Annotated in this window: 54 protein-coding genes and 2 pseudogenes; 29 read left to right on the top strand and 27 right to left on the bottom strand. The window is 58.0% G+C overall.

All coding sequences use genetic code 11. The features are described from left to right. Positions 1–140: 140 nt before the first annotated feature. From dxs to GHO03_RS10615, 3 genes are all read right to left on the bottom strand, one after another. Positions 141–2,039: a 1-deoxy-D-xylulose-5-phosphate synthase gene (gene dxs / locus GHO03_RS10625; RefSeq protein WP_094999460.1), complete on the bottom strand. Its 1,899-nt coding sequence runs from the start codon at positions 2,037–2,039 to the stop codon at positions 141–143. Between the two features lie 132 nt (positions 2,040–2,171). Then, positions 2,172–3,059 (bottom strand): (2E,6E)-farnesyl diphosphate synthase, encoded by an 888-nt coding sequence (gene ispA / locus GHO03_RS10620; protein WP_095023465.1) that lies wholly within the window; start codon positions 3,057–3,059, stop codon positions 2,172–2,174. After that, positions 3,056–3,298, bottom strand: a complete 243-nt coding sequence (locus GHO03_RS10615) for an exodeoxyribonuclease VII small subunit (protein ID WP_019824297.1) — start codon at positions 3,296–3,298, stop codon at positions 3,056–3,058. The genes ispA and GHO03_RS10615 overlap by 4 nt, the downstream gene beginning before the upstream one ends. Before the next feature lie 490 nt (positions 3,299–3,788). Here GHO03_RS10615 and GHO03_RS10610 point away from each other — a divergent pair, with 490 nt between their 5' ends. Together GHO03_RS10610 and GHO03_RS10605 are read left to right on the top strand one after the other, a co-directional pair. Further along, a complete protein-coding gene (locus GHO03_RS10610) occupies positions 3,789–4,871 on the top strand; it encodes a YhcG family protein (protein ID WP_095019060.1) in 1,083 nt (360 codons plus the stop codon). Positions 4,872–5,316: 445 nt separating this feature from the next. Next, positions 5,317–5,994: a BglII/BstYI family type II restriction endonuclease gene (locus GHO03_RS10605; RefSeq protein ID WP_153399801.1), complete on the top strand. Its 678-nt coding sequence runs from the start codon at positions 5,317–5,319 to the stop codon at positions 5,992–5,994. 3 nt (positions 5,995–5,997) lie between these two features. Here GHO03_RS10605 and GHO03_RS10600 read toward each other — a convergent pair whose 3' ends face one another. After that, positions 5,998–7,065 carry a site-specific DNA-methyltransferase gene (locus tag GHO03_RS10600; RefSeq protein WP_153399799.1) on the bottom strand — a complete coding sequence of 356 codons (1,068 nt, stop codon included), beginning with the start codon at positions 7,063–7,065 and terminating at the stop codon, positions 5,998–6,000. Between the two features lie 314 nt (positions 7,066–7,379). On the opposite strand from GHO03_RS10600, the gene GHO03_RS10595 reads away from it, so the two are divergent. Together GHO03_RS10595 and GHO03_RS10590 are read left to right on the top strand one after the other, a co-directional pair. Further along, complete coding sequence (locus GHO03_RS10595) at positions 7,380–7,832, top strand: helix-turn-helix domain-containing protein (RefSeq protein ID WP_153399797.1); 453 nt, start codon at positions 7,380–7,382, stop codon at positions 7,830–7,832. Then, a pseudogene (locus GHO03_RS10590) lies at positions 7,817–8,088 on the top strand (transposase domain-containing protein); the annotation flags it as partial. The gene GHO03_RS10595 and the pseudogene GHO03_RS10590, both read left to right, overlap by 16 nt. A 54-nt stretch (positions 8,089–8,142) precedes the next feature. Here GHO03_RS10590 and GHO03_RS25135 read toward each other — a convergent pair. Next, positions 8,143–8,460 (bottom strand): hypothetical protein, encoded by a 318-nt coding sequence (locus GHO03_RS25135; protein ID WP_178110301.1) that lies wholly within the window; start codon positions 8,458–8,460, stop codon positions 8,143–8,145. Positions 8,461–9,235: 775 nt separating this feature from the next. On the opposite strand from GHO03_RS25135, the gene GHO03_RS10580 reads away from it, so the two are divergent. After that, positions 9,236–9,892, top strand: coding sequence for an inovirus Gp2 family protein (locus GHO03_RS10580; protein ID WP_153399795.1), 657 nt, complete (start codon positions 9,236–9,238; stop codon positions 9,890–9,892). A gap of 147 nt (positions 9,893–10,039) precedes the next feature. On the opposite strand, the gene radC is transcribed toward GHO03_RS10580, so the two are convergent. From radC to GHO03_RS10565, 3 genes are all read right to left on the bottom strand, one after another. Beyond that, on the bottom strand, positions 10,040–10,537 hold the full coding sequence (gene radC, locus GHO03_RS10575) for a DNA repair protein RadC (protein WP_153399793.1): 498 nt from the start codon (positions 10,535–10,537) through the stop codon (positions 10,040–10,042). Between the two features lie 85 nt (positions 10,538–10,622). Continuing rightward, positions 10,623–11,591 carry a DUF932 domain-containing protein gene (locus GHO03_RS10570; protein ID WP_153399791.1) on the bottom strand — a complete coding sequence of 323 codons (969 nt, stop codon included), beginning with the start codon at positions 11,589–11,591 and terminating at the stop codon, positions 10,623–10,625. 77 nt (positions 11,592–11,668) lie between these two features. Beyond that, the gene (locus GHO03_RS10565; RefSeq protein WP_153399789.1) at positions 11,669–11,998 is read right to left on the bottom strand and encodes a hypothetical protein; all 330 of its coding nucleotides are present in this window, start codon (positions 11,996–11,998) and stop codon (positions 11,669–11,671) included. Positions 11,999–12,293: 295 nt separating this feature from the next. Here GHO03_RS10565 and GHO03_RS10560 point away from each other — a divergent pair, with 295 nt between their 5' ends. Both GHO03_RS10560 and GHO03_RS10555 read left to right on the top strand, forming a co-directional pair. After that, entirely contained in the window at positions 12,294–12,608 is a 315-nt protein-coding gene (locus tag GHO03_RS10560) for an AlpA family transcriptional regulator (protein ID WP_306108790.1), read from the top strand. Then, positions 12,605–14,038, top strand: coding sequence for a YfjI family protein (locus tag GHO03_RS10555; RefSeq protein ID WP_153399787.1), 1,434 nt, complete (start codon positions 12,605–12,607; stop codon positions 14,036–14,038). Before GHO03_RS10560 ends, GHO03_RS10555 begins: the two co-directional genes overlap by 4 nt. 116 nt (positions 14,039–14,154) lie before the next feature. On the opposite strand, the gene GHO03_RS10550 is transcribed toward GHO03_RS10555, so the two are convergent. The 10 genes from GHO03_RS10550 to GHO03_RS10505 all read right to left on the bottom strand — a co-directional run bounded on the left by GHO03_RS10550 (position 14,155) and on the right by GHO03_RS10505 (position 25,196). After that, entirely contained in the window at positions 14,155–14,850 is a 696-nt protein-coding gene (locus tag GHO03_RS10550; protein ID WP_153399785.1) for a hypothetical protein, read from the bottom strand. A gap of 75 nt (positions 14,851–14,925) precedes the next feature. Continuing rightward, positions 14,926–16,134, bottom strand: a complete 1,209-nt coding sequence (locus GHO03_RS10545; protein WP_153399783.1) for an integrase arm-type DNA-binding domain-containing protein — start codon at positions 16,132–16,134, stop codon at positions 14,926–14,928. 384 nt (positions 16,135–16,518) lie between these two features. Then, a complete protein-coding gene (locus GHO03_RS10540) occupies positions 16,519–17,253 on the bottom strand; it encodes an XRE family transcriptional regulator (protein WP_095019059.1) in 735 nt (244 codons plus the stop codon). A 207-nt stretch (positions 17,254–17,460) separates the two neighbouring features. Continuing rightward, positions 17,461–17,988, bottom strand: a complete 528-nt coding sequence (gene ppa, locus GHO03_RS10535) for an inorganic diphosphatase (protein WP_016779241.1) — start codon at positions 17,986–17,988, stop codon at positions 17,461–17,463. A 101-nt stretch (positions 17,989–18,089) separates the two neighbouring features. Beyond that, on the bottom strand, positions 18,090–18,902 hold the full coding sequence (locus GHO03_RS10530; RefSeq protein ID WP_095020961.1) for a zinc-dependent peptidase: 813 nt from the start codon (positions 18,900–18,902) through the stop codon (positions 18,090–18,092). Between the two features lie 15 nt (positions 18,903–18,917). Beyond that, a complete protein-coding gene (locus GHO03_RS10525; RefSeq protein WP_094999455.1) occupies positions 18,918–19,571 on the bottom strand; it encodes a DedA family protein in 654 nt (217 codons plus the stop codon). Between the two features lie 212 nt (positions 19,572–19,783). Continuing rightward, positions 19,784–20,581: an ethanolamine ammonia-lyase subunit EutC gene (eutC, locus tag GHO03_RS10520; protein ID WP_095023464.1), complete on the bottom strand. Its 798-nt coding sequence runs from the start codon at positions 20,579–20,581 to the stop codon at positions 19,784–19,786. A 2-nt stretch (positions 20,582–20,583) separates the two neighbouring features. Further along, positions 20,584–21,984, bottom strand: a complete 1,401-nt coding sequence (locus tag GHO03_RS10515) for an ethanolamine ammonia-lyase subunit EutB (RefSeq protein WP_133143820.1) — start codon at positions 21,982–21,984, stop codon at positions 20,584–20,586. A 52-nt stretch (positions 21,985–22,036) separates the two neighbouring features. Then, on the bottom strand, positions 22,037–23,482 hold the full coding sequence (eat, locus tag GHO03_RS10510) for an ethanolamine permease (RefSeq protein ID WP_094999452.1): 1,446 nt from the start codon (positions 23,480–23,482) through the stop codon (positions 22,037–22,039). A gap of 193 nt (positions 23,483–23,675) precedes the next feature. Beyond that, positions 23,676–25,196: an aldehyde dehydrogenase family protein gene (locus tag GHO03_RS10505; protein ID WP_133143819.1), complete on the bottom strand. Its 1,521-nt coding sequence runs from the start codon at positions 25,194–25,196 to the stop codon at positions 23,676–23,678. A 346-nt stretch (positions 25,197–25,542) separates the two neighbouring features. Here GHO03_RS10505 and GHO03_RS10500 point away from each other — a divergent pair, with 346 nt between their 5' ends. The 4 genes from GHO03_RS10500 (at position 25,543) to GHO03_RS10485 (ending at position 29,868) form a co-directional block, all read left to right on the top strand. Further along, positions 25,543–27,423 carry a sigma-54-dependent Fis family transcriptional regulator gene (locus GHO03_RS10500; RefSeq protein WP_153399781.1) on the top strand — a complete coding sequence of 627 codons (1,881 nt, stop codon included), beginning with the start codon at positions 25,543–25,545 and terminating at the stop codon, positions 27,421–27,423. Between the two features lie 189 nt (positions 27,424–27,612). Beyond that, the gene (mpl, locus tag GHO03_RS10495; RefSeq protein ID WP_094999449.1) at positions 27,613–28,962 is read left to right on the top strand and encodes a UDP-N-acetylmuramate:L-alanyl-gamma-D-glutamyl-meso-diaminopimelate ligase; all 1,350 of its coding nucleotides are present in this window, start codon (positions 27,613–27,615) and stop codon (positions 28,960–28,962) included. Continuing rightward, positions 28,959–29,588, top strand: coding sequence for a flavin prenyltransferase UbiX (gene ubiX, locus GHO03_RS10490; protein ID WP_094999448.1), 630 nt, complete (start codon positions 28,959–28,961; stop codon positions 29,586–29,588). Before mpl ends, ubiX begins: the two co-directional genes overlap by 4 nt. Then, entirely contained in the window at positions 29,581–29,868 is a 288-nt protein-coding gene (locus GHO03_RS10485; protein ID WP_094999447.1) for a YceK/YidQ family lipoprotein, read from the top strand. Before ubiX ends, GHO03_RS10485 begins: the two co-directional genes overlap by 8 nt. Positions 29,869–29,884: 16 nt before the next feature. On the opposite strand, the gene GHO03_RS10480 is transcribed toward GHO03_RS10485, so the two are convergent. Together GHO03_RS10480 and GHO03_RS10475 are read right to left on the bottom strand one after the other, a co-directional pair. Next, a complete protein-coding gene (locus GHO03_RS10480) occupies positions 29,885–30,526 on the bottom strand; it encodes an oxidoreductase (RefSeq protein ID WP_094999446.1) in 642 nt (213 codons plus the stop codon). 49 nt (positions 30,527–30,575) lie between these two features. Then, on the bottom strand, positions 30,576–32,258 hold the full coding sequence (locus tag GHO03_RS10475; RefSeq protein ID WP_094999445.1) for a C13 family peptidase: 1,683 nt from the start codon (positions 32,256–32,258) through the stop codon (positions 30,576–30,578). Between the two features lie 166 nt (positions 32,259–32,424). On the opposite strand from GHO03_RS10475, the gene GHO03_RS10470 reads away from it, so the two are divergent. Genes GHO03_RS10470 through GHO03_RS10460 form a run of 3 tightly spaced genes read left to right on the top strand, consistent with a single transcriptional unit; the run spans position 32,425 to position 34,101 of the window. Continuing rightward, entirely contained in the window at positions 32,425–32,787 is a 363-nt protein-coding gene (locus tag GHO03_RS10470) for a CidA/LrgA family protein (protein ID WP_153399779.1), read from the top strand. Beyond that, complete coding sequence (locus GHO03_RS10465) at positions 32,784–33,500, top strand: LrgB family protein (protein WP_094999443.1); 717 nt, start codon at positions 32,784–32,786, stop codon at positions 33,498–33,500. Before GHO03_RS10470 ends, GHO03_RS10465 begins: the two co-directional genes overlap by 4 nt. A gap of 10 nt (positions 33,501–33,510) precedes the next feature. After that, complete coding sequence (locus tag GHO03_RS10460; RefSeq protein WP_095019053.1) at positions 33,511–34,101, top strand: LON peptidase substrate-binding domain-containing protein; 591 nt, start codon at positions 33,511–33,513, stop codon at positions 34,099–34,101. A 2-nt stretch (positions 34,102–34,103) separates the two neighbouring features. On the opposite strand, the gene GHO03_RS10455 is transcribed toward GHO03_RS10460, so the two are convergent. Further along, entirely contained in the window at positions 34,104–35,420 is a 1,317-nt protein-coding gene (locus GHO03_RS10455) for a bifunctional DedA family/phosphatase PAP2 family protein (RefSeq protein ID WP_153399777.1), read from the bottom strand. A gap of 161 nt (positions 35,421–35,581) precedes the next feature. Beyond that, complete coding sequence (locus tag GHO03_RS10450) at positions 35,582–36,250, bottom strand: DNA-3-methyladenine glycosylase (RefSeq protein WP_094999968.1); 669 nt, start codon at positions 36,248–36,250, stop codon at positions 35,582–35,584. A gap of 176 nt (positions 36,251–36,426) precedes the next feature. Here GHO03_RS10450 and GHO03_RS10445 point away from each other — a divergent pair, with 176 nt between their 5' ends. From GHO03_RS10445 to GHO03_RS10385, 13 genes are all read left to right on the top strand, one after another. Further along, positions 36,427–37,698 carry a glutamate-5-semialdehyde dehydrogenase gene (locus GHO03_RS10445; RefSeq protein ID WP_133143815.1) on the top strand — a complete coding sequence of 424 codons (1,272 nt, stop codon included), beginning with the start codon at positions 36,427–36,429 and terminating at the stop codon, positions 37,696–37,698. Continuing rightward, the gene (gene nadD, locus GHO03_RS10440) at positions 37,667–38,389 is read left to right on the top strand and encodes a nicotinate-nucleotide adenylyltransferase (protein ID WP_232527619.1); all 723 of its coding nucleotides are present in this window, start codon (positions 37,667–37,669) and stop codon (positions 38,387–38,389) included. The genes GHO03_RS10445 and nadD overlap by 32 nt, the downstream gene beginning before the upstream one ends. A 72-nt stretch (positions 38,390–38,461) precedes the next feature. After that, a complete protein-coding gene (rsfS, locus tag GHO03_RS10435) occupies positions 38,462–38,956 on the top strand; it encodes a ribosome silencing factor (protein ID WP_016779261.1) in 495 nt (164 codons plus the stop codon). A 9-nt stretch (positions 38,957–38,965) separates the two neighbouring features. Continuing rightward, positions 38,966–39,433: a 23S rRNA (pseudouridine(1915)-N(3))-methyltransferase RlmH gene (gene rlmH / locus GHO03_RS10430; RefSeq protein ID WP_003444191.1), complete on the top strand. Its 468-nt coding sequence runs from the start codon at positions 38,966–38,968 to the stop codon at positions 39,431–39,433. 12 nt (positions 39,434–39,445) lie between these two features. Continuing rightward, positions 39,446–41,341: a penicillin-binding protein 2 gene (gene mrdA / locus GHO03_RS10425; protein WP_094999438.1), complete on the top strand. Its 1,896-nt coding sequence runs from the start codon at positions 39,446–39,448 to the stop codon at positions 41,339–41,341. A gap of 31 nt (positions 41,342–41,372) precedes the next feature. Next, on the top strand, positions 41,373–42,476 hold the full coding sequence (rodA, locus tag GHO03_RS10420; protein WP_165484550.1) for a rod shape-determining protein RodA: 1,104 nt from the start codon (positions 41,373–41,375) through the stop codon (positions 42,474–42,476). A 17-nt stretch (positions 42,477–42,493) separates the two neighbouring features. After that, positions 42,494–43,504, top strand: coding sequence for a lytic murein transglycosylase B (gene mltB / locus GHO03_RS10415; protein WP_153399775.1), 1,011 nt, complete (start codon positions 42,494–42,496; stop codon positions 43,502–43,504). Further along, positions 43,504–44,493, top strand: coding sequence for a septal ring lytic transglycosylase RlpA family protein (locus GHO03_RS10410; protein WP_094999435.1), 990 nt, complete (start codon positions 43,504–43,506; stop codon positions 44,491–44,493). Before mltB ends, GHO03_RS10410 begins: the two co-directional genes overlap by 1 nt. 176 nt (positions 44,494–44,669) lie before the next feature. Continuing rightward, a complete protein-coding gene (locus tag GHO03_RS10405; protein WP_094999434.1) occupies positions 44,670–45,827 on the top strand; it encodes a D-alanyl-D-alanine carboxypeptidase family protein in 1,158 nt (385 codons plus the stop codon). A 79-nt stretch (positions 45,828–45,906) separates the two neighbouring features. After that, positions 45,907–46,182: a DUF493 domain-containing protein gene (locus GHO03_RS10400; protein ID WP_016779266.1), complete on the top strand. Its 276-nt coding sequence runs from the start codon at positions 45,907–45,909 to the stop codon at positions 46,180–46,182. Further along, the gene (gene lipB / locus GHO03_RS10395; protein WP_094999433.1) at positions 46,182–46,835 is read left to right on the top strand and encodes a lipoyl(octanoyl) transferase LipB; all 654 of its coding nucleotides are present in this window, start codon (positions 46,182–46,184) and stop codon (positions 46,833–46,835) included. Before GHO03_RS10400 ends, lipB begins: the two co-directional genes overlap by 1 nt. Before the next feature lies 1 nt (position 46,836). Then, positions 46,837–47,877, top strand: coding sequence for a lipoyl synthase (gene lipA / locus GHO03_RS10390; protein WP_094999432.1), 1,041 nt, complete (start codon positions 46,837–46,839; stop codon positions 47,875–47,877). Positions 47,878–47,881: 4 nt separating this feature from the next. Further along, positions 47,882–48,832, top strand: coding sequence for an LD-carboxypeptidase (locus GHO03_RS10385; protein WP_153399773.1), 951 nt, complete (start codon positions 47,882–47,884; stop codon positions 48,830–48,832). 38 nt (positions 48,833–48,870) lie between these two features. Here GHO03_RS10385 and GHO03_RS10380 read toward each other — a convergent pair whose 3' ends face one another. The 5 genes from GHO03_RS10380 to leuS form a co-directional block, all read right to left on the bottom strand. Further along, complete coding sequence (locus GHO03_RS10380; RefSeq protein ID WP_094999430.1) at positions 48,871–50,181, bottom strand: lytic murein transglycosylase; 1,311 nt, start codon at positions 50,179–50,181, stop codon at positions 48,871–48,873. Positions 50,182–50,231: 50 nt separating this feature from the next. Beyond that, on the bottom strand, positions 50,232–50,381 hold the full coding sequence (gene arfA / locus GHO03_RS10375; protein ID WP_003444166.1) for an alternative ribosome rescue factor ArfA: 150 nt from the start codon (positions 50,379–50,381) through the stop codon (positions 50,232–50,234). 174 nt (positions 50,382–50,555) lie between these two features. Continuing rightward, a complete protein-coding gene (gene holA / locus GHO03_RS10370) occupies positions 50,556–51,593 on the bottom strand; it encodes a DNA polymerase III subunit delta (protein ID WP_094999429.1) in 1,038 nt (345 codons plus the stop codon). A 42-nt stretch (positions 51,594–51,635) separates the two neighbouring features. After that, on the bottom strand, positions 51,636–52,241 hold the full coding sequence (gene lptE, locus GHO03_RS10365; RefSeq protein ID WP_094999428.1) for an LPS assembly lipoprotein LptE: 606 nt from the start codon (positions 52,239–52,241) through the stop codon (positions 51,636–51,638). 89 nt (positions 52,242–52,330) lie between these two features. After that, complete coding sequence (gene leuS / locus GHO03_RS10360) at positions 52,331–54,937, bottom strand: leucine--tRNA ligase (protein ID WP_095039136.1); 2,607 nt, start codon at positions 54,935–54,937, stop codon at positions 52,331–52,333. Between the two features lie 235 nt (positions 54,938–55,172). Here leuS and GHO03_RS10355 point away from each other — a divergent pair, with 235 nt between their 5' ends. Further along, complete coding sequence (locus GHO03_RS10355) at positions 55,173–55,457, top strand: hypothetical protein (protein WP_094999426.1); 285 nt, start codon at positions 55,173–55,175, stop codon at positions 55,455–55,457. Positions 55,458–55,614: 157 nt separating this feature from the next. After that, positions 55,615–55,870, top strand: a pseudogene (locus GHO03_RS10350) (YdcF family protein); the annotation flags it as partial.

Here is a 55,870-nt window from a genome sequence, read left to right as displayed (position 1 = left end):
CGAGGCTGCGTTCGGTGGCGTAGCCACCGTAAACCATGCCTCGCGGTGTATCAGTATCACCGAGGGGGGCGGATTTACGATCGCTTCGCAATCGAACGCAGCCTGCGGCAGCTGCTACGAAATCGCGCAGACCAAGTGGCTCAGAGCCCCAGGAGTTCCATGCGCTGACGTACCGAGGCTTCGATACCTGCCGCATCCAGGCCGCATTCGGCCAGCATCTGGCTCGGTTTGGCATGTTCGACGTAAATATCCGGCAAGCCCAGGTGCAGCACAGACTTGAGCACGTTTTCACGGGCCAGGAACTCGCTGACGCCGGCGCCTGCGCCGCCCATGACAGCGTTCTCTTCGATGGTCACCAGCAGCTCATGGCTGGCAGCCATTTCGCGAACCAGCTCTTCATCCATCGGCTTGACGAAGCGCATGTCGACCACGGTGGCGTCGATTTTTTCTGCCACTTGCAGGGCTTCTGCCAGTTGCACGCCGAATACCAGCATGGCGACTTTCGAACCCTGGCGACGAATCACGCCCTTGCCGATTTCCAGCGGCTCGAGGTTTTTTTCGATCACTGCGTTCGGGCCTGTGCCGCGAGGGTAACGCACTGCCGCCGGGCCGTTGTACAGGTGGCCGGTGGTGAGCATTTTGCGCAGTTCGTTCTCATCGCTCGGGGTCATGATAAGCATGCCCGGGATGCAGCGCAGGAACGACAGATCGAAGCTGCCTGCGTGGGTCGGGCCGTCTTCGCCCACCAGGCCGGCACGGTCGATGGCGAACAGCACGTCAAGATTCTGCACCGCGACGTCATGCACCAGCTGGTCGTAACCGCGCTGCAGGAACGTCGAGTAAATTGCCACTACCGGCTTGGAGCCTTCGCAGGCCATGCCGGCAGCAAAGGTCACGGCATGTTGCTCTGCAATCGCCACGTCGAAATAGCGCTTTGGATACCGCTCGCTGAACGCAATCAGATCCGAGCCTTCTTTCATGGCCGGGGTGATGCCCACCAGGCGCTCATCGGCAGCGGCCATGTCGCACAGCCACTCGCCAAACACGGCGGAGTACTTGGGCCCGCTGGGTGCCTTCGGTGCAGCTTTCGGAGCATTGAGCGGTTCGAGCTTGGTGATGGCGTGATAGCCGATCGGGTCCGCTTCGGCCGGAGCGAAGCCCTTGCCTTTTTTGGTGACGATATGCAGAAACTGCGGCCCTTTGAGGTCGCGCATATTGCGCAGCGTCGCGATCAAGGTCGGCAGGTCGTGGCCATCGATCGGGCCGATATAGTTCCAGCCCAACTCTTCGAACAGGGTGCCGGGTACCAGCATGCCCTTGGCATATTCTTCTGTGCGCCGCGCAATTTCCCACGCACCAGGCAGACGCGAGAGCACCTTTTTGCTGCCTTCGCGCATGCTTGCATAGGTGCGGCTCGACAGGATCTTGGCCAGGTAGTTGGACAAACCACCAACATTGCGCGAGATCGACATGTCGTTGTCGTTGAGGATCACCAGCATGTTGGCGTCGACTTCGGGCGCGTGGTTCAACGCCTCAAACGCCATGCCCGCAGTCAATGCGCCGTCACCGATCACGGCAATCGCCTTGCGCTCGCTTTTTTGCAGGCGGGCGGCAATGGCCATGCCCAGCGCTGCGCTGATCGAGGTGCTGGAGTGGCCGACACCAAAGGTGTCGTACTCGCTCTCGGCACGACGCGGGAAAGCGGCAATGCCGTCTTTCTGACGTAACGTTGCCATCTGCTCGCGACGGCCGGTGAGGATTTTATGCGGATACGCCTGATGGCCCACGTCCCACACCAGCCGGTCGTCCGGGGTGTCGAACACGTAGTGCAACGCGATGGTCAGCTCAATGACACCCAGGCCGGCACCGAAATGCCCGCCCGTCTGGCCGACGGTATAGAGCAATTCCAGGCGCAACTCATCGGCCAGGGTTTCCAGCTCGGCTTCTGCCAGGCGGCGCAGGCCCGCAGGCGTGCCTGCCCGGTCAAGCAGGGGCGTAGTCGGACGGTTGCGGGGAATCTCTTGAAACGTCGTTGGCATCAGGCGAATCGTTATAGGTATAAGAAGAGGCGGCAGTTTACCTTATGGAACGTAAGCTGCCCACGCAGTCTGGCATTCGTTCGTAAGACCTTGGCATTAGAGCTGTCAGAAAACGTTACCGAGGAGCGCCCTTTAGTGGCGTCGCTCAACGATATAACGTGCCAGTTCACGCAGCGGTTCGGCGGCTGCATCAAAATGTCGCAGGGCGTTGAGCGCCTGGTCGCGCAGCTCAAGCGCGTAGCCTTTGGCCTGCTCCAGCCCCATCAGGGCGGGGTAGGTCGGTTTGTCCCGTGCTATGTCGGCCCCCTGGCGTTTACCCAGAGTTGCGGTATCGCTTTCAACATCCAGAATGTCGTCCTGAACCTGAAACGCCAGGCCAATGGCCCGTGCATAAACGCTCAGTGCGTGCAGGTTGTCTTCGTTTGCATGACCGCTGGCCAGGGCGCCCAGTTGCACGCTGGCTTCGATCAGGGCGCCGGTCTTGTGCCGGTGCATGTATTCCAGCGCGGCCTGGTCGAGCTTGAGCCCCACCGAACCGAGGTCGATCGCTTGCCCGCCGACCATGCCCGCCGGACCTGCAGCAAAAGCCAGGGCCGTGACCATGCGCAAACGGGTGTCGGCGTTCAGGTTGCTCAGGCGCGGGTCGAGCAAAGCGCTGAACGCCAGGCTTTGCAGGCCGTCGCCCGCCAGAATGGCGCAGGCTTCGTCGAACGCTTTGTGGGTGGTTGGCTGGCCGCGACGCAGATCGTCATCGTCCATTGCGGGCAAGTCGTCATGCACCAGCGAATAGGCGTGGATCAACTCCACGGCACAGGCCGCGCCATTGGCTTGCTCAGGTGTACTGCCGAGGGCTTCGCAGGCGGCATAGGCCAGCAGCGGGCGAACCCGTTTGCCGCCATTCATGACGCTGTAGCGCATGGCCTCATAAAGACGGGCCAGCTCGGGAGCCGGAGCGACAAACAGGCTTTCAAGCGCCGCATTGACACGGGCCTGGCTGCTGATCTGGTAAGCATCAATCATTCGGACTGTTCCGCATCAAAAGGCTCTTGTGCCAGCTCACCGTCACGCTCAAGCAGGATCTGTACTTTCTGCTCGGCCTGGGCCAGTGCGCCCTGGCAATCACGGGTCAGGCGGATGCCTTGTTCGAAGGCGGTCAGGGAATCTTCCAGCGACAGCTCGCCATTTTCCAGACGCTCGACCAGTGTTTGCAGGTCAGCGAGTGACTGTTCGAAATCCGGGGAAGCTTTTTTGCGGGCCATGGCGGCATTCTCGGTAGGCGTTAAAACCGGCTGACACTAGCAGACGGCGGGTTTTGGGGCAAATCGACAGGGCGCCCATGTATCCAGGTGAGGGGGTTTTCACTTGTCGCTACTAAACGAGTGGGTGGCAGCCGTACGCAGGTTAGTCGACCGGTGCATCCGGAACCCGGCGCGCCACAAGGGCGCCCTGGGCACGGCCACCATAAAACACAGGCGGTAAAAAGCACCTTGCGGAGGTGTTGCCTTGCGCCGGATTACAGATCGGGCGACTAAACCCGACCGCTGATTTTGCAGCGATGGCCCGAGACTATTTCCCGAATTTGGCAGGCGCAAGCGAACGGGATTTTTCTCGGAAGTTTCACGAGAATGAAAGCGAAGTGTCGTACGAAAAGACCGAATTTAAAGGCTTATGTTGTGTGCCCTGCCAGCGATTGGATCTGTGCACTGCAGATGTTTCGAGCACGCTGGCGTGGTCACGAGAGAAAAAGCCATGAGTGAAACTCCTGTTGGTTTGAGTGCGCAGCCCGAGGGCTACAGTGACTGGTTGAGCGATCTTAAAGGCCGCATTCATGGCGCCCAGCAGCGCGCCACGTTGGCGGTGAACCGCGAGCTGGTGCTGCTGTACTGGCAAATCGGTCACGACATTTTGACCCGCCAGACACAGCAAGGTTGGGGCACGAAAGTGATTGAACGTCTGGCGCTGGATCTGCGCGCAGCCTTCCCGCACATGAAAGGTTTCTCGCCACGCAACCTCAAATATATGCGTGCCTTTGCCCAGGCATGGCCTGATACGGCAATTGTGCAGCAGGCTGTTGCACAATTGCCTTGGGGGCACAATCTGGTGCTGCTGGACAAACTCCCCGGCCCAGAAACCCGCCGCTGGTATGCGGCCAAGGCCATCGAACACAACTGGTCGCGAAATACGCTGGTCATGCAGATCGAGGGTCGTTTACTGGAGCGCAGTGGCAAGGCCGTGAGCAATTTTGAAAACTTCTTGCCCAAACCCCAGTCCGATTTGGCCCGTGAATCGTTGAAAGATCCTTACCGTTTCGACTTTCTTGGCCTTGGCGCTGATGCGCATGAACGAGAGATAGAAACTGCTTTGGTCAGGCATGTCACCGACTTTTTGCTGGAGCTGGGCGCAGGTTTTGCCTTCGTCGGCAAACAAGTGCTTTTGAATGTGGGAGGTGACGAGTTTTTCATCGATCTGCTGTTTTACCACCTCAAGCTGCGCTGCTATGTAGTGGTTGAACTCAAGGCCGGTAAATTCAAACCGGAGCACCTTGGGCAGTTGGGTTTTTATCTGGCCGCCGTGGATGGGCAGGTCAAGGATCCCCAGGACAGCCCCACCATCGGCCTGTTGCTGTGCTCCAGCAAGAACAAGGTGGTGGCCGAGTACGCCTTGCGCGATAACACCCGGCCCATCGGCGTGGCCGAGTACCAGTTGGTAGAGTCACTGCCAGCAGAGTTGCAGACCAGTTTGCCCAGCATCGAACAGATCGAACGCGAACTGGCGGGTGATGGCGTCGCTATCGAGGAGTGTCGAGTGAACGAGGATTATTTCAGGCATTAAAAAGCCGGCTTGTGGGCGGCGTTTTTATCTGGTTGTGAGCCTGTTTTACGGGAGAATATTGGGGCGTTATATTTTGTCCCCCCATTTGTCCCCCCATATTGATGAGGCGTAGGATTTGTTTGTAGCGGCGTAGTGAAGCCGGGCACCTGTATTTTAGGTAGGAATACTCGCCAGTAAAGGTGACTGATGTTCGACGGCGCGAAGAGCCGACAGCATAGCGTACAGGGTGTGGGGCACGCGCTGGCACGGCATGAGGCTCTCATCAACGTCGCACTGGCCTCTGATCGTTTAATCGTGTCTGTCGAAGGTTATGACGTGGCAAGGGAAGACGCTCCATCGAAATGACTCATCTTTTAACTATCGGAAAATTTCCGCTGCTCTTTCTAGTCCCGCTAAGGTCCTTCGACTACCATTGAGAAATTTTTCAATGTGGTGTGAGGGCAGGATGCAAATTAGATATCAGGATTTCAATGGTGCGGCGGAACAAATTGCCGGCGTTTATCAGCAGCAATGGTCAGAGCTGGCACAGGTATTGACGGCCACTCCCTTGCACCTCAAGGCTTCGGATCAAGCCAATATCCAAGGGCGCGCAATCTTCGATCCTGTCGGAACGAATCAGGATATCGCCGACAGACTTGCTCCGATGGGCTGGCAACAGAAGATCATCATCCCGCAAGATTTCAAGTTCCTGGGGACGGACGTTGACTTCGGCAAGGATGGCGCAGTCGTTGAGGTACAGTTCTCGAACTATCCGTTCCTCCTAAACAACACCCTTCGATCCGAACTATTCTTCAGGGCGCAGACGGTGTTCCATGGTGCACCAACCGGCTTGGTAATCATCGTGACGAAGTCTGGTATGTTTCCATCGTCGAACAGCACGCTCTATTACGAGCAAGCGATCAACCAACTCACGGCCCTTGCGCAGCACGGCGTATTCACTGTACCGATCAGACTGGTCGGCCTTTTCGAGAGTGTGGGGCGTGTCCAAGCGACTTGGACTGAATACTCGGAGGCACGCTACTCCCGGACTGTCGACTCACGGGAGTCGCGTCAGTTCGTCATCACCGCGGGGCGTGCGGGTCGCTGCAAGATTGACCCCGAGGTGACGATCGGCGATCTGTGAGGTCTATTGCCCGTCGAACAGCGGCATCGGTTCTAGCGGCAGTACCTCGCGCAGTCGCTTGGTCGATTTCCCGTTGAGATCCTTTGCTTCGGGGATGGGCTTACCTGCGATCTTGGCCTCGAAGGCATCCGCTTCGTACTGCAGTCGCTCCGTCAGTTGCTCTGCGTGATGTTCCTCCGGATAAATTTTCGCCTTGCTGCCGTCGGAGGCAACCTTGCCGACTTGGACGTCGAAGCGGAAGTTCTCGATGGGCTCTCCGGTACGGGTAACGTAGGCACGCAGCGTCTTGAGGTTCGGGAAATATCCCTGCTCGTCCGGCAGACCACTCAGTCGGCGTAGCGCTACTGCGTGGTAGCTCTTGTCCAGTTCGGCGCCGAGATAGCGACGATCGTGGTCGCGGGCGACCACCGCCGTCGTCCCTGTCCCCATGTACGGGTCGAGTACCACGCCGCCCTTCGATGTCGTTGCGAGGACAATCCGCGCGATCATCCCCTCAGGGAACTGAGCAGGATGTATTGTCTGTTCCTCGTGGTTGTGCTTCACATTCTGGAAAACCCACACATCGCCAGGGTTCTTGCCCTCGGGGTTACAGGATAGCTCGCCCTTGTTGTCACCCCGGTGGGACTTTTTATTCTGCCACTTTTGCGGTACCCGCACGGCGTTGAGGTCGAAGAAGAAGTCTTCGCCCTTGGTGAACCACAGAATGGACTCATGCCTGGCGGAGAACTTTTTGGTCGCGTGCAGGCCATGCTGGCGTACCCACATGATGCGGTTGCGCGGCAGCATGCCGAGGTCTTCGAGGATAGGGAAGAACTTCACGTCCAGCGGTACGAGCGTGCCTTTGTGCGAGAAGGATCCGACCTGCCAAAAGATTGAGCCCGTCGGTTTGAGGACACGGTGGCACTCCTTCAGCACGGCACGCTGATCGTCTAGGTAGTGCTCAAGCTCTCGCTTTGCCTCGTATTCTTTGCCGATGTTGTAGGGCGGTGAGGACACAACGAGATCAACGGATTCATCGGGAAGTGAGCGCAAAAGCTTAAGGCAGTCGCCATTGACAATTTGGTCTAGCATAATGGGTAGCCTCTCGTTGCAGATTTTTTGGTCAGACTACTCATCTGATTATCTCCAGCATTTTACCTGTTTGGGTACCGGCTCGGCCACCTGAGCAATCCTCAACACCTTTCATCTATCGGAAAGTGTGCAGCAGGCCTTCAGATCGCGATCAGGTGACTTTTTGTGCGACTGTGCCAGGTGGGTTACTTTGCGCCCTGCTTGGCTCAGCACCAAGAGGTCGACTCCCTGATGTCCCGCAAGAATGACTATAAGCATTTGTGAGGGATAATGCAAACACGGCATACCGCTCCGTTTTACAGGAAGGCCCAAAAATGTCGCTTCGCAAAGCTTTCGCAGCAGTATTGCAATTCGTGAGAACCCACCAGGGTCTCTCCCAGCAGGACATAGCAAGCGCGATGGATCAATCACATGTGAGTAGGCTAGAAGCGGCCAAGAGGTCAGTGTCGTTGGAAATGAGCCAGGAATTGGCTGAAGCCATGCAGCTTCATCCTATCTCGTTCCTTGCACTCGTTTACGCAGCACATGGCCAACAGTCCGCGCGTGAGATTCTGCAAAATGCTCAGGATGAGTTGGAGGCCGTAGCTCTACTGGATGCCAATATCATCTCTGAGCCCAAGAAAATTCCCCATCCACGGGTGACAGAAGCCGCCGAGACGAGACGTGCGATCCAAGCACTTAAGGGAGAGGAGCGGACACAGGCTGAGGTAGCCAGAATGCTGGGGTTGTCGACATCTACCGTCGGGCGTCATTGGCACAATACTTAGTGATTGACGGGGCCGCTTTCGACAACAACTGGTGCGAGAATCAAATCCGGTCGTGGGCACTTGGGCGCTCGAACTGGTTATTTGCAGGATCGCTGCGCAGCGACAAGCGTGCGGCGGCAATCATGGTTTGATCCAGTCGGCGCGGCTCAACGGGCATGATCCGTATGCTTATTTGAAGGGCGTGTTGACTCGGCTACCAACGCAGCGGGCGAGTGAGATTACCGAACTGCTGGCGCACAAGTGGGCGCCCGTTTAACCACGCAAGGTGTGTTGAGCAGACGCTTACACTCAGGTTGCACTGGGTATGCGATTAATTCGTGTGCTCCTGCAGCCAGTGTGTTGGCACTTCGATTGCGTAGTTCTTCGCTACGGTCTTTAGCGTGGAAATAATTTCGGCATGCCGAGCGTGATCGGTAGCCTGCCAGTTCGTGCGGCGCTCCAGCAGGATCTTCAGCTCACCCAGGTTATACATGCTCAGGCGATGGAAGTTGCCCCAGCTGGGGATTCCAAACAGGTTGTAGATGACTACAGTGGCATCGCGTTCGCTGGCCAGACGCTTGTCGCCGGTCAGCTTCTCGGCAGCCTCTTTGGCTTCGTCATGGTCGTCGTAGGTGTTGAGAAGTTTCATAAGGTTTTGAGGCTCGGATTCTACGGGATTATACCTGGCATCCAGCGGCCAAAGCATGGGTGGTCGTCGATTGGAGGCGTATCGACGGTCATGAAGCATGCACCGAAAATCTGAGGTATTGGCCAGCTGGCGAATTTTGTCAGCCAAGGCTTTCAACGATTGTTGAGCGCAGCGATGGCGTCAGCATGGATCCAAAGAGCATCACTAAGCCCAGGTCCTGGTAGGTTTGTGAGAGGGCGTGACAGTTTCGGCTGAAATTGTAATTGCTAGCATCGGTGGGTTGCAGTTTATGTACAACTTTTTAGCTGGGTGCGAAAAAAAATCAAAGGAAACATAGTCGGACGTCACTCTGATAAAGGTGTTTTTTCCGGAGTTGAGGCAGGTTGTAATTTGGCGCCGTACTGATTATTTTTGATTGGATAGTGGCTGCGGGTGGGGTGGGTAAGTTCTCGGTATTAGTAATATGCTTATATACACTATATGGGTTAATGATCAGGCCTAACTGTGTAATTTACATAATGTATTTCCACTATATGGACGGCAGGGTAGGTCATTGCCTGTTGCAGTGTACGGCTCACTGTTAATTGATTGTTGTCTGTTAGCTGATTTAAGCGATATCGTTTTATTTGAGTGATGCATCTGACTGCTTGGTTCGTAACCATGGTAGTCATGCATGGTCTATCTCGATAGAGATACGCCGGCTTAGTATTGTCATTGTTGTAAAAAATTACTGAAGCTAGCTCCGATATGTATTTAGCATATCGGAGTATCGGTCATGAAACGTCACCCAAGAAATTCTAATCTCACGCTCTGTCATGAGGATCATTACCGTGGTCAACCTATTCAGGTGAATAAAGGTCCTTTCGTACGAAGCTACCTAAGGCGTCTAGATTTGACTGTTTGTAGAGCGCTCGATGAATACTCACGTGTTTTTGCTTTCAGGTTTGATCTACGCTTCCCCGCTGCTATAGATCTGCCTGACTATCTGTATACGAATGAGGTGATAGATCGCTTCCTGGAGTCCTTTAAAGCGAAGATAAAGCACAATCGATTAAAGGCAGGATCATCAGGGAGGTACATCCATGATTCTAAGGTGCGGTATGTTTGGGCGAGGGAAGTAGGGGCTTTTGGTAAGCCCCACTACCACTTTCTCATTTTGCTCAATCGAGATGCATTCCATAAGCTCGGTAAGTTCGAGCCAGGCAGGGATAACATATTTAATCGCCTTGTAGAAGCCTGGGCCAGCGCTCTGAGGCTTTCACTCGATGAGTGCAATGGCTTGGTACATATACCAGATAACCCTACCTACAATCTGCACAGAGATGATGAGCGGGGGCAGCAAGAGCTTTTCTTCAGGGCGAGCTACCTCTGCAAGGCCGCTACTAAAGCATATGGAGATGGTCAGCATGGATTTGAATGCAGTCGGAGCTGAGTAACGAGTTGCTATTGATCAGTCGATGGGTAAGGAAGTATGACAAACATAAATGCGAATGAAATGAGAGCTTGCCGTGTCAATGACCGCTTCGGCATTGACCAGGGTGAGTCTGTCGGCCGGAGTGACTAAACCAGCCTTTATAGGTTACAGGTAACCCCGTTCGGCAAGCGACACGCATCCTTCAATGCCCACGACGACATGATCCAATGTCCGGGTACCAACCATGTTTAGGGCATTCTTCAGGGTGGTGGTCAGCGCACGATCGGCTTGACTTGGTTCGGGGTCACCGGAGGGATGGTTGTGAACCAGGATCACGGCTGCAGCATTGTGCTCCAGGGCGATTTTCACCACTTCTCTTGGATATACGCTGGCGCCATCTAGGGTGCCTCTAAACAGCTCGCGGAAACCGATAACCCGGTGCTTAGTATCGAGCAACAGCAACGCAAAGACTTCGTGCTCATGGTATTGCAGTAGTGTTTGAAGGTGGCTGAATACGTGCCGAGGCTCGGTCAGTGTCTGGCCTTTAGACAGACGACTCATCGCAAGCTGTTGCGCCAACTGCAGGATGTCGGCCTCAGTGATTGATGACTCCATGACATAGGTACCGATCGTTTCACCGGCTATGAGCTTGTGATATTTCATGAGTTACTCCTGTGCAGCATAAAAAATGCCCGGCCAGCAGGAGCTGACCAGGCGCTTTAATAGTTGAGTAGGTGAGTAAGTGGGGCTAGGCGACGAGCTGCAGCGCTGCGTTCAGTGCGCGCTCTTTGAGGGCTGCGCCGGCCCCAAACCACGCAGAGTCCATACGGTATTCAGTACTGCGTGCACGACGCTCGTGATCGACATATTCGGTCACAGCATTGAGCAAGCCCCACGCAGTTCCTTGAGCAGATTCCAGCGTGGCGCCGCGACCTTCGCCTTCGTACAGGCTTTGAACCTTGCGCAGTGCTCGCTCATTCGGCAGCACTTCCGGCAACGTACTGTTCGCGCTGACATCACACAACACATTCATAAAGAACCCCATCGCCTCATGCCACTGCACCTTGCGTTCTGCCAGTGCGCGCATGCGGTACATAAACTCGTCCCACTGGGAGACGGCGATACCGAGCTGCTTTTTAACGGCCTGAGGATCAAAGCGAGTGTTGTGCGGCACCTTGATCGCGCGGGTAGCGCCGTTCAGGGAGATGGTCAGGGTATTGTTGCAGACCTCGCGCACTGTGGTCGGGGTGGCGGTGGTGGCCAAGGTTCCGTCGCAGGAGGTTGCCAGTAGAAGATAGCCATTCACCTGATCATTACCCTCCAGCGCGGTTGTCTGCCCTGTCCTGGCCAGAGCCCAGAACTTGCGACCACCTTTGAGTATTCCAGCTGTTTCCAACTCGTAGCCGGAGACCTCAGTCAGATCCCGGTAGAACTCCAGCACCTCACGAGGCTGCACAACCTGGTAGCGGTTGGAAACTACCGACAAGGGGGACTTGGTGTCGGAGCGGTATAGCACCTTCTGTTCCGGAAAGGAGTGGATCGTGCCTAAGTTGCCGACAGTGTCGGCCTTGAAGTGAACTGGACTTTCCTGAATCTGCCAGTTCATGCCGGCTTCCCGCTGCCAGACTTCGAGCGGTTGCTTTTGCGTCAGCCGGTTACCCAGACCATGCCAAGGGGTAGCGCCAACGTAGGCCATTTGTTCGACGAGATGAGCCATGGGAGTGATTCCTTTGGGTGCGTGCCGGCATAAATGCTGCGGTCGCGCAGCACTGGCCGAAGAACGTTGTAAGAGGATTAGGTTGGTAGGTTGAAGCGATGATTGCAGGCGAGGCAGAGGTTGTTGGCGAACACATGACGATCGAGTTTTTCGCCAAGCTGAGCACCGAGGGCGCAGCCGCCTGCACCTCCAGCGAGCCCGCCGAGGATGGCACCAGAAACTGTGCCGAGCGTGATGCCAAGAGGGCCGGCAATAGCGCCGACAGAGGCGCCCACCTGGCCTGCTGCCAGAGCGGCGCTCGCACCACGAGCGGCTCCGCCGACGGTTCCAACAGCTGCACCAATCTTCATGGCCGTTTGTAAAGATGCGATCTTGGGGGAGTTACACAAAGGGCACTGCAATGACATGGTTCTGAGCTCCATGAGGTGGATGTCATAGCGGTGATGTAGGACTGAATTTTCTTTTAATGTGATCCTTCGTGGATCGGCTATAGCTGCTATTGCTGCTACGAAATAGCAGTAATAGCAGTAATAGCTCAGCTTGCGAGGCTTGTCCTGAAGGCATGACGTGATTTTTAGATCGATTTATTTGGCTCGTGTCAAGGGGGGTGCTTGAGTAAGAAATTACATTAAGCAGATGGCCAAATAACCCATAGGTGTCGTTATAGATTCACTCATCGATTAGGAACTTGAGGCAAAAACGATGAGCGTAACGGGCATGACAAGCTGTGTTTCTAGGGTGCTGAGGTTGAAGCATGTACAGGAACGAGTTGGACTGGGTAGGTCCACAATTTACGATCGGATGAATCCGAAGTCGCCAAGGTATGACAGTACTTTCCCCAAGCCGATCAAGCTGGGCATCGCTGCGATAGGTTGGATTGAGGCTGAGATTGATGCCTGGATTAAATCAAGGATTACTGCTGGATGGGGAAGCGCTTCAGGCAGAGTTGTGCCTGAGAGCGGGAAATCAGCGGGATGCTACAGCGGCAGTCAAGGGACTGATGAGGTGCAGCAGTGAGTATCGTCCTGAGTGCAGTGAAGCTTCATGAGAGTCTCCCGAGGGTAGGGGCACGCTTTCCGCGCTTTGTTCCTTGTGCCCTGCTAGCAGCTGCAGTTAATGAGGCGGAAAAAAATGTCCAAGCCCCGAGGGCGCTAATATTCTCAGGTGCGTTGACGGCTATTTCACTGGTGTGTCAGGGGCTAATAGATGTTTGCAAACCAACTGGCCAGTGTGTCCCGACATCCTTAATGTTGTTGACAATAGCTGGGTCGGGCGAGCGAAAGTCGACTGCGGAAAATGTTTTTTTAGGTCCAATTCGTGAATTTCAGCGCTTGGAGTATAAAAGATACCAAGAAGCTGTTGTCGAGTGGAATGTTCAGCTAGAAATTTGGAGGGAAAAAAGAAAAGTTATCTTAAAGAAGATAAACAAGAATACAGATAAAGGTATTAACTCCAGCGAGGAAGAGTTGCTTTTTAGTGCGCATGAGAAGTCAAAGCCTTTGGGGCCAAGGCAGTACAAGATGGTTTATGATGATGCGACATCAGAGGCTCTGTTCTTTGGCCTGTACAGTAATCTCCCGTCTGCGGGGTTAATATCTAGCGAAGGTGCCGGAATTCTTAATGGTGGAGCACTGAATGATCTTTCTAAGCAGAACTCATTGTGGAGTGGCGACTCTATAACAGTTGATCGCGTTTCTGTTGAAAGTTATCAGGTTACAGATTCTCGCTTAACTGTATCCGTTATGCTGCAAGCGTCAGCATTTAAAGAGTATATGGAGCGTCGTGGCGAAAAAAGTCGTGGGTCAGGGTTGTTGGCTAGGTTTTTAGTTTGCCATCCTGAATCGACGCAAGGTACTAGGACAATAGGTGATGACACGTTGTCGTGGGAGAGATGTAATGATTTTTCTGCGCGTATTGGCGAATTGCTTATTCTGAATCGGGCATTGTTAGACTCTCCGAAAAAAGAGAGATTAACTGTGCATTTTTCTCAGGAGGCCGAAGAAAGATGGCGGGATGTATTTAATGAGATAGAAACAGGTATTGTTGAAGGTGGCAGGTTTGAGGGCGTCGCGGATCATGCTTCAAAACTAGCCGACAATATCGCTAGGGTTGCGGCGTTGTTGCACTTTTTTGACGGTGGACAGGGGGGGATTTCGTGTGGGGTCCTAGATTTTGCAGTTGATTTATGCTGCTGGTATTCAGATCAATTCTTTGAGATATTTGTTCCTCCACCACAAGAAAATATTGATGCGGATGATTTGTTGAAGTGGCTATGTAGTTATTTCGGTAAGAGATATGGCGAGATCAGGAAGAATAAAATCCTTCAGTATGGGCCTGGCAAGTTAAGAAATAAGCTTCGTCTGGAACGTGCTTTAGATGTGCTTAAGGAAAGAAGGTTGATTGATATTGTTAGGCATAAAGGGGTTGCGTATATTGATTTGATTTGATTTGATTTGATTTGATTTGATTTGATTTGATTTGTTCGGTGGGTATTAAATTTTTCACTGTGCTTGGCTACGCGCCGTGTTGATTATTACGGCGCTACGGATTATAGGGGGGGGATTCAACTCTCTGGTGAATCAAAAGCCTTGATGACTTCGTCGTGTTCCCGTATCAGGTTGATCACTTTAGATACCAGTTCTTTTATGTCGTTCGGGATGGGGATGTTGTTTTCGTTAGCTTGTATTGATAGTTCGCTTGCGATGTCGTTTGCGGCATCGTAAGCGTTTCGCCAGCCTCTTCTTGGTCTTTTTTTATTCAGTAGTGTTATAACTAGTTGCTCAAAGTCTAGTGCGTTTTGTGCTTTTTTACGGCCGCCCTTTTGGGCGCGCTCAGTTCTTTTATGATTTACCGGGTCGGTAAGCCCGAAAAGGTAGGCTAGAAAGTATTTGGCTTCTGATAAAGCCGTCCAGGCTTTACTTTCTAAATTTTTATTTAGGAAGTATTGGCTTAGTGCTGTATAGATAATAGCTAGCTGTAATGAGTTGTCTTTTTTTGTGGCTAGATCTTTGCTGAGTATTATGTCTGTGGCTAATTTTGTTATTGTGTTTTTAGCTATATTTCCGTTAAGGAGTGCTTCTAGATACGTGTCTATAATCCCTTGGCTGTTTTCTTCCCCGTGCACACTGAACATGTGATCGTCAAGTATGCGTGTCAGGCTGTCCATTGAAGCTTCTATTTTTTTATTTTCAATGACTGCGGACACTGTGTTTTGGAATACGTCTTCGTCCAGGTCATTATTTGATGAGTCTTCTTGCATGGGCTACTGTCCATTTATACGTTACTGGTGGTTGGTCTGAGGTATCAGTCAGCAAGTGCTAGATTGAAGTAATTTTTAGGCTGCGGTTGGGTGGGTTGTTACAAATCTACTCCAGTCATTCATGAGTAAGCGCCTTTTATCGAGAAAGTCCGAACGAGAGTACGCCCCTTCAGTCTGGTCGCGCTCGTCATGCGCCAGCGCCATTTCACAAACCTCACGTGGGTAGTGAGTACATTCACCCGCCCAGTCTCGAAATGAGGATCGAAAGCCGTGTCGAGTGATGTGTTCGTATCCCATGCCATGTAGGAGCGTTCGTATGGCGTTTGCGTGCATGACCCCTGTCTTGCCCTGGCCTGGGAAAAGAAAAGGGCTTCCCTCTGCTCGCGGAATGCTCTGTACTAGCTTTACGACTTCGTCAGCGAGAGGGATTACGAAGGCAACCCGCATCTTCATCCGCTCATCAGGCAGAGACCAAGTGCCAGCTTCCAAATCAAACTCATCCCAACGTGCAAACCTCACCATGTGGGCGCGTGCGCTGGTCATGATCAGCAGTTGAGTGGCAAAGGACGCTGGTGTGTTGTCTTCTTTGAGTTTGGTCATCAGGGTTGGTACATCTTGCCAGCGCAACGCTTCAAAGTGCTCGCGTTTTCGAGCCTTCTTCTTTTCTGCACGACTCAGAAGGTTGTCCAAGTGTCCGCGCCAGCGAGCGGGGTTTTCGCCCTCTCGAAGGTTACGTGCCTTGGCGGCGTCCAGAACCTGTTCAATTTGCCCGCGTACCTCGTCGGCAGTTCTGGTTTTGGTGGCCCAGATCGGTTGCAGCACCTTGAGCACCTGGGGAGTACCAACTTCCTCGGCTGAAAGTTTTCCAATATGGTTAAACGCATACAGCTCAAGCTTGCGCAGCCAGCCTTTACGCCACTTCTCTGACCAGGTTCCTCCGTGTGCTTCGCAGTAGTCTTTCGCGAGTGTCTCAAACTTCAGCTGTTTCGCCTCGCTGTTTCGCTGAGCTTCGCGCTGGGCAGCACGTTCGGTGTCGCGAGCGGATAGAGGATCGATACCGTCGCTCAATTGGCCGCGTTTGACGCCGGCTTCAAGTCTGGCTTTCTTGAGGCTGACTTCAGGGTATGAGCCCAAGCCCATCTCCCTGCGACGCCCTGCAAGTTGAAAGCGAAGTAGCCAGGATTTTCGCCCGGTTGGCTTGACCACCAAGCGAAGCCCATCGCCATCCTCATAGGTACCGGGTTCGGTAAGGTTTTCGACTTGTTTCGGATTCAGCTTACCCATTGGTTTCCCCTGTGGTCCCTTTTGTCCCCCCACTTGTCCCCCCACTTCATCGTCGGATGAGGTCAAATGGCGTTGAACACCATCGGACAAGGGAATGCCTAAAACGCCCGATATAGCTAGGCTATCAGGAGAATTCTCGGATGGGATAGGATTATTTCGGGCAATTAAAAAGCCGGCTTGTGGCCGGCTTCTCGGGGGCGGGTTTGGCTTATTTTTGGTAAGCCGTACTCGCCTTCAATCGGGACATCCAGCGCGTTGTGGCTGGGTGTGGGGCGTAGCGGCTTTTTGCTGCCTGGCCCTGCATTCCGGCTCGCGTGCCGCGAGGGGGAGTGCACAAGTGCGACGAATCATACTGGGGTTTGAGTACTTTTCCCAGACCTAAGGTTATTCGTCCAGTTTGTAAGGCACTGGCGGGCGTCGCTGGCTAAGCGTGGACCACCAGAATACCCAGCCCAGTATCCGTATCTGCTGCGCATGGACTTCTGTTGCGTCAAAGACTTCGTCCGGATACTCCAGGCAGTTGTGGCTGCGGATGCGCAGGCCGTTGTTGGGCAGGCGGTAGAGGTATTTGATGCGCAGCATGCCATCCTGCTCGAGCGCGTAGATTTCACCGTCGACGATTTGGGTCAGGCTGCGGTCGATGGCGACTGTGGAACCATCCTGGATCCTGTGCGCCATGCTGTTGCCAATCATGGGTGCGCAAATGGCCTGGTCGGGGCTGACATCCAGGGCCTGCAGGGTCGAGCAACTGAGCCGCACGGTGCAATCAGGAATTTTCACCACATGGGTTTTGCCTGATCCGTCGGGGTGCAAGGTTTCGTTGTAGAAGGGCGCGTCAATATCGCAGGCATTAGCCGGTTTGGGCTGTCCGGTCTGGGCAGGCGATTTTTCATCGTTGCTGCTGACAAGGCCCGGATGCTTGACGCCCTCGCCGGTACGTAGCCAGCGGCTGTTGACGCACAGCAGTTCGGCGATTTCGTCCAGGCGAGCCATCGGAATGCCCCGTTTGAACCAGTTGTTGACGTGCTGCGGCGTAACGCGGCGATTGGCTGCGAAGTCCGAAGCGGTTAAATGGCACTCCCGCAGGAGGGCTTTCAGGCGATCACCGGATGTATTCATGAACACAGAGTCTACGGGCAAGCCAAGCCTGTTTAAATAAACTAAGCGTTCAAAAAAAAACGGTAAAACCAGAAAATTCCTAGACTTGCAGCGATATTTCCTACTGGCATTGACTGGGCATTTTGCGCGCCGTAAACAGGCTGTTTTATTGCGTTTATGCAGGCATAAAAAAACCCCGGCGAGCCGAGGTTTTTTTTAACCGCTTGCTTAGCCTTTGTAGGCCGCAACCGATTTGGTGATTTCGGCACGGGCAGCTTCAGCATCGCCCCAACCTTCGATCTTCACCCATTTGCCTTTTTCGAGATCTTTGTAGTTCTCGAAGAAGTGCTGGATCTGCTGGATCAGCAGGGGTGGCAGGTCGGTGTACTCTTTCACGTCAACGTACAGCTGGGACAGCTTGTCGTGAGGCACTGCAACCACTTTGGCATCGCCGCCGCCGTCGTCAGTCATGTGCAGGATGCCAACCGGGCGAGCACGGATAACCGAGCCTGGAGCTACCGGGTAAGGGGTAACCACCAGCACGTCCAGCGGATCACCGTCGTCAGCCAGGGTGTTAGGGATAAAACCGTAGTTGGCCGGGTAGAACATCGGGGTGGCCATGAAGCGGTCAACGAACAGGCAATCGCTGTCTTTGTCGATTTCATATTTGATCGGCGCGTGGTTAGCCGGAATCTCGATAGCGACGTAGATGTCATTCGGCAGGTCTTTGCCAGCCGGAATCTTGCTGTAGCTCATTGGGCGGTGCCCCCGTTAGTAGGCCAGTTTGTTTGGCCGATTTGGCCAAAAAGTGGCGGCGATTATAGGCGTATTCCTATAAGGACGTCACCCTTGGGCGATCAGTGCTGCGCGCGGTATTCGGGGTGTTCGCTTTGCAGCTGCTCGAGGCGTGCCAGCGTGTCCTGACGATAAAACAGGCTCAGTTGTTGATAGACCAGCGGGTAGGCATGGTTCAACAGGTCGGGTGCGCTGAAAAAGTACTCGCTGGTGACCGCAAAGAACTCCGCCGGGTTTTCGGCGGCATAGGGGTCGATAGGCGCGTGGTCGGGGTTGTGGTGGTCGAGGTAGTGATTGAGATGGTCGTAGGCCTGTTGCATGGCTTGGGTCCAGTCACTGACATGCATGCTGCTGTGCAAGGGCGGCATGCCATTCGCGGCACCATTGAGCATGTCCAGCTTGTGCGCCAGTTCGTGGATGACCAGGTTGTAGCCTTCCCAGCCACCGCTGGCCAGCACGCCCGGCCAGGCCAGAACCACCGGGCCATGCTGCCAGGCTTCACCGCTGTGATGGCCTTCCCATTCATGCTCTACACCGCTGGAATCACGATGGCGCTGGGGGCTGACGAAGTCGTCGGGGTAGAGCACGATTTCGTGAAACCCCTGGTACCAGTCCAGGTCACCCAGGTTGAGCAGCGGCAATTGCGCCTGAGCGGCCAGCAACAGCCGGCCCTCTTCGGTCAGCTCAACCCCGGGCATGGGGGTGAGGTGCTTGGCTTGCAGAAACAATACGCTGCTGTCGCGCAGCCATTTGTCCTGCTCGTCATTCAGCCCGTCGAGAATGCTCAGATGCTGGCGCACGTTGTGCCATACGTCAGGCGTTACCGGGTGCTGCGCAAGGATTCGCTGGCGCCGCCATTCACTTAGAGACCACATGGTGGTGTCTCCCGATCAGGCTTTGGCTTTGGCTGGAGTACGGCCCAGACGGCTGCGGATCACGCCAATAATCATCGGTACCAGCGACAGCAGAATGATGCCCACCACCAGCAGCGACAGGTTCTTCTTGATAAATGGCACATTGCCGAAGAAATAACCCAGAGTGACCAGGCCGCCAACCCACAGGATGGTGCCGAATACGCTGAACATAAAGAAGCGCGGGTAGAACATGCGCGCCACACCGGCAACAAACGGAGCGAAGGTGCGGAAAATCGGCAGGAAACGGGCCATGGTTACGGTTTTACCGCCATGACGCTCATAGAAGTCGTGGGTTTTTTCCAGGTAGTCGCGACGGAAGATTTTCGAATTCGGGTTGCTGAACAAGCGCTCGCCTGCCGTTCGTCCGATAACGTAGTTGGTGCTGTCGCCCATGATCGCAGCCAGCATCAGCAAGCCTGCGAGCAGTACCGGGTCCATGCCGCCGCCGGCAGCTACGGCGCCCGCGATAAAGAGCAGCGAATCACCCGGCAAAAACGGCATGACCACCAGACCGGTTTCGCAAAAAATCACCAGAAACAGGATGGCGTAGATCCATGGCCCGTAATTGTTTACCAGCATGTCGAGGTACACATCGAGGTGCAGGATAATGTCGATCGGGTTGAAATCCATGTGAAGCACCTGTGTTGATGACCCGGCTCTGCAGGTCTGTGCGGGTAGGGATGCGTAGTTAACTACAACAATTGTAGTTTTTTCGTACTTTTTTGAAGAACCGGATTATACGGATTGAGACGAATTCTGCAGTGTGAGTTTGTAGCGAAGCGTGTATTGGTAGTCAAAAGCCGTAGCAGCAGCCTCGTTCCTTCGGCAGCTGCTACGCAGAGTTAATCGCCCTTGAGCAGAAAGTTTTCGCTGGGCGCTTCGACATCCAGGGTCTGCACCTGGGCTTCATCCTTCAGATTCACTCCCGATAATTGCCTCCGGCAGGCTTCGCGCATCAGGTACGCCAGCCGATGAGCGGCCATGCCGTAGCTCAGGCCTTCAAGCCGTACATTGGAAATACAGTTGCGATACGCATCGGTCAGGCCGATTTTCGGCGCGTAGGTGAAGTACAGCCCCAGGCTGTCGGGGGAGCTGAGCCCGGGGCGTTCGCCGATCAACATCACCACCATGCGTGCGCCCAGCAGTTCGCCAATTTCGTCGGCCACGGCAACTCGCCCTTGCTCCACCAGAATCACCGGCGACAGCGACCAGCCTTCAGTCGTCGTGTGCTCTTCCATGCGTGCCAGGAAGGGCAAGGTGTGGCGATGCACGGCCAGTGCCGACAAACCATCCGCTACCACCACGGCGACATCGATGCCGCCGGGGTTGGCCGCTGCGTAGTCGCGCAATTGCTGCGCAGAGTCGTCGTTGAGCTTGCGTCCCAGATCCGGGCGTTGCAGGTAGCTGTGGCGGTCAGCCGCGGCACTGTGCAACAGCAGACTCTCGCGCCCGCGCTCGGTTAACTGTGCACTCAGGCCGGGGTGATCAAACGGCAAATGCACCGCATCCCGGGCCTGGGCATGGGCGAATTGAAAGTCGAGCTGGGCCTGGGTCGGCATGCTGGTGCCGGTGCGTCCCAGGGCAATACGTGCGGGGGTCAGGCGGCGCAGCTCCAGCCACGGGTTAAGGTTGTCTGCCATGCCTAGCGTCCTCCCAAATGAGCCAGCGCCTGGCGAAATGCAGGTGGCAGCTGATGGCCGAACTCGATGCGGCCATCGTTCTGAGTAAAAATGCCCACCTTGCTGAGCCACTGTTCAAACTCCGGGGCGGGTTTTAACCCCAGGGTTTTGCGGGCATACAGGGCGTCATGGAACGACGTGGTCTGATAGTTGAGCATGATGTCGTCCGACCCCGGGATGCCCATGATGAAGTTGATCCCGGCCACCCCCAGCAATGTCAGCAGGGTGTCCATGTCGTCCTGGTCCGCTTCGGCATGGTTGGTGTAGCAGATATCACAGCCCATGGGCACACCCAGCAGCTTGCCGCAGAAGTGGTCCTCAAGGCCGGCGCGGATGATCTGCTTGCCGTTGTACAGGTACTCGGGGCCGATAAAACCGACCACGGTATTGACCAGAAACGGCTTGAAATGCCGTGCCACGGCGTAGGCGCGGGTTTCACAGGTTTGTTGATCCACGCCGAAATGAGCGTTGGCCGACAGCGCGCTGCCCTGACCTGTTTCGAAATACATCAGGTTATTGCCCAGAGTCCCGCGATTAAGGCTCAAGCCTGCGTCATAGCCTTCCTGCAGCACATTCAGGTTGATGCCAAAACTGGCGTTGGCGGCCTCGGTGCCGGCAATGGACTGAAATACCAGATCCAGCGGCACGCCGCGATTGATGGCTTCGATCGAGGTGGTGACGTGGGTCAGTACGCAGGACTGGGTGGGGATTTCATAGCGCTGGATGATGGCGTCGAGCATGTTCAGCAGGTCGCAGATCGAGGCAATGCTGTCAGTGGCCGGGTTGATGCCGATCATGGCATCGCCGTTGCCGTAGAGCAGCCCGTCGAGAATGCTGGCGGCAATGCCGGCCGGGTCATCGGTGGGGTGGTTGGGTTGCAGGCGTGTCGAAAGTCGGCCGCGCAGGCCCATGGTGCCGCGAAACCGGGTAACCACACGGATCTTTTGCGCGACCAGAATCAGGTCCTGTACGCGCATGATCTTCGACACGGCGGCGGCCATTTCCGGGGTCAGGCCCGGCGCTAGGGCCCGCAGGCTGTCCTCGCTGGCTGCGTCGCTGAGCAGCCAGTCGCGAAAGCCACCGACGGTCAGGTGGCTGACCGGAGCGAAGGCTTGAAGATCATGGCTGTCGATAATCAGCCGGGTGACCTCATCGGTCTCGTAGGGGATCAGAACTTCTTGCAGAAAATAGGCGAGCGGGATGTCAGCCAGCGCCATTTGCGCGGCCACCCGTTCGCCGTCGTTTTGCGCAGCCACGCCGGCCAGATAATCCCCGGAACGGGCCGGGCCAGCCTTGGCCATTAAATCTTTAAGGCTATCGAAACGGTAGGTCTGAGTGCCAACCGCATGTGAGAACGTTGCCATACAGGGTGCTCCATGACGCCAGACGCAAGGCGTCTGGCGGGATTCTCAGCGGTCAGTGCAAGGCTTTTTCGGCCTGTTGAATAGCCGCGAATTCCTCTTCCGGCGTACCGGCCACCAAATGGTGCCGACTGTAAAAAGCGAAGTAGGCAATTAATACTCCATAGATCACCGCAGCGCCAATCACCACCCGCGGGTCAACCAGGAAGCCGGCCACCACCGCGACACAGGCAAGCACCAAAGCAGTGCCCGAAGTGAAAATCCCGCCCGGCGTGCGATACGGGCGCTCCATTTTAGGGCGGCGAATACGCAGGGTGATATGCGCGGCCATCATCAGCACATAGGAAATGGTCGCGCCAAATACCGCCACCAGAATCAGCAAGTCGCCCTGGCCGGTCAGTGACAGACCAAAACCGATAATTCCGGGAATGATCAAGGCCAGCACCGGCGCCTTGCTCTTGTTGGTTTCGGACAGTTTGCGCGGCAAATAGCCGGCGCGGGACAAGGCGAAGATCTGACGTGAATAGGCGTAAATGATCGAGAAGAAGCTGGCAATCAAACCGGCCAGGCCCACCAGGTTCACAAAGCCGCCCATCCAAGTCGAGCCGCCATACGCCTTGCTCAGGGCTTCGACCAGCGGATTGCCCGATGCCATCAAGTGGTGCGCGCCGGCGCCGCCCGGGCCGATCACCAGAATCAGCAGGGCAAAGGTGGCCAGAACCAGCATGGCGCCAATCAGGCCGCGAGGCAGGTCACGCTTGGGGTTCTTGGTTTCTTCAGCAGCCAGCGGCACGCCTTCGACAGCGAGGAAAAACCAGATCGCATAAGGGATGGCTGCCCAGACACCGACATAACCGAAGGGCAGAAATGCGCTGGCGCCCTTGGCCTCGGTGACCGGGATATCCAGCAGGTTGGCGACGCTGAAGTGCGGCACCATCGCGACCAGAAACACCCCCAGGGCAATGGCCGCCACGGCGGTGATGATGAACATCAGCTTGAGCGCTTCCCCGACCCCGAAAATATGGATGCCGATAAAGATGATGTAGAACGCCAGGTAGATCATCCAGCCGCCAATACCGAACAGCGACTCGCAATAGGCGCCGATAAAACAGGCAATCGCGGCAGGGGCGATGGCATATTCAATCAGGATCGCCGTACCGGTGAGGAACCCGCCCCACGGCCCGAAAGCACTGCGGGCAAAGCCGTAGCCGCCACCGGCAGTGGGGATCATCGAGGACAGTTCGGCCAGTGAAAAACACATGCACAAGTACATGGTGGCCATCAGCAATGTGGCGATAAACATTCCGCCCCAGCCGCCCTGGGCCAGGCCGAAGTTCCAGCCGGCGTAGTCGCCGGAAATCACATAGGCCACGCCCAGGCCCACCAGCAGGACCCAGCCGGCAGCGCCTTTTTTCAGTTCACGTTGTTGGAAATAATCGGAGCCGACTTTTTCGAAATCGACAGAGGACGCCGCCGCAGCGGCAGTAGGTTCGCTAGGCATGGGAATTCACCTGTTCTTTTATAGTTTGAGAAAATATGACAGGGAGATAAGCAAGAGCTAGGCCAGAAGGCCCGGTGTAGAGCTATTGATGCCAGTTTGTGGGAGCGGGCTTGCTCGCGATGCAGGCGCTGCGGTCGTTCAGTACAGCGCAGCGATCCTTTCGCGAACAAGCCCGCTCCTACAGGGTTCTGGGTTAGAAGAAACCCAGCGGGTTGATGTCGTAGCTCACCAGCAGGTTTTTGGTCTGTTGGTAGTGGTCGAGCATCATTTTGTGGGTTTCACGGCCGACGCCGGATTTTTTGTACCCGCCGAACGCGGCGTGTGCCGGGTAGAGGTGGTAACAGTTGGTCCACACGCGACCTGCCTTGATGGCACGGCCCATGCGATAGGCGCGGTTGATGTCGCGGGTCCACAGGCCGGCGCCGAGGCCAAACTCGGTGTCGTTGGCAATCGCCAGCGCTTCGGCTTCGTCCTTGAAGGTGGTGATGCTGACCACCGGGCCAAAGATTTCTTCCTGGAAGACGCGCATTTTGTTGGTGCCCTTGAGCAGGGTCGGCTGGATGTAATAGCCGGTTGCCAGATCGCCTTCGAGCTTGGCTACGGCACCGCCGGTCAGCAGTTCAGCGCCTTCGTTCCTGGCAATTTCAAGGTAGGACAGGATCTTGTCGAATTGCTGTTCGGAGGCCTGGGCGCCGACCATGGTGTCGGTGTCCAGCGGGTCTCCACGCTTGATTGCCTCGACCTTGCGCATCACCACTTTCATAAAGTCGTCGTAGATCGACTCCTGCACCAGCGCCCGCGACGGGCAGGTGCACACTTCGCCCTGGTTGAAGAATGCCAGCACCAGACCTTCAGCGGCTTTTTCAATAAAGGCCGGCTCGGCCTGCATGATGTCTTCGAAGAAGATGTTTGGCGACTTGCCACCCAGTTCCACGGTCGACGGGATGATGTTCTCGGCGGCACATTTCATGATGTGAGCGCCTACAGGTGTGGAGCCAGTAAAGGCGATCTTGGCAATGCGTTTGCTGGTAGCCAGCGCTTCGCCTGCTTCTTTACCGAACCCCTGCACGACGTTGAGGACGCCCGGTGGCAGCAGGTCGCCGATCAGTTCCATAAAAACGGTGATGCTCAGCGGCGTTTGTTCAGCCGGTTTGAGCACGATGCAGTTGCCCGCCGCCAGTGCAGGGGCAAGTTTCCAGGCGGCCATCAGCAGCGGGAAGTTCCACGGAATGATCTGCCCGACCACGCCCAGCGGTTCGTGGATGTGATACGCCACGGTATTGCCGTCAATTTCGGCGGCGCTGCCTTCTTGAGCGCGGATGCAGCCGGCGTAGTAACGGAAATGATCCGCGGCCAGCGGCACGTCGGCGTTCAGGGTTTCGCGTACGGCTTTGCCGTTGTCCCAGGTTTCGGTAATGGCCAGCAGTTCGAGGTTTTGCTCAATGCGGTCAGCAATCTTCAGCAACACCAGCGAACGTGCCTGCACTGAGGTCGCGCCCCAGGCATCAGCAGCGTCGTGGGCAGCGTCGAGGGCTTTTTCGATGTCTTCGGCAGTAGAACGCGGGAATTCGGCAATGGCTTTGCCGTTGACCGGCGAGGTGTTGGTGAAGTACTGGCCTTTGACCGGTGCCACGAATTCGCCGCCGATGTAGTTACCGTAACGGCTCTTGAACGAAACAATCGAGCCTTCAGTACCGGGTTGTGCGTAACGCATGGTGAGTGTCTCCTGGCTTTATTGTGCTTATGGGAGGACGCGCTGTGGCGCTGGCAAAAGTATGAGCAAGGGCTGGGCCATCTTTGTGCAGGCCTTGTCTTCCAAGGCTTTGCGGGTTTTACCCGGTCGTTGGGGAGAGGGGCTTGTGGCACACCTGATACAGCTGTGGTGACAATTTGTACCAGTCCTGGCACAACCGATGACCGGCCGGTCAGTTCGCGATTGCAAAGGCCGGTGAGCAAGAGGATGCTGGGCGTTCGGTTTGGACTGGATCTTTGTTGCCGCTGAGGGCGAGTTGCCTCTGTTGAGCACGGGACCACCGAGACAGAGCGGAGAACAATAAGAAATGCACAGCACCGATTTGCGCCGTCACGCACGGCAAGTCATTGATGTCACCCGCGGTCGCCCGCAAGGGTGTGACCCGTCCATCGTCCGTTCCTGGCAGCGTTGCCTGGAGGACTATCACCTCGATCCTGCGCAAACCATCGCCCCGACCGTACTTGAGCAAGGCCGTATCCTTGAATGCCGCGAGCGTTTGCAGCAGGTGCTGAAAATCGCCGGTCACGAAATGAACAGCCTGCATCAGCAACTCTCCGGTGCCGGGCACGCGGTGCTATTGACTGATGCCCGTGGCGTGATCCTCAACTGTGTCACTGCCCCCTCCGAACGCAAGGTGTTCGAGCAGGCGGGGCTGTGGCTGGGGGCCGACTGGAGCGAAGCCAGGGAGGGTACCAACGGCATCGGTACCTGCCTGGTCGAGCGTCAGGCACTGACCATCCATCAGGATGAACACTTTCGTGGCCGGCACACCGGGCTGACCTGCTCGGCCAGCCCGGTGTTCGATCCGCAGGGTGAGTTGCTGGCGGTGCTCGACGTGTCTTCGGCCCGCCATGAGGCTTCCCGTCAGAGCCAGTTTCATACGATGGCGCTGGTTAATCTGTCAGCGAAAATCATCGAAAACAGCTACTTCCTCGGGCACTTTCAGAATCAGTGGCTGCTGCGTTTTCATCTGCACGCCGAGTCTGTCGGATTGTTCAGCGAAGGCATGCTGGCGTTTGATGGCGACGGAGTTATAGGCGCGGTTAACCAGAGTGCCCTGAACCTGCTAGGGCATGTGCGTGGCAGTTTGCTCGGGCAATCGGTCGACAGTGTTTTCGATTGCCCGCGGGATGAGCTTTTCAGTCGGGCCACCCTCCAGGCGAATGCCAGTTGGCCGCTGCATACCCGCGACGGGCGTCGATTATTTGCGGCACTGCGCGGCCAGCCACGGAACGGGCCTGCCCCGGTCATGGTGCAAGCCGAGCCACCGCGCCCGAGCAGCATCTGCCTGGGTGATGAGGCCCTGCAGACAGATTTTCGCCGGGCATTACGGGTGTTTGAGCGCGATGTGCCGCTGCTGGTCAATGGTGAAACCGGCTCCGGCAAAGAAGCCTTTGCCAAGGCTGTGCATCAAGCCAGCTTGCGCAGCAGTAAGCCGTTTGTGGCGCTCAACTGCGCGTCGATCCCCGAAAGCCTGATCGAGAGCGAACTGTTCGGCTATCGCGGTGGCAGTTTTACCGGGGCACGCAAGGAAGGCATGCAGGGCAAGTTGCAGCAGGCCGATGGCGGCACCCTGTTTCTGGATGAAATTGGCGATATGCCGCTGGCGTTGCAAACCCGGTTGTTAAGAGTGCTGGAGGACCGTGTGGTGGTGCCCATTGGTGGCGAGCCGATGGCGGTCAACGTGCGCATTATCAGCGCCACCCACCGTAACTTGCAGGAGCGCGTGGCGGACGGCAGTTTTCGTGAAGACCTGTATTACCGCCTTAATGGACTGGAAATCGGTTTGCCAGCGTTGCGCGAGCGCACGGACAAATCGCAGTTGCTGGACTTCTTGCTGGCCGAAGAGGCGGGAGGGCAGCGCCTGTTTATCAGCCCGGCGGCACGTGAGGCGTTGCTGGATTTTGCCTGGCCAGGCAACGTGCGTCAGCTGCGCAATGTGCTGCGAACCCTGGCTGCACTCTGCGAAAACGACGTGATCCAGTACGAAGATCTGCCGGCCACTATTCGCCTGGCTCCGCCCAAAGCCCCTGAAGCATGTGAATACCCGCTTGAGGATGCCGAAAAGCAGGCCTTGTTGCTGGCGCTCGAACTGCACCGCTGGCATATGACCCATACCGCGCTGCAACTGGGGGTGAGCCGCAACACCCTGTATAGAAAGCTGCGCAAGCATGGGATTGAGCGGTAATGCTTAAAAGCCCCTCACCCCAACCGTCTCCCGGAGGGTGAGGGGGCTGACCTGAGGCGTTGCGCAAATCCGCTTTTGCTTTTAGTCGCCTCTCCCTCAGGGAGAGGGCTAGGGTGAGGGTTTCAGAATCATCAGGTGCGAAAAGAACCTTGCTACGCTACCCTTCGCCGATGGTTTACGAGGTCAACTATGCACATTCATATTTTGGGTATTTGCGGCACTTTCATGGGGTCGCTGGCGGTTCTGGCCAAAGAACTGGGCCATCACGTTACTGGCTCAGACGCCAACGTCTATCCGCCGATGAGCACCCAGCTGCAGGCTCAAGGTATTGAACTAACCCAGGGCTATGACCCGGTTCAGCTCGATCCGGCGCCAGATGTAGTAGTGATCGGCAATGCGCTGTCCCGTGGCAACCCCGCAGTTGAGTACGTGCTCAACAAGGGCCTGCCTTACGTGTCCGGCCCGCAATGGCTGGCTGACCATGTGCTGCAAGGCCGCTGGGTACTTGCCGTGGCAGGTACCCACGGTAAAACCACGACCAGCAGCATGCTGGCCTGGGTGCTGGAGTACGCGGGCATGGCCCCGGGTTTCCTGATTGGCGGTGTGCCGCAGAACTTTGCCGTGTCGGCCCGTCTGGGTGATACGCCGTTCTTTGTGGTAGAAGCCGATGAATATGACAGCGCCTTTTTCGACAAGCGCTCGAAGTTTGTCCACTACCGTCCGCGCACGGCAATCCTCAACAATCTCGAGTTCGATCACGCTGACATCTTCCCGGACTTGCCGGCTATTGAGCGGCAATTCCACCATTTGGTGCGCACTATCCCGAGTGAAGGGCTGGTTATCCACCCGACCACCGAGCCTGCATTGCAGCGTGTAATCGAAATGGGCTGCTGGACGCCGGTACAAACCACGGGCGTCGATGGTCAATGGCAAGCCAGGCTGCTCAGTGATGACGGCTCTCGCTTTGAGGTGCTGTTTGACGGCGCGCTGCAAGGTACCGTCGATTGGAATATGACCGGCCAGCATAACGTGGCCAACGCCCTGGCGACCCTGGCCGCAGCGCGCCATGTCGGCGTGGTGCCGAGCATGGCGATTGATGGGTTGAGCGCTTTCAAAAGCGTGAAACGACGTATGGAGAAAGTCGCCGAAGTCCACGGCATTACCCTCTACGACGACTTTGCCCACCATCCAACTGCGATCGCGACCACCCTCGATGGCCTGCGCAAGCACATTGGTGACGCGCCCTTGATCGCGGTGATTGAGCCGCGCTCCAACTCCATGAAGCTCGGAGCCCACCGTGATGGCCTGCCGCAAAGCGTGGTGCAGGCGGATCATGTGGTCTGGTATGCCCCGGCCAATCTGGGTTGGGATCTGGCCGCGACGGTGGCATCGAGCCCGGTGCCGACCAAGGTGTGCGATTCGCTGGACGCCATCATTGCCGAGGTCAAGGCCCAGGTTAAGCCCGGTACCCATGTGGTGATCATGAGCAATGGCGGCTTCGGCGGGCTGCATGGCAAGCTGGCGGAAGCGCTGCAATGAGTGGCCCGGAACGCATAACCCTGGCGGTTACCGGTGCTTCCGGCATGCCGTACGCCTTGCGCCTGCTCGATTGCCTGGTGCGCGAAGACCGCGAAGTCCATTTTCTGATCTCCAAGGCCGCACAATTGGTCATGGCAACCGAAACGGATGTCAGCCTGCCGCCAAAGCCACAAGCAATGCAGGCTTTTCTGACTGAATACACGGGCGCTGCCGCAGGGCAGATTCGCGTATACGGCAAGGAGGACTGGATGTCGCCCGTGGCTTCGGGGTCGGGAGCACCCGCTGCGATGGTGGTGGTGCCGTGTTCCACCGGCACCCTGTCGGGGATTGCCACCGGCGCTTGCAACAACCTGATCGAGCGCGCCGCAGACGTGACGCTCAAGGAGCGTCGCCAGCTGATTCTGGTGCCGCGTGAGGCGCCGTATTCCAGTATCCATCTGGAGAACATGCTCAAGCTGTCCAATATGGGCGCGGTAATAGTGCCTGCATCGCCCGGCTTTTATCATCAACCGCAGACTATCGATGACCTGGTGGATTTTGTGGTGGCGCGCATTCTCAACCTGCTCAATATCCCCCAGGACATGCTCCCGCGCTGGGGCGAGTACCATGTGGGCGGCGATGAGTAAGGCGCTATTGGCCCTGCTGGTGGCGGCTCTGGTTTGTGGTTGCGCCAGCGTGCGAACGCTGGATGCGGCCAAACCGGGCGCTCCCGTTGTGTACTCGGGTACGCGGCTGGACGTGTATGCCCTTGAGGGCGGGTGCTGTGCCAAGGATCGCTTTGGCGCCGAGGCTCCGCGCTATCCGGGCCTGGACCTGCCCGCCAGCGCGTTGCTCGATACCGTGCTGTTGCCGTTGTCCGTGCTGACGGTGCTGGGTGTCGGGTTTCAGGCCAGCGGTGGTTTGTAACCAGCAGGGCGGGTGACTATTTACCCAGCTTGCGCAACTCATCGGATTCGATCACCCGCACGCCGTCCTGTTCTTCCAGTGCCAGGCGCCACAGCGCACGGGCCAGCTGGCAGGCTTCGATACCGTGGTACTTGCCCGGAATCAGTTTGGACAGTGGCCCGGCGATCTGTTCGGCCAGACGTGGCTCGACGCGATCGCCCAGTAGCAAGGAAGGACGGGCAATGGTCAGTTGCGGCCAGTTTTGCGCGCGCAGCGACTGCTCCATTTCACCCTTGACCCGGTTATAGAACACCGAGGACTTGGGGTCGGCGCCGATGGCACTGACCACCACCAGATGGCGTGCGCCCATCTCCCGCGCGCGTTTGGCGAAAGCCACCACCATGTCGTGATCCACCGCGCGGAAGGCTGCCTCGGAACCTGCCTGCTTGATCGTGGTGCCCAGGCAGCAGAAGGCGACATCGACCCGGCCACTGAGTTGAGGCAGGAACACGGCGGGGTCACCTACCGGGTTTTCCAGGTGCGGATGCGCCGCCAGAGGCTTGCGTGAAGGGGCGAGCACGCGGGTGATGGTGGGCTCGTTGAGCAGGCGGTCAAGTAGCAGTTCGCCGGTAAGGCCGGTAGCGCCTGCGAGCAAAATATGTGAAGGCGTCAAGTGCATAATGTTTCTCCCTTGATACAACCAGCTTAGCCATTCCAGGGTTATTTGCTTACTGCAAAGCCTGTTTCGCTTGTTGTTGACGCAAGCGTTGCCAGTGGTTCAGAACGCCTTTTGGCGCCCAGATTTGCGGTTCGGATGGCTCGTAGCCATCCGCTTGTTCGCGTTCGGCCACGTACTGCCTGGCCAGTTTGAAGGCTTTTTGCAGGTCGTCGGTCTGGTTCAGCGCCTGAGCAAACAAGGCATTGCCGAAGTAGGTAAAGTCGGCTTCTTCAGAGCAGCCAAAAGACACGCGGTCAGCCTGGGATGCGGTCATGATCAGGGTTTTTTCATCCTTGAGCGCGGGGATAAAACCGCCTGAATAGCAGGATGAAATCACGATGATCTTGTCGCGGTTTTTCAGTGGGGCCAAGGCTGCAGCCAGTTCGTCGGCGGGCAGGTCTGCCAGCTCCATGCGCGGTTGATCGAGTACCAGCTCGTGTTCCTGGGTGCCGTGGCTGGTCAGATAAATGAAAATCAGGTCTTCAGGGCCGGTGCGCCCGGCCAGGGTTTTTGCCGCGCGGTACAGGTTTTCGCGGGTGGCCATGGGGCGATCGAGCAGATGGTCGCGGTGGTTCACCAGGGTGATCCGGCCACGGCTGCCAAAACGGCTGGCCAGCATGTCGCTGACATAATCGGCTTCGCGCTTGAACACGCTCTGCTTGCCGTCGCCCGCCAGCACCAGGCTGTACAGCTCGATTGCCGGGGTGGATGGGGCAACGCCGTCCAGCGCCTTGTTGAGCAATGTGCCCTGGTTGAGCAGCCCCAGCTCCAGCGGGTCGGGCAAGACTGTCCCTTTGGCATCGCGCACTCGCTGGCCGTTGAGCCAGTAGCCGCTTTGTACGGTACCGTCGCTCAGGGTCAGGGTGCCCTGGCCCTGATAGGTGTCTGCGGCGAACTCGCCAACATAGGTGCTGCCGTCGGGCAGGCTCAAATGGCCGGGACCGTTGAAGCGCCACTCGTTGAACATGCCGCTGTAGTGGCTGCCGTCGATGCCTGTCAGTTCGCCCTTGCCGGTTAATGCGCCGTCCTTGAAGTCGCCGCTCCACACATCGCCGTCGGCATTCTCATAGCGGCCCTTGCCGTTGAGCTGGTTGTGCTTGAACGCGCCCTCGTACTGGTCGCCGTCGGCGCTGTTGAAGATGCCGTTGCCTTCAAGTTCGCCATTGACGAACTCGCCGACGAACTCATTGCCGCTGGCATCGCTGCGCCTGCCGGTGCCGTGGGGTTTGCCGTGGGCAAACTGGCCCTGGTACTGGCTGCCGTCTTCCAGCTCCAGATGGCCATCGCCTGAGAACTGGTCATCCTTGAAGTCGCCGCGATAGCTCAGGGTGCCTTGCTTGAGCGTGCCCTCGCCCTCGCGGTTGCCCAGCTTGAACCCGCCCTCGTAGGTGCTGTCGTGGGTGGTCAGGCGGCCATGGCCGCTGTACAGGCCTTGCGCGAAACCGCCGCGATAGCTATCGCCATTGCTGGCGTGCCACTCGCCCTGGCCGTGCCACTGGCCATTTTTGAACTCCCCTGCGTACCAATTGCCATTCGGATAGTCGATACGGCCCTGGCCCTGCAGCAACCCGTTGACCACTTCGCCTCGATAGCGCCCGCCATCGGGCAGGCGTGCGTCGGGCGGTAACAGTGATTCACCGTCTCCACAGGCCGTCAGCAGCAGGGTCAAAGCAAGGGGGGCAAATGGGCGCATAACGGGATCCGGATAATTAAGCCACCGAGTATGCCGCAGCAATGGAAGCTGTCTATAGGCCCGGATGAAACATCGGCAGTTATTGTATGCCAAGGTGCAAGCCTGGGCCGTTGGTCGGTAGGACGTGCTTATAATGCGGCACAAAAATATTCGCTGGAGAGGTGAAATGTTGCTACGCGGCTTGACTTGGCTGGTGCTGTTTCAATTGCTCGGTACCGTCCTCAATCACTTGTTCGTCCCCGTATTGCCCGGGCCCATTATCGGATTGCTGCTGTTGTTGGGCTTCTTGATGGTGCGCGGTCAAGTCAGCGAGCCATTGAGTCAGGCTGCCGGCGGGTTGTTGCGTTATTTACCCTTGCTGTTGGTGCCGCCCGCGGTGGGCGTGATGGTGTACGCCGCCGATATTGCCGCTGACTTCTGGGCGATTGTCGGGGCGCTGGTGCTGTCGCTATTGATCTCGATGGCATTCGTCGGCGTACTGATGCAGCGTCTGCTCAAGAATCACAGCCATCCCGAGGAGCGGCCATGAATCTGCAATGGCAGGGCGCCTGGGAGTCAGTCATCCATCATCCGTTGTTTGGTATCGGTATCACCCTGGGCGCCTATCAACTGGTGCTCGCCGCTTACGAGAAAACCCGCTGGCTCTTCCTGCAGCCGGTGCTGGCCTCGATGCTGCTGGTGATCGGTGTGCTGCTCAGTTGCGGCCTGAGCTACGCGGAGTACCGCAAGAGCACCGATATCCTGAGTATTTTGCTGGGCCCCGCAACGGTGGCGCTGGCGGTGCCGCTGTACCTGAACCTGCGGCGGATCCGGCAGTTGTTCTGGCCCATTTTTACTACGCTGGTAATTGGCGGCGTGTTCGCCACTGCGTTGGTGGTGGGCCTGGCCTGGTGGTTCGGGGCCGAGCACATGATGCTGATGACCCTGGCGCCCAAGTCGGTGACCTCACCGATTGCCATGCTGGTGGCCGAGCAGATTGGTGGTGTGGCGGCGCTGGCAGCAGTGTTTGTGCTGATTACCGGGGTGATCGGCGCAATTTGCGGGCCGGGCCTGTTGCGCCTGCTCGGGGTTCACAGCCCGGAGGCCCGAGGTATGGCCCTGGGCATGACGGCGCACGCGGTTGGCACTTCGGTGGCCCTGCAGGAAAGTGAAGAGTGTGGCGCCTTCGCGGCGCTGGCGATGAGTCTGATGGGTCTGGGTACGGCGGTGTTCCTGCCGTTGGCCGTGACCCTCATGGTGTAAGGGTGAAGCTATGACATTGCCGCTGTTTCCTTTGAATACCGTGCTGTTTCCAGGTTGTGTGCTGGATTTGCAGATATTTGAGGCGCGCTACCTGGACATGGTTGCCCGCTGCATGAAGCAGGGCACAGGCTTTGGTGTGGTGTGCATCCTGGATGGCCGTGAGGTCGGCAATGCACCCCAGGGTATCGCCGGGATTGGCTGTGAAGCCCTGATTCGCGATTTTCAGCAGCAGGACAACGGCCTGCTGGGCATTCGCGTCGAGGGCGGGCGGCGCTTTGAAGTGCTGGGCACTGAGTTGCAGCGCGATCAGCTACTGCTGGCGCAAATCGAGTGGCTGGATGACGCCCCCGAGCAGCCCCTGCAGGAAGAAGACCAGGACCTGCTGGCCTTGCTCAAGGCGCTGGCCGAGCACCCGATGGTGGCGGCCCTGAACATGAACACCGAGGTGGCGGGGCAACAGTCGCTGTCCAATCAACTGGCGTACCTGTTGCCCTTTGCCGAGGCAGACAAGATCGAACTGCTGCAGGTCAATGACCCGCAGCAGCGTCTGGACGGGATACAAGTGCTGCTCGATGAGATCCAGGGCGAAGCCCTCAACTGATCTCAGTAGGCGTAGCGCAGCAGTTCCCTAGACAAGTGCCCGAGCATGAAAAACCCGTAGAGCGCAGTGACTGACGGCAAGATCAGCCACCAGATTTTCTGCGGGATCGACTCAAGGGGCATGTATCGCTGGCTTAGCGCCAGAGCGAATGCGTTGACCGTGATGGCGAGCAGGGCCCCAGCGGTGATGTCCGTTGGCCAGTGAGCGCCCAGGTACACCCGCGACATCGCCACGGTGATCGCCAGCAGGCAACCCAGCAATACCCAGGTGACGCGCATGCGTTGTGGCTGGTTGCGCCCGGCCAGAATGGCCAGGGCTACAAAAAATGCGAATGCCCCTGAGCTGTGGCCGCTGGGCATGCTGTAGCTGGTCAGCGGGTCCACCAGCACTTCTGGGCGCACCCGGGCGAAGAAGTGCTTGGTCGCGGTATTGGCCAGCGCGGTAAACAGCGTGATCCCGCCAAAGAACCACATTGCCCGCCATTGCCGGGTAAACAGCAGAATGACGCACACCAGGGCTGCCGCCAGAAACTGGGTACGGAAGTTGCCGATTTGCGTCACCAGCACGGCGGCGCTGTCCATGGCACTGCTGCGATGCTCTTGTACCAGGGCCGTGATGCCCTGGTCGAAGGCGGTCATGTGTGGATAACCGATAAAGACGGCCAGTAGCAGGGCGAAGCTGAGTGTGCCGATCAGCAGCGTGGCCCGGGGTTGGCGACGGATACTGGCATTGATGCTCAGGCCCAGCAGGGCGGCAAGGCCTGCGGCAACAATGGCGGCCTGTAGCCAGAAGCCTTCGGGCAGTGGCAGGCGAATGGCAGCACCGGTGGCCCAGCCCGGTAGCAGGTACGCCACCGACCAGCCTGCTCCGGCCAGCAGGCTGACGCCGATAAAGCGCGGGATCGGCATGTCGCACATCCCGGCCACCATCGGCAGCATGGGCCGCAGCGGGCCGATAAAGCGCCCGACCAACAGGCTGACAATACCGTAGCGATGGAAGTAGCTCTCGGCCCCGTTCATCCATTCGGGATGAGTGCGCAAGAGGGGTAAGCGGCGAATGTTCTGGTGGAAGCGCCTGCCCAGGGCGTAGGACACCGCGTCGCCGAGCAACCCGCCGAGAAAGCCCAGCAGCAGGGTTTGGCCCAGGGACAGGGCGCCGCTGCCGGCCATGACGGCAATGGCGAACAACAATACGGTGCCGGGAACAATGATGCCGGCAATTGCCAGACACTCCACGCAAGCCACAATAAACACCGCGAGGCCCAGCCACTGCGGGTTGGCTGTCAGCCAGCCGGTGATGCTATCGAGCCATGGGCCCATGTTCCGATTTCCTTGTCTGCTTATTAGGTTGTTTGTAGGCGCTACAGTCTTGAAGCTGGCCCGGCTCTAGTTATGGGAGTGGGTTTGCACGCGATGCAGGCCCCGCGGTCTGTCAGGACAATTGCGGCGATGCCATCGCGAGCAAACCCGCTCCCACAGGATCAGTTGTGCTCCAGGGTGATGAAATCCCGCCCCTCAACCTGCCCGCGACGCAGCGGATTACGCGTGCAATACGCAGCGTAGTCAGCATCGACAAAGCGGTACATCAAATGCTCGTCGCGCCCGTGGGGGATGCCCAGACGGGTGGTCTGGATAATTTTCGAAGGTTGTTCTCTGACGTCATCGACCCACAAGCGTTCGGGGTCGAAACATTTTGCATCCCATTCGCGCACCTTCAACCCCAGCGCTTTGCACAGCAGGGTTTGCCCCGCGCACAGTTTGTGTGCGGGCCGGGGGTTGCCTTGGGCGTCCGGGTTGTTGCGTTGCATCTGCGCCAGGCTGTCCGGGCCCGCCAGCTCATCAAGCCAGGGATGGGCCGATTTGATCAGCACTGCGTTGCCGGGGCCGTGGGCGCTGAAATTCAGCGAGTCGCCGCCGCGGGCGTAATACATGTAGATATGCCCGCCATCGAGAAACAGCGCCTTGCGCTTGTCGGTATAGCCCAGCGAGGCGTGGCTGCCTTTGTCGGTGAGGTAATAGGCTTCGGTTTCGATAATCCGGGCGCTGAGCCACAGCCCGTTGACCCGATGGCGAATGACTTTGCCCAGCAGTTGGCAAGCAACAAGCTGGGCATCTCGATCGAAAAAGGCATCAGGCAGCATCATGGGCATGTGCAGGACGGTCAGTGGATAGCTGAAAAGGTGCAGATCATAGCAAGTCATGCTTAATCGGGGCTGAACGCAGTGTATTTGTGGTCCATTTCGACCATCCGCCTGCCACCGCTGTGCGTGAGGCGGCGGGACCGCTATAATCGGCCGCTTTCCTCCCTGCCAAGACCCTTGAGACCATGACTGAGTCCGTTCTTGACTACATGACCCGCCTGGGTCGCGCTGCTCGCGAAGCCTCCCGCGTGATCGGCCGTGCCAGTACGGCGCAGAAAAACCGTGCCCTGCACGGCGCTGCTGCTGCATTGGATGCTGCACGCCTGGAGCTGGTTGCTGCCAACGAACTGGACCTGGCCGCCGGCCGGGCCAACGGCCTTGAGCCGGCCATGCTGGAGCGCCTGGCGCTGACCCCTGCACGCATCGACAGCATGATTGTCGGTTTGCGTCAGGTGGCAAGCCTGCCAGACCCCATCGGCGCGATTCGCGACATGAGCTACCGCCCTTCGGGTATTCAGGTCGGCAAGATGCGTGTACCGCTGGGTGTAGTCGGAATCATCTACGAGTCGCGTCCTAACGTGACCATTGATGCTGCCAGCCTGTGCTTGAAGTCGGGCAACGCAACCATCCTGCGCGGTGGCTCCGAGGCGATTCACTCCAACCGTGCCATTGCAGTGTGCATCCAGCGCGGCCTGGCCGAAGCCGGTTTGCCGCCCGCCGTGGTGCAAGTGGTTGAAGTGACCGATCGTGCCGCTGTCGGCGCGCTGATCACCATGCCCGAGTACGTTGATGTCATCGTGCCTCGCGGCGGCAAGGGGCTGATCGAACGGGTCAGCCGTGATGCCAAGGTGCCGGTGATCAAACACCTGGACGGCATCTGCCATGTATACGTCAGTGCCCATGCCGATCTTGCCAAGGCGCGGCGTATTGCGTTCAACGCCAAGACCTACCGTTATGGCATTTGCGGCGCGATGGAAACCCTGCTGGTGGATCAGGCCGTCGCGGCAGAATTTTTGCCGGCAATGGCTGAACAATTTCGCGCCAAGGGCGTCGAACTGCGCGGTTGCGAGCGTACCCGGGAGTTGATCGACGTGGTTGCCGCCACTGAAGACGACTGGAACACCGAGTACCTGGACGCCATCCTGTCGATTCGTATCGTGGAGGGTCTGGACCAGGCGATTGAGCATATCAATCACTATGGCTCCCATCACACCGACTCGATCGTCACCGAACACCAGGGCGATGCCCGGCGTTTTATGGCCGAAGTGGACTCCAGTTCCGTGATGCTCAACACACCAACCTGCTTTGCCGATGGATTTGAATACGGATTGGGTGCGGAGATTGGCATTTCTACTGATAAGCTGCACGCCCGCGGCCCGGTGGGTCTCGAAGGTCTGACCTGCGAGAAGTACATTGTGGTCGGCGATGGCCAGTTGCGCGGTCAGGAGCCAGTCTGACTTGGTCAAGCTGAAAGCGTCAGCGCCGGCACCTGTGATCGACGTGTTACCCCAGCGCATAGGCGTACTGGGCGGAACCTTCGATCCGGTGCATATCGGTCATCTGCGTGGCGGGCTGGAAGTGGCGGAGATGATGGGGCTCGACGAGCTGCGTCTTACCCCCAATGCCAGGCCACCGCACCGTGACACCCCCCAGGTGTCAGCCCACGACCGTTTGGCGATGGTCGAGTGCGCTGTCGCAGGAGTGGCTACGCTGGTAGTGGACGCCCGGGAGCTGCAAAGGGACAAACCGTCCTACACGATCGATACACTGGAATTGATGCGGGCCGAGATGGCCGCGTATGACCAGTTGTTTTTACTGTTGGGTTGGGACGCGTTTTGCGGCCTGCCCACATGGCATCGCTGGGAAGAGTTGCTCCAGCATTGCCATATCCTGGTGCTACAGCGCCCGGATGCCGACAGCGAACCGCCGGATGCCTTGCGCAACCTGCTGGCAGCGCGCTCGGTAAGCGACCCGCTGGCCCTGAAGGGGGCAAGCGGACAGATTGCATTCGTTTGGCAGACGCCGCTCGCGGTATCCGCCACCCAGATCCGCCAACTGCTGGCCAGCGGTAAGTCGGTACGTTACCTGGTGCCCGACGCGGTCCTGGCCTACATCGATGCGCACGGGCTTTACCGTGCGTCGAACTGAAAAAGGGTGTGTTTCAAGGCGCCAATTGTCGTGTATTGAAACACCCGAACATACGAGCAAAACGAGTTTTATATGACTGACAAAGATGTAAGCAAAGTAAAGCGCAAAGGCACCTTCAAAAGCGCGCCATTGCCGGAAAAAACCTTCAGCGCCGAGCCTCTCAAGGGTGAAGAGCTGGTCAAGGTTGCTGTTGCCGCCCTGGAAGACGTCAAGGCCCAGGATATCCAGGTCATCGACGTGCGTGACAAGCACAGCATCACTGACTTCATGATCATCGCTACCGGTACTTCGAACCGTCAGATCGGTGCGATGCTCGACAAGATCCGCGAAGCGGTGAAGGCTCTGGGCGTCAAGCCGCTGGGCGAAGAAGGCAAGGGCGACAGCGACTGGGTTCTGCTGGACATGGACGACGTGATCGTTCACATGATGACCGCCAGTGCCCGTCAGTTCTACGACCTGGAGCGTCTGTGGGCCGGTGCTGAACAAAGCCGTGCAGGCAGCGCTGCTCACCACAGCCCGGAAAACACCCATGAGCACTTCCTGAAGCTCAACAAAGACCAAGAGTAAGGGTTCGCTGTGCGCCTGCGTTTGATCGCTGTCGGTTCGCGTATGCCCAAGTGGGTGGAAGAAGGCTGGCATGAATATGCCAAGCGTCTGCCATCCGAGCTGGCACTTGAACTGGTGGAAATACCGCTCAACACCCGTGGCAAGAATGCTGACGTGGCCCGCTTCATCCGCCAGGAAGGCGAAGCCATGCTGGCCAAGGTAGGCCCGGGCGAGCGCATCGTAACCCTCGAAGTGCACGGCAAACCGTGGAGTACCGAGCAGCTGGCGGTTGAGCTTGACCGCTGGCGCCTGGATTCGCGCACGGTGAACTTTATGGTCGGTGGCCCGGAAGGGCTGGCGCCGGAAGTCTGTGCCCGCGCTGACCAGCGCTGGTCGCTGTCGCCATTGACGCTGCCGCACCCGTTGGTGAGGATTCTGATCGGTGAGCAGTTGTATCGCGCCTGGACAGTGCTGTCCGGGCACCCGTATCACAAATAGTCAGCGCTCTGAATGACTCAGCCGATCCGCCTTAAAGACCACGAGAAAGACGCACGCCTTGTGCGCGGACGAGTCGTGGTCGGTGCGATTGTGGTCGTGACGCTGATTTGTGTGCTGCTCGCGCGGCTTTATTACCTGCAGGTGGTGCAGTACGACTACCACTCCACCTTGTCAGAGAACAACCGGGTGCATGTGCAGCCGATCCCGCCTACCCGCGGTCTGATTTTTGACCGTAATGGCGTGGTGATCGCAGACAACCGCCCCAGCTTCAGCCTGAGCATGACCCGCGAACGCTCTGGTGACTGGCAGCAAGTGCTCGACGTTATTGTTGAAGTGTTGCAGCTTGCGCCCGAGGATCGCGCCCTGTTCGAAAAGCGCATGAAGCAGGGGCGGCGGCCGTTTGAGCCGGTGCCCATTCTGTTTGAGCTTAACGAAGAACAGATCGCCCGGATTGCCGTAAACCAGTTCCGCCTGCCCGGGGTTGAAGTGGTTGCGCAACTGGTGCGGCATTACCCTCAAGGCGCGCATTTTGCGCACTCGGTGGGTTACATGGGGCGGATCAACGAAAAAGAGCTTAAAACCCTCGATCCGGTCAATTACAGCGGCACCCACCATATCGGCAAAACCGGCATCGAGCGTTTCTACGAAGCCGAGCTGCATGGCCAGGTGGGTTACGAAGAAGTCGAAACCAATGCCCGTGGCCGCGTGTTGCGAGTACTCAAGCGCACCGACCCGATCCCTGGCAAAGACATCGTACTCAGCCTCGATATCAAACTGCAGGAAGCAGCTGAAGAGGCGCTGGCAGGGCGTCGTGGCGCAGTGGTGGCACTCAACCCGATGACGGGGGAAGTGCTGGCGATGGTCAGCCAGCCGAGTTTTGACCCCAATCTGTTCGTGACCGGCATCAGCTTCAAGGCCTATGCCGAGCTGCGTGATTCGATTGACCGACCATTGTTCAACCGCATCCTGCGCGGCCTGTATCCGCCGGGCTCGACGATCAAGCCTGCAGTGGCGATTGCCGGCCTGGACAGCGGCGTGATCACCGGCTCCTCGCGGGTGTATGACCCCGGCTATTACCAGCTGCCCAATTACGATCACAAATACCGTAACTGGAACCGTAGCGGTGATGGCTACGTCGATCTGGATACCGCAATCATGCGCTCCAACGACACCTATTTTTATGACCTGGCCCACAAGCTGGGGATTGACCGTCTGTCGAGCTACATGAACCAGTTCGGTATCGGCCGCAAGGTCTCGCTGGACATGTTCGAAGAGTCCGCCGGGCTGATGCCGTCCCGCGAGTGGAAACGTGCCACCCGACGCCAGGCCTGGTTCCCGGGCGAGACGCTGATTCTGGGGATTGGCCAGGGCTATATGCAGTCCACCCCCTTGCAACTGGCCCAGGCCACCGCGTTGATCGCCAGCAAAGGCAAGTGGATCCGTCCGCACCTGGCCAAGACCATCGAGGGCGTACCGCCGGTGGACCCGGACCCGGTGCCGGATATTGTCCTGCGTGACCCGTCCAACTGGGCCAAGGTCAACCACGGCATGCAGCAAGTGGTGCATGGCGCTCGCGGCACGGCGCGGGTGGCGGGCGTTGGCGCGCAATACCTGATTGCCGGCAAGAGCGGTACGGCCCAGGTGGTGGCGATCAAGCAGGGCGAAAAATACGACCGTTCCAAGGTGCAGGAGCGTCACCGCGACCACGCCTTGTTCGTCGGCTTCGCGCCGGCCAACAACCCGCAGATCACCGTCTCGGTGATGATTGAAAACGGCGAAGCCGGCAGTCGTGTCGCCTCGCCCGTGGTGCGCAAGGTCATGGATGCCTGGTTGCTGGGTGAAGACGGCAAACTCAAACCCGAGTACGGCGGCCCCGTAAAGGCAGAGGTTCCGGCCAATGATGAGTAATTTTGACCGCATCCTCTCCAGTGAGGACGTGATGCGTCGCCGTGCCACGCTGCTTCAGCGTTTGCATATCGATGGCCCGCTGCTGATTCTGCTGCTGACCCTGGCGGCTGGCAGCCTGTTTGTACTGTATTCGGCCAGCGGCAAAAGCTGGGACTTGCTGAGCAAACAGGCGACTTCGTTCGGTATCGGGCTGGTATCGATGTTTATCATCGCCCAGCTGGAACCGCGATTCATGGCACGCTGGGTACCGATCGGCTATCTGATCGGGGTGATGTTGCTGGTGGTGGTGGATGTCATGGGCCACAACGCCATGGGCGCCACTCGCTGGATCAATATCCCCGGGGTGATTCGCTTTCAGCCCTCCGAGTTCATGAAAATCCTGATGCCCGCGACCATCGCCTGGTACCTGTCCAAGCGAACCTTGCCGCCGCAACTCAAGCATGTGGCGGTCAGCCTGATGCTTATCGGGGTGCCTTTTGCCCTGATTGTGCGCCAGCCCGACCTGGGTACGGCGCTGCTGGTACTGGCAGGCGGTGCATTTGTATTGTTCATGGGCGGTCTGCGCTGGCGCTGGATCCTCAGCGTACTGGCAGCGACGGTTCCAGTGGCGGTGGCCATGTGGATCTTCGTGATGCACGACTATCAGAAGCAGCGCGTGCTGACCTTCCTCGACCCTGAAAGCGACCCGCTGGGCACTGGCTGGAACATTATCCAGTCCAAGGCCGCGATTGGTTCGGGCGGGGTGTTCGGCAAGGGCTGGCTACTGGGTACCCAGTCGCACCTGGACTTCCTGCCCGAGAGCCATACCGACTTCATCATCGCGGTGATGGGCGAAGAGTTCGGTCTGGTCGGCATTTGCGCGCTGCTGCTTATTTATCTGTTGTTGATTGGTCGTGGCCTGGTGATCACTGCCCAGGCCCAGACCCTGTTCGGCAAATTGCTGGCAGGCAGTCTGACCATGACGTTTTTTGTTTATGTTTTCGTCAACATCGGTATGGTCAGTGGCCTGCTGCCGGTGGTGGGCGTGCCATTGCCCTTTATCAGTTACGGCGGCACTTCGCTCGTGACGCTGTTATCAGCGTTCGGGGTTTTGATGTCGATCCACACACATCGCAAGTGGATCGCACAAGTTTGATTAAGGTGAATTATTCAATGCAAGCAATGCGTGGCTGGGCTGCTCGATACGCGTCGTGGGTAGGCCTGCTGGGTCTGTTCGGGACCGCACAGGGTGCGCTGGCCGGTGACTACGAAGGCTCGCCCCAGGTGGCTGAGTTCGTAGGCGAAATGACCCGTGATTACGGATTTGCCGGCGAGCAGCTGATGGGCGTGTTCCGCGAAGCCGAGCGCAAGCAAAGCATCCTCGACGCCATTTCGCGCCCGGCCGAACGGGTCAAGCAGTGGAAAGAGTACGGTCCGATGTTCTTGACCGACGCCCGCGTCGCCCGCGGTGTCGATTTCTGGCGCGAGCACGAAGCCGTTCTGGCCCGTGCCGAGCAGGAGTATGGCGTTCCGGCCCAGGTGATTGTGTCGATTATCGGCGTCGAAACCTTTTATGGTCGCAACACCGGTAACTACCGCGTGATCGATGCATTGTCGACCCTGGGTTTCGATTACCCGCCCCGCGCCGAGTTTTTCCGCAAGGAACTGCGAGAGTTCCTGTTGCTGAGCCGCGAAGAACAGGTTGACCCGCTGACCCTGAAGGGTTCCTATGCCGGAGCCATGGGCTTGCCGCAGTTTATGCCGAGCAGCTTTCGCACCTATGCCGTGGATTTCGACGGTGATGGCCATATCAATATCTGGAGCAACCCGGACGATGCCATCGGTAGCGTTGCCAGCTACTTCAAACGTCATGGCTGGGTAGCCGGTGAGCCGGTGGTGATTCGCGCCGATGTAACCGGTGATCGCGCCGATGAAGGCCTGACCCAGGGCATCGAACCGGTCAAGACCGTCGGGGAGTTGCGAGCGCTGGGCTGGTCGAGTCATGATGCGTTGCGCGACGATATGCCGGTCACGGCGTTTCGTCTGGAAGGCGCCGACGGCCCTGAATACTGGATGGGCCTGAAAAACTTTTATGCGATCACACGCTATAACCGAAGCGTGATGTACGCCATGGCAGTGCATCAACTGTCCGATCTGCTGGTTCAAGCGCGGGGCAACAAGTAATGCCGTTTCTAGCGACCCGTACACCTTTGAAACTCGCCGCATGCGCCGCTGTTGCGTTGCTGCTGGTGAGCTGCTCGAGCAGTCGCTCGACGCCCCCGCAAACATCGACCGCGGTCAGTTCCAAGCCGGGCCTGGATATCAACCGTGCCCACAAGGACGGTGCGCCGTGGTGGGATGTTGACGTTTCGCGCATTCCCGACGCCACGCCGACCCTGCACACCGGGCCTTACAAGGCGGCGCCGTACTCGGTGCTGGGCAAGACCTATTTCCCGATGCAAGAGTCCAAGACCTATGTGGCCTCGGGCACCGCGTCCTGGTACGGCACCAAGTTTCACGGCCAGAACACCGCCAATGGCGAGGTCTATGACCTGTACGGCATGAGCGCGGCGCACAAGACTTTGCCGCTGCCCAGCTACGTCAAGGTGACCAACCTGGATAACGGCAAGGCCGTTATCCTGCGCGTCAACGACCGTGGCCCGTTTTATTCGGATCGTATTATCGACTTGTCCTACGCTGCTGCCAAAAAGCTCGGCTATGCCGAAACCGGTACGGCCCGGGTCAAGGTTGAAGGTATTGACCCTCAGGCCTGGTGGGCTCAGCGCGGTCGCCCTGCGCCGCTGATGCTCAACGAACCGAAAGTGGCCCAGAACACCGCCCCGACCGTGTCCACCGGCAAGGTTGAACAATGGACGCCGCCCGCACAGCAGCATGCTGCCGATGTGGTTCCGGTCAGTCCAATGGCCAAGGGCCAGGGTACCTACCTTCAGGTCGGTGCCTTTGCCAATCCGGACGCTGCCGAGTTGCTTCGTTCCAAACTCAGTGGCATGGTCAGTACCCCCGTGTTTATCAGTTCGATTGTGCGCAATCAGCAAACCTTGCACCGTGTACGCATGGGGCCAATAGCCTCGGCGGGTGAGGTGGCACAAACACAAAACAGCGTGCGCCTGGCCAATCTGGGCCAGCCGAGCGTTGTGACGTCGGATCAGTAACACCGAACAAAGCGTTGGGCCCTGAGCAGTCGGGGCCCAAACGCAGTTGCAGAGGTCAAGAATAAAAGCCCTTCCAGGGGCCGGGACTGCAACTGAATACGCGGCAGTCAGTCAAACGACTGCCTGTACAGTTTTGCCCGCGAGGGTAAGTTTCCATTAACAACTTCGAGAGACGGATGAACATCACCACCTTTGCCAAACGCCTGTGCCTGCTAGTACCGCTGATCGTCACTCCTGCCGCCTGGGCAGTCGAGATGATGCCGTCGCCACCACAACTTGCAGCCAAGTCCTATGTTCTGATGGATGCCAGCAGCGGTAACGTGCTGGTCGAGAACAACGGCGACCAGCGTCTGCCGCCAGCCAGCCTGACCAAGCTGATGACCGCTTACATCGCGACTCTGGAAATCCGTCGTGGCCAGATCGGCGAAAACGACCCGGTAACTGTCAGCGAAAATGCATGGCGCACCGGTGGTTCGCGGATGTTCATCAAGGTTGGCACCCAGGTGTCGGTCAGCGACCTGCTGCATGGCATCATCATCCAGTCGGGTAACGACGCCAGCGTCGCCCTGTCCGAGCACATTGCCGGCAGCGAAGACGCTTTTGCCGACATGATGAACAAGACCGCCGGTGAGCTGGGCATGTCCAACAGCCACTTCATGAACCCGACCGGCCTGCCGAACCCGGATCACTACTCGTCGGCTCACGACATGTCGTTGCTGGCTCGCGCCATCATCCACGAAGACCCGACTCACTACGCGATCTACTCGCAGAAAGAGTTCTTCTGGAACGGTATCAAGCAGCCTAACCGCAACCTGTTGTTGTGGCGCGACAAAACCGTTGATGGTCTGAAAACCGGTCACACCGACGAAGCCGGCTATTGCATGGTGTCTTCGGCCGTACGTGATGGCATGCGCCTGATCGCCGTGGTGTTCGGCACCAACAGTGAAGCGGCCCGTGCTGCAGAGACCCAGAAGCTGCTGACCTACGGTTTCCGTTTCTTCGAAACCCAGACCTTCTACCAGAAGGGCACCGAGCTGGCTCAGGCTCCGGTCTGGAAAGGCACCACCAACCAGGTCAAGGCTGGCCTGGCGGATGACCTGACCATGACCCTGCCAAAAGGCCAACTGAAAAAGCTGGCTGCAAGCATGACCATGAACCCGCAACTGATGGCCCCTATCGCCAAAGGTGATGTGATCGGCAAGGTTGAGGTCAAACTTGACGACAAGGTTGTGCACAGTGCTGACCTGATCGCCCTTGAGCCCGTCGAGGAAGGTGGTATTTTCCGACGCGTGTGGGATAGCATCCGTCTATTCTTCTACGGGCTGTTCAACTGATTGCACCCACCTGTGTGACCCCGCGCCTACCCTGCGCGGGGCCACCTTTGTTGTTCCGGGCTTACGAGGCCAATACGCCATGAGCGATACCGAAGTAAAGGCGCCAAAGATCGAATTCCCCAACGTGGATTACCCGGTTAAGGTGATCAGCGACACGGGTGTGGGCAATAAGGACAAAATCATCGATATCGTCAAGAAACACGCGACGGTCAACGATGATCGTGTCGATGAGCGCCAGAGCACCAACGGCAAGTACACGACGATCCAGCTGCATATCGTGGCAACTGATCAGGATCAGCTCTACAACATCAACAGCGAATTGCGAGCCACCGGCTTCGTACATATGGTGTTGTGATGTCGCAGGTCTTGGGTATTCGTGAGCTGGGCCAGCTTGATTACGAGCGCACCTGGCTGGCGATGCAGCGTTTCACCGATGAGCGCAAGCTTGTGCCGGACACGCAAGATGAAGTCTGGCTGGTGCAGCACCCGCCGGTGTTTACCCAAGGCCAGGCAGGCAAGGCCGAGCATCTGCTGCTACCGGGAGATATCCCGGTGGTGAAGTCGGATCGCGGTGGCCAGGTGACCTACCACGGCCCCGGCCAATTGGTTGCCTACCTGATGCTCGATGTGCGCCGGCTGGGCTATGGCGTACGTGAGCTGGTCACGCGGATGGAACAGTGCCTGATCGACTTGCTCGCCAGCTATGGCGTGAGCGCTGCAGCCAAGGCCGATGCGCCGGGCGTGTATGTCGATGGCGCGAAAATCGCCTCTTTGGGCCTGCGGATCCGCAATGGCTGCTCCTTCCACGGCCTGGCCCTGAATGTGGACATGGACCTGGAACCGTTTCGACGGATTAACCCCTGTGGCTATGCGGGGCTGGCGATGACCCAGCTGCGTGACCATGCAGGGCCGATTGAATTTGCCGAGGTTGGTGCCCGGCTGCGCTCGCAGCTCGTCAAACACCTCGACTATGCTGAGCAGACGACCCTGACGGGCGGAATCGATTGATATGACTACTGCGCAAGACGCTGTTCAAACCCTGATCCCAACGCTGGATATCTCAGAACGTGCGGCCCGCGCCAGCGAGGCCCGTTCCAAGGTTGAGACCGGCGTCAAGTTGCGCGGTGCCGAGAAGGTTGCGCGTATCCCGGTAAAGATCATTCCGACCACCGAACTGCCGAAGAAGCCTGACTGGATTCGCGTGCGCATTCCGGTTTCTCCGGAAGTCGACCGTATCAAGTCCCTGCTGCGTAAGCACAAGCTGCACAGCGTGTGCGAAGAAGCCTCCTGCCCGAACCTGGGCGAATGCTTCTCGGGCGGTACCGCGACCTTCATGATCATGGGTGACATCTGCACCCGTCGTTGCCCGTTCTGTGACGTGGGCCACGGCCGACCGAAGCCACTGGACACCAATGAGCCGGAAAGCCTGGCGATTGCCATCGCTGATCTGCGCCTGAAGTACGTGGTGATCACCTCGGTAGACCGCGATGACCTGCGTGACGGTGGTGCCCAGCACTTTGCCGACTGCATCCGCGAAATCCGCAAACTGTCGCCGGGCGTGCTGCTCGAAACACTTGTTCCGGACTACCGTGGGCGCATGGATGTTGCGCTTGAAATCACCGCAGCCGAGCCGCCAGACGTGTTCAACCACAACCTCGAAACTGTGCCGCGCCTGTACAAGGCTGCGCGTCCGGGCTCCGATTACCAGTGGTCGCTGACCCTGCTGCAACGTTTCAAGCAGATGATGCCGCACATTCCGACCAAGTCGGGCCTGATGCTGGGGCTGGGCGAGACAGACGAGGAAGTGATCGAAGTGATGAAGCGCATGCGCGAACATGACATCGACATGCTGACCCTGGGTCAGTACCTGCAACCGTCGCGCAACCACTTGCCGGTCCAGCGTTTCGTGCACCCGGACACCTTCGCGTGGTTTGCCGAGGAAGGCTACAAGATGGGCTTTAAAAACGTGGCATCCGGTCCGCTGGTACGTTCTTCGTACCACGCTGATGAACAAGCCAAGCTGGTCAAATCCATGCTGGTGAGTGCCTGACTCCATGACTAACCGGCTCACCGCGCAAGTGTCCTTCAAGGCCCATAGCGCGGTGCCCGCGTTGCCCGCTGGCGGGGTGATCGCCCTGATCGCCCCGGCAGGCCCTGCCGAACTTGACCTGAACCTCGCGACCCAATGGATGCATGCACGCGGCTACCAGCTGCGGGTCTATCCGGGGGTGTGGCAGCGGGAGGGTTATCTTGCCGGTTCTGATGCAGAGCGTTTACGCGACCTGCATGAGGCTTTTGCCGATGACAGCATTGATGCCATTTTCTGCCTGCGCGGCGGCTATGGCAGCCCGCGCTTGCTCGATGGCATCGACTTTGAGCTGTTGCGTCGTCATCCCAAGCCGTTTGTCGGCTACAGCGATATCACCGCGTTGCATCTGGCGATCACCCGTTACGCGGGCTTTGTGACCTTTCACGGGCCTATGGTGAACGCTGATCTGCTGGGCAACAAACAACCGCCTACCGAAACTTCATTGCTGCGTATGCTCGGCGGGCAACAGCCGCCCGTGCTGGAGCATCCCGCGGCCTGGCCGTTGACGACCATTGCCCCGGGCTGCGCCAGTGGCCGTTTGCTGGGTGGCAATCTGTCGATGATCTGCGCGGTGATGGGCACGGCGTTTGAACTGGACAGCGAAGACATCATCCTGTTTATCGAAGACGTCAACGAAGCGTTGTACCGGGTCGACCGTCTGCTGACGCATTTGCGCCTGGCGGGCAAGCTCGACAGGTTGCGCGGAGTGCTGGTGGGGGACGTGGCCGGAGTTGATGTTGCGGCGCTGGAGCGGTTGCTCACCCAGGAGCTGGGCGGTCTGGGTATTCCGGTGCTGGCCGGTTGGCGCAGCGGGCATTGCGATCCGAACCTGACCTTGCCGATGGGGGCGCAGGTCAGGCTGGATGCTGATCAGCAGTTGCTGGTGCTTGAGCAGGATGTAGTTGTAAGCGCCTGAACCTGAAGCCCCTCTCCCATAGGGAGAGGGTAGCAACCTTACCGGCTACGCAAACTCTCCAGCAGCTTGTGGCTCGGATAGCCGTCTGCTGGCCAACCCATGGCCTGCTGCGCGCTGCGAATAGCCTTGCGGGTATTGGCGCCGATAATGCCGTCTGCATTACCCGCATCATAATTGCGCTGGCTCAGCAGCATTTGCAGTTCGACGCGCTCGGAGCGGCTCAGCGGTCGGTCGTCTTTTGGCCAGTCGGCCAAAATGGTCCCGCCACCGTTGAAACGTTGCGACAACAAGCCCACGGCCAGTGCATAGGATGATGAGTTGTTGTAACGCAAGATGGCGCGGAAGTTATCCAGTACCAGAAACGCCGGGCCACGATAGCCTGCAGGGAGCAGCAGGGCAGCGCTTAACTGCTCTGAGCCTGCGGCGCTGGCAGGTACCTTGACTCCCAGTTTTTGCCATTCGGCAACGCTCTTTTTGATTGCGCCATCAGCCAGGGCATAGTCGAACCCGGCAGGCAGCGTCACTTCAAAGCCCCACGGCTGGCCTTGCTTCCAGCCCGAGCTTTGCAGGTAGTGGGCAGTCGAGGCCAGGGCATCTGCCGAGCTGTTCCATATATCACGACGGCCATCACCATCGAAATCCACGGCGTGGGTTTCATAGGTGGTGGGGATAAACTGGGTCTGGCCCATTGCGCCCGCCCACGAGCCGAGCATTTTTTCGGGGCTTATATCGCCTTCCTGAATAATCTTCAGTGCAGCGATCAATTGGCTTTGAGCAAACTCCGGGCGCCGCCCTTCATAGGCCAGGGTCGCGAGGGAGCGAATGACTGACTTGTTGCCCTGGAACGAGCCAAAATTGCTTTCCATGCCCCAGACCGAAACCAGCGCCTGGCGATCAACGCCATAACGCTGCTCGATGCGGCCCAGCAGTTCGGCATTCTGCTCCAGCAAACGCTGGCCATTACGTACACGCAAAGGCGACAGGGCACCGTCCAGGTACTCCCAGACCGGGCGGCTGAATTCGGGCTGGCTGCGGTCGGCCTTGATCACGCTCATGTCTGGCGTAATCCCGGCAAAGGCGTTATCGAATACCAGCGGGTTGATTCCGGCTTTAAGCGCCTGGGCGCGGAAATCGGCTTGCCATTCGCTGAAGCTTTGAGTGGGCTGAACAAGAGGGGTGTCGGTGCCTGGCACTGGCGCGCTGCTGATGACCGCAGGTGCCGGAGGTACCACAGGCAAGGTTTGAGCATCGGCTGCGGTCGGTTTCTCTGCGCAGGCGACTAAAAGGATGACGCTGGAAGCAGCGATCAGTTGGCGCATCGGCCAACGGCGTGTATGACGTGAGAGCATGCGCAGGTCCAGGTAATGCAAAACAGAAGCAGACCTTATCATCCCCGTCGTCAGGCAGCCAGAAAGTAAAAAGCCTCCCGGTCTCTCGACTGGAAGGCTTCGCGGCGGTAGCTGCCTTTGCCTTTGGCGGGGCGTTCCTGGCGGCTGCGGAACAGGGGTTGGGCAACAATGGATTTGGCCTTGTTGGGGCGCTTGCTCATGGCATGTGCTCTCGCTTGAGTTGAACAAGCGCAAATCATCGGCCGGTTTTTTCGTATTGTCTACAGGATAGTGATCGGTGGGAGCGGGCTTGCTCGCGTTAGCATCAACGCTATCAGCCTGTCAGGCCGCGACGCCCGCATCGCGAGCAAGCCCGCTCCCACAGAAAGCAGTGTTTATTCAGCTGGCAGATTCAGGCGTTGCCCGCACATCAGCAGCACCAGACGACTCAGGCTACTCCAGGCAGACCCTGCTGCCTGGCCCTTGATCTGGGCATCGATACGCTGCGCGTCCAACAACAATTGCGCCCAGCGCTGCGCCGAATAACGCTGCAAGGCTTTGCTCATCAACGGTTTGCGCTTGTCCCACACCGGTGGTCGCGCCTGGCTGAACGCCTTGTCCAATGGCGTGCCCTGGCTGTACTGCAGGGCAATATTGGCCAGTACCCGCAGCTCACGCGCCAGGGCCCACAAGATCACAGGAGGCTCTACGCCTTCACCGCGCAAGCCTTCGAGCATACGCAGAGCATGGGCAGCTTCGCCGTTAAGTACCGCATCCACCAGGCCAAACACATCAAACCGCGCACTGTCAGCCACTGCGGCTTGCACGGTTTCGACAGTGATTTGCCCGTCTTCAGCCATTAACTTGAGCTTTTCGATTTCCTGCGCAGCAGCCAGAAGATTGCCTTCGACCCGGGCTGCTATCAGTTCCACCGCATCATGGGTGGCCGACAGCCCGGCCTGCGACAAGCGCTGGCGAATCCATTGCGGCAACTGGTTGGCGTCCACCGGCCAGATCTGCACGAACTGGGTTTGCGCCCCTTCAATCAGCGCCTTGCCCCACTTGGTCTTTTGCGCACTGCCGTCGAGTTTGGGCAGGCTGATCAGCAGCAGGGTGTCTTCGGCAGGGCGCGAGCAGTATTCGATCAACGCCGCAGCACCCTTGTCGCCAGGCTTGCCCGAAGGCAGGCGCAGTTCCAGCAGGCGCTTTTCGGCAAACAGCGACATGCTGGCACCGGCTTGCAGCAGCGTGCCCCAGTCAAAGCTGGCGTCGGCGCTGAACACCTGGCGCTCATCGAAACCCTGCTTGCGGGCGGTACTGCGGATGGCGTCGGCGGTTTCCTGGCACAACAACGGGTCATCGCCGCTGATGATGTAGACGGGAGAAAGGGGGCCTTGCAGATGCTTGGCGAGTTGGGCGGGAGCGAGTTTCATAGGACCATAACGATAGCGGGGCGCTTGAGCGCCCCGTATGCCTTACTGGTTTTGCAGTTCGAGAGGCGACTGTTGAGGAGTTTCCTCTTGAGCCTTGCGTGCAGCTTCGATGGCATCGGCTTCAGCCTTGGCCTTCGCTTCGGCTTGCTGTTGCAGTACTTCCAGCTGGGCCGGGGTCAATTGCTCCAGGCGCAGAACCAGTTGCTGGATCAGGTCGCGGCGCATTTCCTTACGGATCATGTCGCCTTCCTGGGTGCTGCCTGCCACGTTACTGCCATCCTGCAGGTAGACTTTGTAGGCTTCAACCTTGTCGCTCAGCAGCGTCAGATGGCTCGGCCCCTGAATTTCGTATTTCACTACGTTGTTCAACTGATACTCGGCGGTACCCGAATTGCCGGTGTAGCTGGCAGAACGCTGGGTTTCCTTCTCGTCGGTCAGAACCAGTTTGTATGGTGCGTTGGCAGTGATTTTCACGCCGCTGTTTTCCAGCACCTGACGCAGCTGGCGCACAGTGTCGCCATAGGCATTGCGCGCGCTGACATCGAGTTCGGTGATCGTCAGCTGGTTGGTGCCGGTACCGCGCAGTTGAAAGCCGCAGGCGCTCAACAGAACTGCGAGACCCATCACCAGCAAGTTGCGTTTGATCATGTGTTGCTCCCCTTGAAACCAGATGGGCCGACCACGCGGCCCTGAAGGTCTTGTTGGGCGCCCGCGCATGACGCGGGCGCCTGTTCCAGTTAGCTGGCGACGATATTGACCAATTTGCCTGGTACCACGATCACTTTGCGAATCGTCAGGCCTTCTGTAAAGCGCAGTACGTTTTCGTTGGTGCGGGCAGCAGCTTCAACCTCTTCACGGCTGGCAGCAGCTGGCATTTCAATATGCCCGCGCAGCTTGCCGTTGACCTGGATAACCAGTTGCAGGGTGTCTTGAACCAGCGCGGTTTCATCCAGGGTTGGCCATGCAGCGTCGATGATTGCACCTGCATGCCCCAACCGGTTCCACAGCTCATGGCTGATGTGCGGTGTGATCGGCGCCAGTACCAGAGCTACAGTCTCGAGACCTTCCTGCAGCAGGGCGCGGTCTTGTTCAGTCGCTTGCGGTGCTTTTTCGAGCACGTTCATCACGGTCATCACCTGGGCGACGGCGGTGTTGAACTTGTGGTGCTGGCCGACGTCCTGGCTGGCTTGCTTGATAGCCTGGTGGATGGCACGGCGAATGACTTTTTGCTCATCGTTCAGGCTGGCGATATCCAGCGCGCCCGGCAGGCCTTGGCCTACATGGGCATGGGCCAGGCGCCATACACGCTTGAGGAAGCGGTGGGAGCCTTCAACACCCGAGTCGGACCATTCCAGGCTTGCGTCAGGCGGCGAAGCAAACATCATGAACAGGCGGCAGGTGTCTGCGCCGTACTGTTCGATCATGTATTGCGGGTCAACACCGTTGTTGAGCGACTTGGACATTTTCTGCGTGCCGCCGATTTCCACCGGCAGGCCGTCACTCTTCAGCGTGGCGCCGATGATCTTGGCCTTGGCATCACGTTCGATTTCCACGTCGTCCGGGTTGAAGTAATCCTTGCCGCCGTTGTCCAGCGTACGGAAGTAGGTCTCGGCGATCACCATGCCCTGGGTCAACAGGTTCTTGAACGGCTCGTTGGAGCTGACCAGGCCTTCGTCACGCATCAGCTTGTGGAAGAAGCGCGCGTACAGCAGGTGCAAAATGGCGTGTTCGATACCGCCGATGTACTGGTCCACCGGTAGCCAGTGGTCTGCTGCCGATTTCTCGACCAGACCGCCTTCATAGTGCGGCGAGGCGTAACGTGCGTAGTACCACGACGACTCGACGAAGGTGTCCATCGTGTCGGTTTCGCGTTTGGCCGGTGCGCCACATTTAGGGCAGCTGCACTCGTAGAATTCAGGCATGCGTGCCAGTGGCGAACCGGCACCATCGGGTACGACATCTTCTGGCAAGACCACTGGCAGCTGGGCTTCAGGTACTGGTACGTCACCGCAGGTATCGCAATGCACGATCGGGATCGGGCAGCCCCAGTAGCGCTGGCGGCTGATGCCCCAGTCACGCAGGCGGAACTGGGTGCGCGCCTGGCCCAGGCCTTTGGCAGTCAGGGCGGCTTCGATGGCGGCGAATGCGGCGTCGAAATCCAGGCCGTCAAATTCGCCGGAGTTGATCAGCGGGCCGTGCTCGTTGTAAGCGTCCTGCCACGGTGCCGGTGACTCGTCGCCAGCACTGGTACGCACAACCGGCTTGATCGGCAGGTTGTACTTGGTGGCGAATTCGAAATCACGCTCGTCGTGTGCTGGTACAGCCATCACCGCGCCGTCGCCGTAATGCATCAGTACATAGTTGGCGACCCATACAGGAAGCTTTTCGCCGGTCAGCGGGTGCTCGACGAACAGGGAGGTTGGCAGGCCCATTTTTTCCTGGGTTGCCATGTCGGCTTCTGCCACGCTGCCGCCTTTGCACTGGGCGATAAACGCTTGCAGCTCGGGGTTGCCCTGCGCTGCCTGGGTGGCGAGCGGGTGCTCGGCAGCCACAGCGACATAGGTCGCGCCCATCAAGGTATCAGGGCGGGTGGTGAAGACCTTGAGCGCGCCTGCTGCGCCGATGGACTCGACGTTGTAAGGGAACTGCACTTCCATGCCGCGGGATTTGCCAATCCAGTTGCGCTGCATGGTTTTAACCTGCTCGGGCCAGCCCGGCATGTCGTCGAGGCTTTCAAGCAGCTCATCCGCGTAAGCGGTGATCTTGAAGTAGTACATCGGGATTTCGCGTTTTTCGATTACCGCGCCCGAACGCCAGCCACGGCCGTCGATCACTTGCTCGTTGGCCAGAACGGTCTGGTCCACCGGGTCCCAGTTCACGGTGCCGTTTTTACGGTAGATCACACCTTTTTCGAACAGGCGGGTGAACAGCCATTGTTCCCAACGGTAGTAATCCGGCTTGCAGGTCGTGATTTCGCGCGACCAGTCAACGGCCAGACCCAGGCTGCGCAGCTGGGTTTTCATGTAGGCGATGTTTTCGTACGTCCATTTGGCCGGCGCGACCTTGTTTTTCATCGCGGCGTTTTCGGCCGGCATGCCAAAGGCGTCCCAACCCATGGGTTGCAGGACGTTTTTGCCGAGCATGCGCTGGTAACGGGAGATCACGTCACCGATGGTGTAGTTGCGCACGTGCCCCATGTGTAGCTTGCCGCTTGGGTACGGGAACATCGATAGGCAGTAGAACGTCTCTTTGCCTAGATCTTCGCTGACTTCGAAGGACTTTTGGTTGTCCCAGAATGATTGGGCGGCGGCTTCTATTTCACGGGGCTGATATTGTTCGTGCATGGCTACTTGTACTGATAAAGGGTGGCCTAATCCTCTTCAACATAGACCGGCGACAGTGTTGCCCGGTCAGGTTGGAGCAGGGGTTACAGGAAGTCCCGTAGCATACATGACCCCGCTCTATCGAGGGAAACCCTGATTGCCTCATCACTCCGTTGGTCGCAGCAGCACGCCGCTTTTACAAGCGCAGCTAAGCTCTCCTGTGGGGGAGATTCATTTCCTTAAATGAGGTGGACGGATGGCAGAGTTGCAACGCAGCGTAGCAACATCGCAAGTGTATGAGCGGCTGATTGATCGTTTGAGTGTGGCTCTTGATTCAGCAAAGACGGCTGTCCAATTACGTGATGAACGCCCAGTCGAGTTGGAATTGCGAGGCTTGAGTCATGCCGAGCTGGAGTTGATCAACCTCTATTTGAACCGGATCGGGCGTGAGGCAATTAAACGCTCGCAAGGCAGCGTGAACATGCAGGATGCCCCCAGGGCCAAGGTTATCTGGCTTAAAGACAGGGTGCAGGGAGCTTAGGCCATACGGCGATTCAAGCCCGGCCTTCAACAAAGCCGCATCAAGAAAGTTGTACCTCCGGGTTGATGCATTACACGTTTGTGTTTGGGTTTCTCACCTGCGTTGTTGATGCGCTCAATCAACCCCCTTAGGCTTCGGGCATCTTTGGAGATGCTCGATGCCTATTCGATACTTTTTAAAACAGCTTCTATTACCCCCTGGCATTTTTCTGTTGCTCCTGGCGCTTGCCTGGTGGCTACGGCGTTCGCGCCCGCGAGTGGCGGGTGTGTTGTTTGCCCTGGGGCTGGGCGGCTTCTGGCTGATGAGTTTGCCAATAATGGTGGAGTGGGGCGCCCGTGTGCTGGAGCGCGAACCACCGCTGGCGCAGAGCGAGTGGTCGACGCTGGCCGCGCGTGCCGATGCCATTGTGGTGC

Source organism: Pseudomonas sp. FSL R10-1339 (genome assembly GCF_009600545.1).
Taxonomy (GTDB): Bacteria; Pseudomonadota; Gammaproteobacteria; order Pseudomonadales; family Pseudomonadaceae; genus Aquipseudomonas; species Aquipseudomonas bubulae.
This window is presented reverse-complemented; position numbering and strand designations above follow the sequence as displayed.

What these genes read in the sequence shown, in the direction of transcription:
- ispA (WP_095023465.1), bottom strand. Translation starts at nt 3,059, where the DNA reads ATGATTGATGCTTACCAGATCAGCAGCCAGGCCCGTGTCAATGCGGCG.
- GHO03_RS10560 (WP_306108790.1), top strand. Translation starts at nt 12,294, where the DNA reads ATGAGCGTAACGGGCATGACAAGCTGTGTTTCTAGGGTGCTGAGGTTG.
- mrdA (WP_094999438.1), top strand. Translation starts at nt 39,446, where the DNA reads ATGACTCAGCCGATCCGCCTTAAAGACCACGAGAAAGACGCACGCCTT.
- GHO03_RS10410 (WP_094999435.1), top strand. Translation starts at nt 43,504, where the DNA reads ATGCCGTTTCTAGCGACCCGTACACCTTTGAAACTCGCCGCATGCGCC.
- radC (WP_153399793.1), bottom strand. Translation starts at nt 10,537, where the DNA reads ATGAAATATCACAAGCTCATAGCCGGTGAAACGATCGGTACCTATGTC.
- GHO03_RS10580 (WP_153399795.1), top strand. Translation starts at nt 9,236, where the DNA reads ATGAAACGTCACCCAAGAAATTCTAATCTCACGCTCTGTCATGAGGAT.
- GHO03_RS10455 (WP_153399777.1), bottom strand. Translation starts at nt 35,420, where the DNA reads ATGGGCCCATGGCTCGATAGCATCACCGGCTGGCTGACAGCCAACCCG.
- arfA (WP_003444166.1), bottom strand. Translation starts at nt 50,381, where the DNA reads ATGAGCAAGCGCCCCAACAAGGCCAAATCCATTGTTGCCCAACCCCTG.
- rsfS (WP_016779261.1), top strand. Translation starts at nt 38,462, where the DNA reads ATGACTGACAAAGATGTAAGCAAAGTAAAGCGCAAAGGCACCTTCAAA.
- mpl (WP_094999449.1), top strand. Translation starts at nt 27,613, where the DNA reads ATGCACATTCATATTTTGGGTATTTGCGGCACTTTCATGGGGTCGCTG.
- GHO03_RS25135 (WP_178110301.1), bottom strand. Translation starts at nt 8,460, where the DNA reads ATGAAACTTCTCAACACCTACGACGACCATGACGAAGCCAAAGAGGCT.
- GHO03_RS10400 (WP_016779266.1), top strand. Translation starts at nt 45,907, where the DNA reads ATGAGCGATACCGAAGTAAAGGCGCCAAAGATCGAATTCCCCAACGTG.
- GHO03_RS10600 (WP_153399799.1), bottom strand. Translation starts at nt 7,065, where the DNA reads ATGCTAGACCAAATTGTCAATGGCGACTGCCTTAAGCTTTTGCGCTCA.
- rodA (WP_165484550.1), top strand. Translation starts at nt 41,373, where the DNA reads ATGCGTCGCCGTGCCACGCTGCTTCAGCGTTTGCATATCGATGGCCCG.
- holA (WP_094999429.1), bottom strand. Translation starts at nt 51,593, where the DNA reads ATGAAACTCGCTCCCGCCCAACTCGCCAAGCATCTGCAAGGCCCCCTT.
- eutC (WP_095023464.1), bottom strand. Translation starts at nt 20,581, where the DNA reads ATGGCAGACAACCTTAACCCGTGGCTGGAGCTGCGCCGCCTGACCCCC.
- GHO03_RS10525 (WP_094999455.1), bottom strand. Translation starts at nt 19,571, where the DNA reads ATGGATTTCAACCCGATCGACATTATCCTGCACCTCGATGTGTACCTC.
- GHO03_RS10380 (WP_094999430.1), bottom strand. Translation starts at nt 50,181, where the DNA reads ATGCTCTCACGTCATACACGCCGTTGGCCGATGCGCCAACTGATCGCT.
- GHO03_RS10570 (WP_153399791.1), bottom strand. Translation starts at nt 11,591, where the DNA reads ATGGCTCATCTCGTCGAACAAATGGCCTACGTTGGCGCTACCCCTTGG.
- GHO03_RS10470 (WP_153399779.1), top strand. Translation starts at nt 32,425, where the DNA reads ATGTTGCTACGCGGCTTGACTTGGCTGGTGCTGTTTCAATTGCTCGGT.
- GHO03_RS10550 (WP_153399785.1), bottom strand. Translation starts at nt 14,850, where the DNA reads ATGCAAGAAGACTCATCAAATAATGACCTGGACGAAGACGTATTCCAA.
- GHO03_RS10530 (WP_095020961.1), bottom strand. Translation starts at nt 18,902, where the DNA reads ATGTGGTCTCTAAGTGAATGGCGGCGCCAGCGAATCCTTGCGCAGCAC.
- nadD (WP_232527619.1), top strand. Translation starts at nt 37,667, where the DNA reads ATGGCCAGTTGCGCGGTCAGGAGCCAGTCTGACTTGGTCAAGCTGAAA.
- ppa (WP_016779241.1), bottom strand. Translation starts at nt 17,988, where the DNA reads ATGAGCTACAGCAAGATTCCGGCTGGCAAAGACCTGCCGAATGACATC.
- GHO03_RS10405 (WP_094999434.1), top strand. Translation starts at nt 44,670, where the DNA reads ATGAACATCACCACCTTTGCCAAACGCCTGTGCCTGCTAGTACCGCTG.
- GHO03_RS10475 (WP_094999445.1), bottom strand. Translation starts at nt 32,258, where the DNA reads ATGCGCCCATTTGCCCCCCTTGCTTTGACCCTGCTGCTGACGGCCTGT.
- GHO03_RS10540 (WP_095019059.1), bottom strand. Translation starts at nt 17,253, where the DNA reads ATGAATACATCCGGTGATCGCCTGAAAGCCCTCCTGCGGGAGTGCCAT.
- mltB (WP_153399775.1), top strand. Translation starts at nt 42,494, where the DNA reads ATGCAAGCAATGCGTGGCTGGGCTGCTCGATACGCGTCGTGGGTAGGC.
- GHO03_RS10465 (WP_094999443.1), top strand. Translation starts at nt 32,784, where the DNA reads ATGAATCTGCAATGGCAGGGCGCCTGGGAGTCAGTCATCCATCATCCG.
- GHO03_RS10445 (WP_133143815.1), top strand. Translation starts at nt 36,427, where the DNA reads ATGACTGAGTCCGTTCTTGACTACATGACCCGCCTGGGTCGCGCTGCT.
- lipA (WP_094999432.1), top strand. Translation starts at nt 46,837, where the DNA reads ATGACTACTGCGCAAGACGCTGTTCAAACCCTGATCCCAACGCTGGAT.
- GHO03_RS10615 (WP_019824297.1), bottom strand. Translation starts at nt 3,298, where the DNA reads ATGGCCCGCAAAAAAGCTTCCCCGGATTTCGAACAGTCACTCGCTGAC.
- leuS (WP_095039136.1), bottom strand. Translation starts at nt 54,937, where the DNA reads ATGCACGAACAATATCAGCCCCGTGAAATAGAAGCCGCCGCCCAATCA.
- GHO03_RS10355 (WP_094999426.1), top strand. Translation starts at nt 55,173, where the DNA reads ATGGCAGAGTTGCAACGCAGCGTAGCAACATCGCAAGTGTATGAGCGG.
- lipB (WP_094999433.1), top strand. Translation starts at nt 46,182, where the DNA reads ATGTCGCAGGTCTTGGGTATTCGTGAGCTGGGCCAGCTTGATTACGAG.
- GHO03_RS10460 (WP_095019053.1), top strand. Translation starts at nt 33,511, where the DNA reads ATGACATTGCCGCTGTTTCCTTTGAATACCGTGCTGTTTCCAGGTTGT.
- GHO03_RS10485 (WP_094999447.1), top strand. Translation starts at nt 29,581, where the DNA reads ATGAGTAAGGCGCTATTGGCCCTGCTGGTGGCGGCTCTGGTTTGTGGT.
- dxs (WP_094999460.1), bottom strand. Translation starts at nt 2,039, where the DNA reads ATGCCAACGACGTTTCAAGAGATTCCCCGCAACCGTCCGACTACGCCC.
- ubiX (WP_094999448.1), top strand. Translation starts at nt 28,959, where the DNA reads ATGAGTGGCCCGGAACGCATAACCCTGGCGGTTACCGGTGCTTCCGGC.
- lptE (WP_094999428.1), bottom strand. Translation starts at nt 52,241, where the DNA reads ATGATCAAACGCAACTTGCTGGTGATGGGTCTCGCAGTTCTGTTGAGC.
- GHO03_RS10500 (WP_153399781.1), top strand. Translation starts at nt 25,543, where the DNA reads ATGCACAGCACCGATTTGCGCCGTCACGCACGGCAAGTCATTGATGTC.
- GHO03_RS10505 (WP_133143819.1), bottom strand. Translation starts at nt 25,196, where the DNA reads ATGCGTTACGCACAACCCGGTACTGAAGGCTCGATTGTTTCGTTCAAG.
- GHO03_RS10385 (WP_153399773.1), top strand. Translation starts at nt 47,882, where the DNA reads ATGACTAACCGGCTCACCGCGCAAGTGTCCTTCAAGGCCCATAGCGCG.
- GHO03_RS10545 (WP_153399783.1), bottom strand. Translation starts at nt 16,134, where the DNA reads ATGGGTAAGCTGAATCCGAAACAAGTCGAAAACCTTACCGAACCCGGT.
- GHO03_RS10610 (WP_095019060.1), top strand. Translation starts at nt 3,789, where the DNA reads ATGAGTGAAACTCCTGTTGGTTTGAGTGCGCAGCCCGAGGGCTACAGT.
- GHO03_RS10480 (WP_094999446.1), bottom strand. Translation starts at nt 30,526, where the DNA reads ATGCACTTGACGCCTTCACATATTTTGCTCGCAGGCGCTACCGGCCTT.
- GHO03_RS10450 (WP_094999968.1), bottom strand. Translation starts at nt 36,250, where the DNA reads ATGCCCATGATGCTGCCTGATGCCTTTTTCGATCGAGATGCCCAGCTT.
- eat (WP_094999452.1), bottom strand. Translation starts at nt 23,482, where the DNA reads ATGCCTAGCGAACCTACTGCCGCTGCGGCGGCGTCCTCTGTCGATTTC.
- GHO03_RS10515 (WP_133143820.1), bottom strand. Translation starts at nt 21,984, where the DNA reads ATGGCAACGTTCTCACATGCGGTTGGCACTCAGACCTACCGTTTCGAT.
- GHO03_RS10565 (WP_153399789.1), bottom strand. Translation starts at nt 11,998, where the DNA reads ATGTCATTGCAGTGCCCTTTGTGTAACTCCCCCAAGATCGCATCTTTA.
- GHO03_RS10595 (WP_153399797.1), top strand. Translation starts at nt 7,380, where the DNA reads ATGTCGCTTCGCAAAGCTTTCGCAGCAGTATTGCAATTCGTGAGAACC.
- GHO03_RS10605 (WP_153399801.1), top strand. Translation starts at nt 5,317, where the DNA reads ATGCAAATTAGATATCAGGATTTCAATGGTGCGGCGGAACAAATTGCC.